At 36.1% G+C, this 56281-nt stretch carries 66 protein-coding genes (1 of these 66 only partly in view); 47 read left to right on the top strand and 19 right to left on the bottom strand.

Features of this window, described 5'->3' with window-relative positions:
- The 5 genes from ACFSQ0_RS02210 to ACFSQ0_RS02190 all read right to left on the bottom strand — a co-directional run.
- On the bottom strand, window positions 1–654 hold the 5' end (the start) of the coding sequence (locus tag ACFSQ0_RS02210) for a S8 family serine peptidase (RefSeq protein WP_379043477.1). Its footprint begins 1287 nt before the window's first position; only the first 654 of its 1941 coding nucleotides appear in the window; its start codon is at window positions 652–654; its stop codon lies off the left edge, out of view.
- Window positions 655–762: 108 nt separating this feature from the next.
- Window positions 763–1557 (bottom strand): hypothetical protein, encoded by a 795-nt coding sequence (locus ACFSQ0_RS02205; protein ID WP_379043474.1) that lies wholly within the window; start codon window positions 1555–1557, stop codon window positions 763–765.
- A 12-nt stretch (window positions 1558–1569) separates the two neighbouring features.
- On the bottom strand, window positions 1570–2973 hold the full coding sequence (locus ACFSQ0_RS02200; protein ID WP_379043471.1) for a RagB/SusD family nutrient uptake outer membrane protein: 1404 nt from the start codon (window positions 2971–2973) through the stop codon (window positions 1570–1572).
- Between the two features lie 6 nt (window positions 2974–2979).
- A complete protein-coding gene (locus ACFSQ0_RS02195) occupies window positions 2980–5934 on the bottom strand; it encodes a SusC/RagA family TonB-linked outer membrane protein (protein ID WP_379043468.1) in 2955 nt (984 codons plus the stop codon).
- A 116-nt stretch (window positions 5935–6050) separates the two neighbouring features.
- Window positions 6051–7727 (bottom strand): hypothetical protein, encoded by a 1677-nt coding sequence (locus ACFSQ0_RS02190; protein WP_379043465.1) that lies wholly within the window; start codon window positions 7725–7727, stop codon window positions 6051–6053.
- A gap of 177 nt (window positions 7728–7904) precedes the next feature.
- Between ACFSQ0_RS02190 and rpsL the strand changes: the two genes are divergently transcribed.
- The 37 genes from rpsL (at window position 7905) to ctlX (ending at window position 31006) form a co-directional block, all read left to right on the top strand.
- Entirely contained in the window at window positions 7905–8279 is a 375-nt protein-coding gene (gene rpsL, locus ACFSQ0_RS02185) for a 30S ribosomal protein S12 (RefSeq protein ID WP_117157697.1), read from the top strand.
- Between the two features lie 85 nt (window positions 8280–8364).
- Window positions 8365–8841: a 30S ribosomal protein S7 gene (gene rpsG / locus ACFSQ0_RS02180; RefSeq protein WP_379043462.1), complete on the top strand. Its 477-nt coding sequence runs from the start codon at window positions 8365–8367 to the stop codon at window positions 8839–8841.
- A gap of 6 nt (window positions 8842–8847) precedes the next feature.
- Entirely contained in the window at window positions 8848–10956 is a 2109-nt protein-coding gene (fusA, locus tag ACFSQ0_RS02175; RefSeq protein ID WP_379043459.1) for an elongation factor G, read from the top strand.
- A gap of 12 nt (window positions 10957–10968) precedes the next feature.
- The gene (gene rpsJ, locus ACFSQ0_RS02170; protein ID WP_147860670.1) at window positions 10969–11274 is read left to right on the top strand and encodes a 30S ribosomal protein S10; all 306 of its coding nucleotides are present in this window, start codon (window positions 10969–10971) and stop codon (window positions 11272–11274) included.
- A gap of 153 nt (window positions 11275–11427) precedes the next feature.
- Entirely contained in the window at window positions 11428–12045 is a 618-nt protein-coding gene (gene rplC, locus ACFSQ0_RS02165; RefSeq protein WP_379043456.1) for a 50S ribosomal protein L3, read from the top strand.
- Window positions 12045–12674, top strand: coding sequence for a 50S ribosomal protein L4 (gene rplD, locus ACFSQ0_RS02160; RefSeq protein ID WP_379043453.1), 630 nt, complete (start codon window positions 12045–12047; stop codon window positions 12672–12674). Before rplC ends, rplD begins: the two co-directional genes overlap by 1 nt.
- A 5-nt stretch (window positions 12675–12679) precedes the next feature.
- Window positions 12680–12970, top strand: a complete 291-nt coding sequence (gene rplW / locus ACFSQ0_RS02155) for a 50S ribosomal protein L23 (RefSeq protein WP_147860667.1) — start codon at window positions 12680–12682, stop codon at window positions 12968–12970.
- Between the two features lie 10 nt (window positions 12971–12980).
- Complete coding sequence (rplB, locus tag ACFSQ0_RS02150) at window positions 12981–13805, top strand: 50S ribosomal protein L2 (protein ID WP_379043450.1); 825 nt, start codon at window positions 12981–12983, stop codon at window positions 13803–13805.
- A gap of 6 nt (window positions 13806–13811) precedes the next feature.
- On the top strand, window positions 13812–14090 hold the full coding sequence (gene rpsS / locus ACFSQ0_RS02145; RefSeq protein ID WP_147860665.1) for a 30S ribosomal protein S19: 279 nt from the start codon (window positions 13812–13814) through the stop codon (window positions 14088–14090).
- Between the two features lie 8 nt (window positions 14091–14098).
- Complete coding sequence (gene rplV / locus ACFSQ0_RS02140; protein ID WP_379043447.1) at window positions 14099–14506, top strand: 50S ribosomal protein L22; 408 nt, start codon at window positions 14099–14101, stop codon at window positions 14504–14506.
- An 8-nt stretch (window positions 14507–14514) separates the two neighbouring features.
- A complete protein-coding gene (rpsC, locus tag ACFSQ0_RS02135; RefSeq protein ID WP_147860663.1) occupies window positions 14515–15234 on the top strand; it encodes a 30S ribosomal protein S3 in 720 nt (239 codons plus the stop codon).
- Between the two features lie 18 nt (window positions 15235–15252).
- Complete coding sequence (gene rplP / locus ACFSQ0_RS02130) at window positions 15253–15672, top strand: 50S ribosomal protein L16 (protein WP_147860662.1); 420 nt, start codon at window positions 15253–15255, stop codon at window positions 15670–15672.
- Between the two features lie 10 nt (window positions 15673–15682).
- Window positions 15683–15874 (top strand): 50S ribosomal protein L29, encoded by a 192-nt coding sequence (gene rpmC / locus ACFSQ0_RS02125; protein WP_147860661.1) that lies wholly within the window; start codon window positions 15683–15685, stop codon window positions 15872–15874.
- Between the two features lie 12 nt (window positions 15875–15886).
- Window positions 15887–16144: a 30S ribosomal protein S17 gene (gene rpsQ / locus ACFSQ0_RS02120; RefSeq protein ID WP_147860660.1), complete on the top strand. Its 258-nt coding sequence runs from the start codon at window positions 15887–15889 to the stop codon at window positions 16142–16144.
- Window positions 16145–16146: 2 nt separating this feature from the next.
- Complete coding sequence (gene rplN, locus ACFSQ0_RS02115; RefSeq protein ID WP_147860659.1) at window positions 16147–16515, top strand: 50S ribosomal protein L14; 369 nt, start codon at window positions 16147–16149, stop codon at window positions 16513–16515.
- Between the two features lie 10 nt (window positions 16516–16525).
- A complete protein-coding gene (gene rplX / locus ACFSQ0_RS02110) occupies window positions 16526–16837 on the top strand; it encodes a 50S ribosomal protein L24 (RefSeq protein ID WP_379043440.1) in 312 nt (103 codons plus the stop codon).
- Window positions 16838–16839: 2 nt separating this feature from the next.
- The gene (gene rplE, locus ACFSQ0_RS02105; RefSeq protein WP_147860657.1) at window positions 16840–17391 is read left to right on the top strand and encodes a 50S ribosomal protein L5; all 552 of its coding nucleotides are present in this window, start codon (window positions 16840–16842) and stop codon (window positions 17389–17391) included.
- A gap of 1 nt (window position 17392) precedes the next feature.
- Window positions 17393–17662 carry a 30S ribosomal protein S14 gene (gene rpsN / locus ACFSQ0_RS02100; protein WP_147860656.1) on the top strand — a complete coding sequence of 90 codons (270 nt, stop codon included), beginning with the start codon at window positions 17393–17395 and terminating at the stop codon, window positions 17660–17662.
- A 63-nt stretch (window positions 17663–17725) separates the two neighbouring features.
- On the top strand, window positions 17726–18124 hold the full coding sequence (rpsH, locus tag ACFSQ0_RS02095) for a 30S ribosomal protein S8 (RefSeq protein ID WP_147860655.1): 399 nt from the start codon (window positions 17726–17728) through the stop codon (window positions 18122–18124).
- A 19-nt stretch (window positions 18125–18143) separates the two neighbouring features.
- Window positions 18144–18686, top strand: coding sequence for a 50S ribosomal protein L6 (gene rplF, locus ACFSQ0_RS02090; RefSeq protein WP_379043436.1), 543 nt, complete (start codon window positions 18144–18146; stop codon window positions 18684–18686).
- 12 nt (window positions 18687–18698) lie between these two features.
- Window positions 18699–19052, top strand: a complete 354-nt coding sequence (gene rplR / locus ACFSQ0_RS02085) for a 50S ribosomal protein L18 (RefSeq protein WP_379043434.1) — start codon at window positions 18699–18701, stop codon at window positions 19050–19052.
- 6 nt (window positions 19053–19058) lie between these two features.
- Window positions 19059–19583: a 30S ribosomal protein S5 gene (gene rpsE / locus ACFSQ0_RS02080; protein ID WP_379043431.1), complete on the top strand. Its 525-nt coding sequence runs from the start codon at window positions 19059–19061 to the stop codon at window positions 19581–19583.
- A gap of 11 nt (window positions 19584–19594) precedes the next feature.
- Window positions 19595–19777 (top strand): 50S ribosomal protein L30, encoded by a 183-nt coding sequence (rpmD, locus tag ACFSQ0_RS02075; protein WP_147860651.1) that lies wholly within the window; start codon window positions 19595–19597, stop codon window positions 19775–19777.
- 9 nt (window positions 19778–19786) lie between these two features.
- A complete protein-coding gene (gene rplO / locus ACFSQ0_RS02070) occupies window positions 19787–20239 on the top strand; it encodes a 50S ribosomal protein L15 (protein WP_379043429.1) in 453 nt (150 codons plus the stop codon).
- A gap of 10 nt (window positions 20240–20249) precedes the next feature.
- On the top strand, window positions 20250–21587 hold the full coding sequence (gene secY, locus ACFSQ0_RS02065; RefSeq protein WP_379043426.1) for a preprotein translocase subunit SecY: 1338 nt from the start codon (window positions 20250–20252) through the stop codon (window positions 21585–21587).
- Window positions 21588–21589: 2 nt separating this feature from the next.
- Window positions 21590–21805, top strand: a complete 216-nt coding sequence (gene infA / locus ACFSQ0_RS02060; protein ID WP_034259287.1) for a translation initiation factor IF-1 — start codon at window positions 21590–21592, stop codon at window positions 21803–21805.
- An 89-nt stretch (window positions 21806–21894) separates the two neighbouring features.
- Window positions 21895–22011 carry a type B 50S ribosomal protein L36 gene (gene ykgO / locus ACFSQ0_RS02055; protein ID WP_013305171.1) on the top strand — a complete coding sequence of 39 codons (117 nt, stop codon included), beginning with the start codon at window positions 21895–21897 and terminating at the stop codon, window positions 22009–22011.
- Between the two features lie 2 nt (window positions 22012–22013).
- Complete coding sequence (gene rpsM / locus ACFSQ0_RS02050) at window positions 22014–22388, top strand: 30S ribosomal protein S13 (protein ID WP_379043423.1); 375 nt, start codon at window positions 22014–22016, stop codon at window positions 22386–22388.
- A gap of 9 nt (window positions 22389–22397) precedes the next feature.
- Window positions 22398–22793, top strand: coding sequence for a 30S ribosomal protein S11 (gene rpsK, locus ACFSQ0_RS02045; protein ID WP_147860647.1), 396 nt, complete (start codon window positions 22398–22400; stop codon window positions 22791–22793).
- A gap of 89 nt (window positions 22794–22882) precedes the next feature.
- On the top strand, window positions 22883–23488 hold the full coding sequence (rpsD, locus tag ACFSQ0_RS02040) for a 30S ribosomal protein S4 (protein WP_147860646.1): 606 nt from the start codon (window positions 22883–22885) through the stop codon (window positions 23486–23488).
- 21 nt (window positions 23489–23509) lie between these two features.
- Complete coding sequence (locus tag ACFSQ0_RS02035; protein ID WP_379043419.1) at window positions 23510–24502, top strand: DNA-directed RNA polymerase subunit alpha; 993 nt, start codon at window positions 23510–23512, stop codon at window positions 24500–24502.
- 43 nt (window positions 24503–24545) lie between these two features.
- Window positions 24546–25031, top strand: a complete 486-nt coding sequence (gene rplQ, locus ACFSQ0_RS02030) for a 50S ribosomal protein L17 (RefSeq protein ID WP_147860644.1) — start codon at window positions 24546–24548, stop codon at window positions 25029–25031.
- A 93-nt stretch (window positions 25032–25124) separates the two neighbouring features.
- Complete coding sequence (carA, locus tag ACFSQ0_RS02025) at window positions 25125–26237, top strand: glutamine-hydrolyzing carbamoyl-phosphate synthase small subunit (protein ID WP_379043416.1); 1113 nt, start codon at window positions 25125–25127, stop codon at window positions 26235–26237.
- A 42-nt stretch (window positions 26238–26279) separates the two neighbouring features.
- Window positions 26280–27572, top strand: coding sequence for a phosphopyruvate hydratase (eno, locus tag ACFSQ0_RS02020; RefSeq protein WP_379043413.1), 1293 nt, complete (start codon window positions 26280–26282; stop codon window positions 27570–27572).
- 190 nt (window positions 27573–27762) lie between these two features.
- The gene (locus ACFSQ0_RS02015; protein WP_379043410.1) at window positions 27763–29049 is read left to right on the top strand and encodes a citrate synthase; all 1287 of its coding nucleotides are present in this window, start codon (window positions 27763–27765) and stop codon (window positions 29047–29049) included.
- 71 nt (window positions 29050–29120) lie between these two features.
- On the top strand, window positions 29121–30035 hold the full coding sequence (locus ACFSQ0_RS02010; RefSeq protein WP_379043407.1) for a dimethylarginine dimethylaminohydrolase family protein: 915 nt from the start codon (window positions 29121–29123) through the stop codon (window positions 30033–30035).
- Between the two features lie 32 nt (window positions 30036–30067).
- The gene (gene ctlX / locus ACFSQ0_RS02005) at window positions 30068–31006 is read left to right on the top strand and encodes a citrulline utilization hydrolase CtlX (RefSeq protein WP_379043403.1); all 939 of its coding nucleotides are present in this window, start codon (window positions 30068–30070) and stop codon (window positions 31004–31006) included.
- Here the strand turns inward: ctlX and ACFSQ0_RS02000 are convergent.
- The gene (locus ACFSQ0_RS02000; protein WP_379043400.1) at window positions 31003–32430 is read right to left on the bottom strand and encodes an SDR family oxidoreductase; all 1428 of its coding nucleotides are present in this window, start codon (window positions 32428–32430) and stop codon (window positions 31003–31005) included. The two genes, ctlX and ACFSQ0_RS02000, sit on opposite strands and share 4 nt — an antisense overlap.
- Window positions 32431–32497: 67 nt before the next feature.
- Here ACFSQ0_RS02000 and ACFSQ0_RS01995 point away from each other — a divergent pair, with 67 nt between their 5' ends.
- A complete protein-coding gene (locus ACFSQ0_RS01995; protein ID WP_379043397.1) occupies window positions 32498–32698 on the top strand; it encodes a hypothetical protein in 201 nt (66 codons plus the stop codon).
- A 2-nt stretch (window positions 32699–32700) separates the two neighbouring features.
- Here ACFSQ0_RS01995 and ACFSQ0_RS01990 read toward each other — a convergent pair whose 3' ends face one another.
- Window positions 32701–33108 (bottom strand): hypothetical protein, encoded by a 408-nt coding sequence (locus ACFSQ0_RS01990; RefSeq protein ID WP_379043394.1) that lies wholly within the window; start codon window positions 33106–33108, stop codon window positions 32701–32703.
- A gap of 62 nt (window positions 33109–33170) precedes the next feature.
- Here ACFSQ0_RS01990 and argS point away from each other — a divergent pair, with 62 nt between their 5' ends.
- Complete coding sequence (gene argS, locus ACFSQ0_RS01985) at window positions 33171–34946, top strand: arginine--tRNA ligase (protein WP_379043392.1); 1776 nt, start codon at window positions 33171–33173, stop codon at window positions 34944–34946.
- Between the two features lie 11 nt (window positions 34947–34957).
- On the opposite strand, the gene ACFSQ0_RS01980 is transcribed toward argS, so the two are convergent.
- Genes ACFSQ0_RS01980 through ACFSQ0_RS01970 form a run of 3 tightly spaced genes read right to left on the bottom strand, consistent with a single transcriptional unit; the run spans window position 34958 to window position 38704 of the window.
- The gene (locus ACFSQ0_RS01980) at window positions 34958–37255 is read right to left on the bottom strand and encodes a TonB-dependent receptor plug domain-containing protein (protein ID WP_379043389.1); all 2298 of its coding nucleotides are present in this window, start codon (window positions 37253–37255) and stop codon (window positions 34958–34960) included.
- Complete coding sequence (locus ACFSQ0_RS01975) at window positions 37239–38141, bottom strand: FecR family protein (protein ID WP_379043387.1); 903 nt, start codon at window positions 38139–38141, stop codon at window positions 37239–37241. The genes ACFSQ0_RS01980 and ACFSQ0_RS01975 overlap by 17 nt, the downstream gene beginning before the upstream one ends.
- 47 nt (window positions 38142–38188) lie before the next feature.
- Window positions 38189–38704 (bottom strand): RNA polymerase sigma factor, encoded by a 516-nt coding sequence (locus ACFSQ0_RS01970; RefSeq protein WP_379043384.1) that lies wholly within the window; start codon window positions 38702–38704, stop codon window positions 38189–38191.
- Window positions 38705–38896: 192 nt separating this feature from the next.
- Here ACFSQ0_RS01970 and ffh point away from each other — a divergent pair, with 192 nt between their 5' ends.
- Together ffh and ACFSQ0_RS01960 are read left to right on the top strand one after the other, a co-directional pair.
- Entirely contained in the window at window positions 38897–40225 is a 1329-nt protein-coding gene (gene ffh / locus ACFSQ0_RS01965; protein ID WP_379043381.1) for a signal recognition particle protein, read from the top strand.
- Between the two features lie 57 nt (window positions 40226–40282).
- A complete protein-coding gene (locus ACFSQ0_RS01960; protein ID WP_379043378.1) occupies window positions 40283–41176 on the top strand; it encodes a bifunctional 5,10-methylenetetrahydrofolate dehydrogenase/5,10-methenyltetrahydrofolate cyclohydrolase in 894 nt (297 codons plus the stop codon).
- A 33-nt stretch (window positions 41177–41209) separates the two neighbouring features.
- Here the strand turns inward: ACFSQ0_RS01960 and ACFSQ0_RS01955 are convergent, their stop codons facing one another.
- The 8 genes from ACFSQ0_RS01955 to ACFSQ0_RS01920 form a co-directional block, all read right to left on the bottom strand.
- Complete coding sequence (locus ACFSQ0_RS01955; protein WP_379043375.1) at window positions 41210–41605, bottom strand: YkvA family protein; 396 nt, start codon at window positions 41603–41605, stop codon at window positions 41210–41212.
- Window positions 41606–41608: 3 nt separating this feature from the next.
- Window positions 41609–42703 carry an AI-2E family transporter gene (locus ACFSQ0_RS01950; RefSeq protein ID WP_379043372.1) on the bottom strand — a complete coding sequence of 365 codons (1095 nt, stop codon included), beginning with the start codon at window positions 42701–42703 and terminating at the stop codon, window positions 41609–41611.
- The gene (locus ACFSQ0_RS01945) at window positions 42703–43125 is read right to left on the bottom strand and encodes a VOC family protein (protein ID WP_379043369.1); all 423 of its coding nucleotides are present in this window, start codon (window positions 43123–43125) and stop codon (window positions 42703–42705) included. The genes ACFSQ0_RS01950 and ACFSQ0_RS01945 overlap by 1 nt, the downstream gene beginning before the upstream one ends.
- A gap of 2 nt (window positions 43126–43127) precedes the next feature.
- Complete coding sequence (locus tag ACFSQ0_RS01940; protein WP_379043366.1) at window positions 43128–43367, bottom strand: DUF7218 family protein; 240 nt, start codon at window positions 43365–43367, stop codon at window positions 43128–43130.
- 80 nt (window positions 43368–43447) lie between these two features.
- Entirely contained in the window at window positions 43448–44188 is a 741-nt protein-coding gene (locus ACFSQ0_RS01935; RefSeq protein ID WP_379043363.1) for a pseudouridine synthase, read from the bottom strand.
- Between the two features lie 2 nt (window positions 44189–44190).
- The gene (locus tag ACFSQ0_RS01930; protein ID WP_379043360.1) at window positions 44191–45030 is read right to left on the bottom strand and encodes an alpha/beta hydrolase; all 840 of its coding nucleotides are present in this window, start codon (window positions 45028–45030) and stop codon (window positions 44191–44193) included.
- A 24-nt stretch (window positions 45031–45054) separates the two neighbouring features.
- Window positions 45055–45669 (bottom strand): inorganic diphosphatase, encoded by a 615-nt coding sequence (locus ACFSQ0_RS01925; protein WP_379043357.1) that lies wholly within the window; start codon window positions 45667–45669, stop codon window positions 45055–45057.
- The gene (locus ACFSQ0_RS01920) at window positions 45660–46211 is read right to left on the bottom strand and encodes a hypothetical protein (RefSeq protein ID WP_379043354.1); all 552 of its coding nucleotides are present in this window, start codon (window positions 46209–46211) and stop codon (window positions 45660–45662) included. The genes ACFSQ0_RS01925 and ACFSQ0_RS01920 overlap by 10 nt, the downstream gene beginning before the upstream one ends.
- A gap of 115 nt (window positions 46212–46326) precedes the next feature.
- Between ACFSQ0_RS01920 and ACFSQ0_RS01915 the strand changes: the two genes are divergently transcribed.
- A complete protein-coding gene (locus ACFSQ0_RS01915; protein ID WP_379043351.1) occupies window positions 46327–46959 on the top strand; it encodes a 7-carboxy-7-deazaguanine synthase QueE in 633 nt (210 codons plus the stop codon).
- On the opposite strand, the gene ACFSQ0_RS01910 is transcribed toward ACFSQ0_RS01915, so the two are convergent.
- Window positions 46956–47492, bottom strand: a complete 537-nt coding sequence (locus ACFSQ0_RS01910; RefSeq protein ID WP_379043348.1) for a DUF2911 domain-containing protein — start codon at window positions 47490–47492, stop codon at window positions 46956–46958. The genes ACFSQ0_RS01915 and ACFSQ0_RS01910 overlap by 4 nt on opposite strands.
- Window positions 47493–47629: 137 nt before the next feature.
- Between ACFSQ0_RS01910 and gyrB the strand changes: the two genes are divergently transcribed.
- From gyrB to secDF, 5 genes are all read left to right on the top strand, one after another.
- Window positions 47630–49567, top strand: coding sequence for a DNA topoisomerase (ATP-hydrolyzing) subunit B (gene gyrB / locus ACFSQ0_RS01905; protein ID WP_379043345.1), 1938 nt, complete (start codon window positions 47630–47632; stop codon window positions 49565–49567).
- Between the two features lie 88 nt (window positions 49568–49655).
- Complete coding sequence (locus ACFSQ0_RS01900; protein ID WP_379043342.1) at window positions 49656–50669, top strand: DUF6588 family protein; 1014 nt, start codon at window positions 49656–49658, stop codon at window positions 50667–50669.
- On the top strand, window positions 50666–51688 hold the full coding sequence (locus ACFSQ0_RS01895; protein ID WP_379043339.1) for a DUF6588 family protein: 1023 nt from the start codon (window positions 50666–50668) through the stop codon (window positions 51686–51688). Before ACFSQ0_RS01900 ends, ACFSQ0_RS01895 begins: the two co-directional genes overlap by 4 nt.
- Window positions 51689–51769: 81 nt before the next feature.
- On the top strand, window positions 51770–52696 hold the full coding sequence (gene mdh / locus ACFSQ0_RS01890; protein ID WP_379043336.1) for a malate dehydrogenase: 927 nt from the start codon (window positions 51770–51772) through the stop codon (window positions 52694–52696).
- A 181-nt stretch (window positions 52697–52877) separates the two neighbouring features.
- Window positions 52878–55886 carry a protein translocase subunit SecDF gene (gene secDF / locus ACFSQ0_RS01885; RefSeq protein WP_379043333.1) on the top strand — a complete coding sequence of 1003 codons (3009 nt, stop codon included), beginning with the start codon at window positions 52878–52880 and terminating at the stop codon, window positions 55884–55886.
- Window positions 55887–56281: the final 395 nt, after the last annotated feature.

Here is a 56281-nt window from a genome sequence, read left to right as displayed (position 1 = left end):
GTTTACTGGAATACCATAAGAATGGTTTGAAATTAAGAGGCCGTTTTGTGCTTCTGTGTCTACTTCGCTTAAATCTGAGGTCCAATTGTAAGATACTAAAGTAGCCTGGGGAGCCATACCTTTAGCGTTAGGATTTGTTCCTGCCGCAGCCATGGTACCTCCTACGTGTGTACCGTGTGAATCAAATTCATCTTGATTAAATGGCGTGGCATCTCCTAAGACAACTCTAGAGCCTGAAGCGGTAGCAAATTCTTGATGATCTTTACGTACTCGACCACCGTCCCATATTCCTATGGTCATGTTTTGCCCCTCTATATTTAATCCTAAAGCGCCTCCTTGCCATAGAAAATTAGCACGGGTTGACGTGGCTGCATCGAGGTTATGTGTAGTTCGGTAAATAGGTTTACCGTTTTCAAAACCTACTAAATTATAGCGTTTGTTGTTTTCTAATTTATCGGTAGAAATACCAAAACTTTCAGCTTTTTTTCTGGCTTCATTTCTTTTAGCTTCAAGATTGTTTGCAAGTTCTTGAGCTAATTCTATTTTAATTGGTTGGTTTTGTTTCTGAATTTCTCTTACCTCGCTTGCTGTTTGAGAAAAAGCTAAACCAGAGCTTAAAACAAAACCCAGTGATAGTAGTTTATTTAATTTCATAAAATTTTTTTGCACAATTTAAGATTTTTTTTAGAAAAACGAAAATGTAAATAAAAAAAAGGGCTAATCACTTTGATTAGCCCTTTTAAAACCGTTAGAGAAATACTCTTAGTTTTTTGGTGTTAACACAACCTCTACTTGGAAAGGATTGGTAAACAATTCTTGATTTAAGATAATAGTAATATTACCTGTCGCCTCATTATAAGTACCGGTACCTCCAGGTAAACCTCCTTCGTCACTTGAGTAGGTTACTTCTGCTAAACAATCGATGCTTAAAACACCTGAATATTGATATTCTCCTGCGTAATCAGGATTTCCTGTCGCCGCAGCTACGAAGTCTCCCCAAATAGTGGCTACGTTGTACTCATTTAAGTTGCCAGTAGGAACCAATTCAACATCGTAAGAATTTACAGGACCTTGACCTACAATAGAGGCAGTGCCGTTATATTCTAATGCGATATCAAATGGGCAAAACTGACTTAATTTCAATTGGTATACATTGTCGAAATCTGCAATATTAGACCCCTCTATGCTTTCTAATTTTAAAGCAAGAATAGAACCTTCTAATGCAATATTGTCATAATTTCCCTGTACTTCAATATATCCAATGTGCTCGTTTGCAGGAATCACAAAAGAAGTACCAACGCTATACTGGTCTGGTGTAGCAGTAGTCAGGTCTGCATCAACACTAACGGTAAAAGTTCTGTCGGTAGCAGCTTTGTCGGTTACACCAACAGGAATTTTATACCCTTCAGTAGCATTTTCTTCAACAAAAAATGTACTTGTTGTTCCATCAGTAAAATAGGTTAAACTATCACCCTGATAAGTTTGTGGATCTTCATTCTCATCACAAGAAACAAATGCGAATGAAGCTACAAATAATAATAAAAATAATTTTTTCATAGTTTTAATTTTTTAGTAACCTGGGTTTTGTGAAATGTTATCATTTGCAAAACGCTCAGATTGTGGAATTGGTAAAGCAAATCTATAATCACCGCTATCTAATGAGCAAGCTCCAGCAGCGTTATCACAATCGTTAGGTAAACGGTCTACACCTAAGTCATATCTTCTCAAGTCAAACATTCTGTGTCCCTCGTAAGCCAATTCAATTCTTCTTTCTTCTAAAATATCTGCTAAAGCATTTTCTTTAGAAGCATAACCCACGGTTACAGTGATGTCTTTCCTTGCATTTTTTAAAGTTTCCATATCAGCAGAGGCTAAACCTAATTGGTTATCTCTAGCATATGCTTCTGCACGAATTAAATACATTTCTGAAGTTCTAATCATTTTGATGTTATTCAAAAATGGATTAGCTTCTGAACCTAAGTATTTTCCAACTTGTAGGTTGGCAGGATCAAAGTTTTGTGTATCTAATACAGCAAATGTTCTATGGTCATCAGTCCAATCATTGTTGTTTAATGTATTTAACATTTCCTCAGAAACATTAAAGAAAACATCTCCGTTGGTATCGGTAAATATAGTACCAATTGTTCCTTGACCAGGTGTTCTGGCTAATTGCCATAAAGTTTCACTAGTGAATTCATCTGCCCAAATACCTAAGTATTCAGTTTGAGAATTAGCTAAAGTAGAGTTATTAATTACTTCTGTAGAAAAATTGATGGCTCCAGGTAAATCTCCTGTATACAAAGCCAAACGAGCTTGGTAAGCGGTAACTGCTAAACTAGACATTCTGTTGATGTCTGTAGAGGCAGGTAAAGTAGCAAAGAGATCTTGTGCTGCTTTGAAATCATCGCTAATAAATTTTGCTACTTCTGCAACAGTGTTTCTAGCCGGCTGCTCGTATAACCAAACACGGTCTACGATTGGCACTGACTCAGCATTAGGCTCGTAGCTTGCAGAATAAAGACGCATTAAATCGAAGTGCGCAAATCCGCGAATAGCGTGCAATTCAGCGATAATTCGGTCTTTTTTCTCTTGCTCTGCTTCTGTAGTAGCTTCAATTCCCTCTGCTGCACGTAAGATACGGTTAGCACGGTTAATTACAACATAGTAATTATTCCAGATTGATTCTGGCTCATTTGTACCTGAGTTGATTGACCATGTGAATACTTGAATTCCCTGTCCACGGTTAGAAGCCGCGATTGTTAAGTCATCAACAAACTTTGAGGTAAAATCGATTAATGCAGATCCAGATATACCGCTATACACTCCGTATAAACCGGTCTCTAACTGATCAACAGTATTGAAAGCGTTCTCTTCAAACACTTCATCTTTTGGCTCAACCTCATAAGCATCTTTACAAGATACCATAGTAAGAATGGCCAATAAAATTAATTTAAATTTAAATATATTTTTCATAGGAGATTAAAATTTTAAGTCTACACCAAAAGTGATGGTTGTTGGAGTAGGGTATTCGTACTGTGCGATATTGTTATCATCTTCAGGATCAAAACCTGTAAACTTGGTCCAAGTGGCTAAGTTTTGTGCCATACCATAAACGCGGATTCCTTTGAAATATTTTAAAGCATCTACTACGTCATCAGAGAAGTTGTAAGATAAAGTTACGTTTCTCCATCTTAAGAAAGATGCATCCTCAATATCTTTAGAGGTAAACTCTCTGTTGTAAAGATAGCTCTGTACTTCGGTTACATCACCAGGTTGTTGCCACATATCTAACATTTTAGTACTTAAGTTGTACTGTGCAAAGTTAGGATTTTCTTGGAAGAAAGTTTGGTTGTTGAATCGGTAGTATTCTGCTTGGAATGTGAACAAGGTAGATAAGGTGAAACCTTTGTAAGAAATATCTCCACCAAAACCACCAGTGTACTCAGGGTTAAAGCTTCCAAAATCTGCTCTAGCGTTATCCTCAGAGTATACGTTGGTTACGTTACCGTCTTTGTCCGTATACAATGGCTGACCGTTTGCTGGGTTTACTCCAGCCCAACCTACAACATAGTGAGTTCCTAATGGCAATCCTTCACGGATAATTGAAGTACCTTGCTCAGACTCTTTGAATTGCCCAAGATCTTCAATTTCGTTTTTGTTATAGTTACCATTAAAACTTAAGTTGATGTTTACCTCATCACGGCCTTCACCTCTTAAAAGATTATAGTTTAATGATAAGTCAACACCTGCATTTCTCATTTCTCCCCCGTTAGTAAGAATAGAGGTAGTACCAGATGTAGCACTTAAGTTTTGAAGGATAAATAAGTCAGTAGTTAAATTGTTGTAATACTCAACACTTCCTGATAATCTGTAGTCGAATAAATCGAAATCAAAACCAGTATTCAATTGGTTGGAAACCTCCCATCTTAAATCTGGGTTACCAATGTTGGTAGGGGCAAATCCTGGTTGACCTGCATAAGATACTTGTCCGTATCCAGTAGCATATTGGAAAGCGGTAATCGCATCTTTATTTCCCGCAGTACCATAACTAGCTTTGAATTTTAAGTTATCAACAAAGCTTACATCTTGCATAAAAGCCTCTTCACTAATGTTCCAACGACCTGCTACAGACCAGAAAGTTGCCCATTTGTTTGAATCAGCAAATAAACTAGAAGCATCGCGTCTGATCGAAGCACCGATACCAAATCTATCATCGTAACCGTAATCAGCAATTGCGAAATAAGAGAATAAACCTTCTTCAAAATCCGTACCACCTACGGTAGGGATAAGTTCGTTCTCTGGAGTACCAGCAGTGATACCAGCTGGGTAACCAACTAATAGTTCATTGATCCCGTAGCCGGTAAAGCTACTAGATCTATAATGATTTTTCCAATATTCTATGTAAGCATCGAAACTGAAATCATGCTTTTCGTTAAAAGTATTCGCATAACCTATGTTGGTAGTAGAAGTAATATTGGCTTCGTAAGAGTTAGCTTCGTTATAACGTCCTGCATTTCCAGGGGTAGTAGTTCGACCGTATTCTGTGTTAGGGTCTGTAAATCGAACAACGTTAGTCTGCTCATAATCTACTCCTAAGTTGATTCCAGCGGTTACATTGTCAAAGATTTCTCTCTTGGCAAAACCAGAAGCTACAATCTTAGTTCTTAGACGATCGTTATCACTTCTTAATAAGTGCTCTAATGCATTGGGACCTACACGTCCTCCACCAGTTGCGAAATCTCCGTTTTCGTCATATACTGGGTGGTAAGGTGATCCTAAATATGCGGCCGCAAAAGGGTTTTGTAGGGTAACAGAACCTTCCGAGTCAATTCTAGATTGTTTGGTAAACGCTAACTGGGTGTTTAAACCAATTTGTGTTTTTTCGTTTGGTCTGTGCTCTAAGTTATTACGTAAAGTAAAACGCTGTAATCCAGAACGCTTGATTAAACCTTCTTGATCTAAGTATTGTACGCTGCTAAAGAATCGGGTGTTTTCATTACCACCATTCATACTTAATTCTTGAGTATTTACGGTACCAGTTCTAAAGAATTGATCACTCCAGTTAGTATTTACCTGAGCCAACTCAGCGATTTGAGCATCGGTTAAACCAGCCCCAACTCCACGATTGATAGTTCTTTGGAAATTTAATAACTGGCTAGAGTTCATCATTTCAAAGCGAGGTTCGCTAATTTCAGAAAAACCAATTGACGATTTGTAGTTGAAAGTAGTAGCCTGTGAGAAAGAACCCTTCTTAGTAGTTACTACAATTACACCGTTTGCTCCACGAGATCCGTAAAGAGCGGTTGCACTTGCATCTTTTAATACATCTACTCGGTCAAAATCGTTTGAGTTTAAGGCAGAAAAATCACCAGCCGAAATTTGAATACCGTCTACGATGTATAATGGGTTGTTGTTTCCATTAATAGATCCGTTACCACGAATTCTAACACGTGCAGATGAACCTGGTTGACCAGAACCTGCAGAAACCTGAAGACCTGCTGCTTGACCTTGTAATACTTGGTCAAAAGAAGGAATTGGCACAGACTCTAATGCCTCAGCCTTAACGGTTGAAATAGAACCCGCATACTTTGTTTTGTCTATGCTTGAGTAACCAGTTACAACGATCTCATCTAATTCGTTACCTGCTTTCATAGATACATTGTAAGTGTTTGCCGCACCAACAGTAACTTGTTGAGTTTGGAAACCAATGTAAGTAAATTCTAAAACATCTCCTTGGGTAGCATTTAAGCTGTAATTACCATCAAAATCTGATTGAGTACCAGAAGACGTTCCTTTAATAATAATGTTAACTCCTGGTAACGGCATACCGGTATCGTCGGTAACCGTTCCGGAAACTGATTTTTGTTGGGCAAACGATAGTTGCACCATAAACGCTAGAAATAGCGTCAAAATTCCACTAAACTTTGTTTTCATTTTGTAATTTATTTGAATTAGCCAACGTCAAAAATCTTAATAAATACTTAATAATGCAACTTATTTTTACTAAAATTAATTTTTAACACTTTGAGTAAGCAAGAAATAGGAGGGTTTTAAAACCTGCTTTGAAGACGGAGGTGTACTAATGTATTTCTAAATTTAAAGCCTGTGCCGGGGTACTTGGCATTAGCAAACATTAACTCTAGTTTACCTGCTTTGGTGTTTAAAGCTAAACCAAAACCTAGGCTGGTTAGATTTTCTAACGAAGAATTAGGTAAGGGTGTGTAAAGGCCATAGTCTAAAATACTATGTAAATAAAAGTTAGAGGCGAATTTGAAACGGTATTCGGTTTGCAGTATGGCGTAAAAATTTGTCGTTAAACTGTTTTCTTCAATACCGCGAAAGCTGTTAATTCCGCCAAAAAAGCTCAATTCGTTAATAAAATAGTCCTTACTCTCAAGATAGTGAGCTGTTAGATGGGTGCGAATTCCGCTACGTTTTGCAATTGGTAAGAAGTGCTGGTGTTGTAGCGTGTAAATTTGCTGAGAACTATTGATGGTTGCTTTTCGTGAGCCAAAAGAAGTGCTTAGGTTTAGATAACTGGGCGGGGTGAAAAAATCTTTTCTTTGGTTTGCGTCGAGGCGAACACCTATTTGAAGGAATTTAGCGTTGTAGTTGCTAAGATTTATTTTTTGTGAAAAAGATGGGATTGACTGGGTCTGATTTGACTTAATAGAGGTGTAGCCTATATAGGGTTTCCAGTTTTTAATACTATAATTTATTTGGGCACCAAAAGTGTTTCGTGTGAAAGTACTGTCTTTTCGAAGTAAGTTAAAACGTAGATTAATACCAATTGGAGAATTAAATAGATAAGGAAGTTCTGTTGCTAATTTAAATTCTAATTGAGATTCGGCATTATTTAAATAGGAGAGATCTATTCGTTCCCCTTGATTAAAATTGTTAAGTAATGATAAATTCAAGTAGCCGTTTAAATTAAATTTCCCTTGATCCTCATTTGAAAATCCTAAGTAGCCATCAAATTCGTTTTGTTTTTGTTTGTTTAAAAATAGATATAGCTTGGTACTGTCTTTTTGGAATAAAATTTCGGGTGGTTTTATGCTTGAGGCAAAATTTAATTGCTGGATTTGTTTGTATTTCTCCAAAATCTCTTCTTTGTTGAAATTCACTCCTGTAATAAGTTGTAAGCGATGTTTTAAAAAAGATTTGGGAAACTTGGAGTAGCCTTTTATGATAATTTCATCGAGTTGTCTGTTTTTAGATGAATTTAATTGAAGTGCGGCAAATAGGTTGTTGTCCTTTTTTTGAATCTTGATTATTTGTATTTGTAAAAAAGGCTGGCCTTTATTGGCTAAACAGTTGTTTATTTTTGTGAGTTGTTCTTCTAAACCAACTATTGGTAGTTTAATTGTTTTGTTGAAAATTTTTAAATCACATTCGGCTAAATCCAACGCTAGACTGTCTGTTATTTTTAAATGTATGTATTCAAATTGCTTGCCTTTTTTTAATCTATATATATAGGTATTGTTTTTTTGTGCTTTTAAAAAGTTGAATTCTGCATCTATATAGCCTTGTTTTTGGAGGTTGGTTATTCTTTGGTTTAAAACTCTTTTTAGTTCCTTTACGGATTTTGTTTGTAGCACTTCTAATGTATCCGATTTTGCTTTAGAGATTACTGTGTTTAAAATATAAGCTTTTACTGTTGTTTGTGAAAAACCAAAAGGACAGCTTATTAACAGTAGAAGTATTATTTGTATAAAGGTGCGATTCACTTATTTTTTTATCGGTGCTTTTTAGGATAACGAAATTAATCGAATAAACTTGTTTATGCAAAGTACAATTGTATTGAAAATTAATCGATTATAATTTGCTTTTTTGAAATTAATTTTTACATTTGCAAACCCGAAAAAACGGGAATTAATATTTTAATAATTAGTGTAAAAGAAATTATGCCAACAATTTCACAATTAGTAAGAAAAGGAAGAACCAAAATAACTAAGAAGTCTAAATCGGCTGCTTTGGATTCTTGTCCTCAAAGACGTGGGGTTTGTACGCGTGTTTACACCACTACGCCAAAAAAACCAAACTCGGCTATGCGTAAAGTAGCTAGGGTAAGGTTGACCAATGGTAAAGAAGTAAATGCTTACATCCCAGGAGAAGGACACAATTTGCAAGAGCACTCGATAGTATTAGTTAGAGGTGGAAGGGTAAAAGATTTACCAGGGGTTAGATATCATATTGTTCGTGGAGCATTAGATACGGCCGGAGTAGAAGGTAGAACGCAACGTAGGTCAAAGTACGGAGCAAAACGCCCTAAAAAGTAAAAGTTATTTGTTAATCGCTAAAAGTTGAGAAATACATTTATCCATTAACAATAACCGTTAACAATTAACTTATTTAAGAGAAGACATGAGAAAAAGACAGGCAAAAAAGAGACCTCTTTTACCAGATCCTAAGTTTAATGACCAGTTAGTAACTAGGTTCGTTAACATGATGATGTGGGACGGTAAAAAGTCAATCGCTTTTAAGATTTTTTATGATGCAATTGATATTGTAGAAGAAAAAAAGCAAGACGAAGAAAAATCGGCTTTAGAGCTATGGAAAGACGCTTTATCTAACGTAATGCCGCACGTAGAAGTGCGCAGTAGAAGAGTTGGTGGAGCTACATTTCAAATACCTATGCAAATTCGTCCAGATAGAAAAGTTTCAACCGCTATGAAGTGGTTGATTATGTTTGCGCGCAAGCGTAATGAAAAAGGGATGGCGGCAAAATTGGCTGCAGAAGTTTTAGCTGCTGCTAAGGAAGAAGGTGCTGCGGTTAAAAAAAGAGTAGATACGCACAGAATGGCCGAAGCAAACAAAGCATTCTCACACTTTAGATTCTAAAAAACAATGGCACAAAGAGATTTAAAATTTACAAGAAATATAGGAATTGCAGCGCATATTGATGCGGGTAAAACAACTACCACAGAGCGTATTTTGTTTTACACTGGTGTAAATCACAAAATAGGTGAAACACACGAAGGTGCTGCAACTATGGACTGGATGGAGCAAGAGCAAGAGCGTGGTATTACCATTACTTCTGCTGCAACGCACTGTACCTGGAACTATAGAGATCAAGAATATGTAGTAAATATTATCGATACGCCAGGTCACGTTGACTTTACTGTTGAAGTAGAGCGCTCATTGCGTGTCTTAGATGGTGTTGTGGCTTTATTTAGTGCAGTTGATGGTGTTGAGCCACAGTCGGAAACCGTATGGAGACAGGCTGATAAATATCGTGTACCGCGTCTAGGTTTTGTGAACAAAATGGATAGACAGGGTGCAGATTTTTTTAACGTTTGTAACCAAGTGCGTGAAATGTTAGGAGGTAATCCTGTTCCTTTGCAAGTGCCAATCGGTGATGAAATTGATTTTAAAGGAGTGGTTGATCTTATTTCTAAAAAAGCAATTATTTGGGATGAGGATAACTTCGGTATGACTTATAAAGAAATCGAGATTCCTGCTGAATTAGTTGATGATGTAGATAAGTATAGAGCTCAACTAGTTGAAGCTGTTGCTGAATATGACGAAGAGTTAATGGAGAAGTTCTTTGAAGACGAAAACTCTATTACCGAAGATGAGATTATTGCAGCTTTAAGAGCAGCTACAATTGACATGTCTATTATACCAATGATGTGTGGTTCGGCTTTTAAAAATAAAGGAGTTCAGGCTATGCTTGACTCGGTAATGCGTTATTTACCATCACCAGTAGATATCGATGCTATCGAAGGGACTAATCCTGAAACTGGAGAGGCAGAAGTGCGTAAGCCTAATGTAGATTCTCCTTTTTCTGCTTTAGCATTTAAAATTGCAACCGATCCTTTCGTAGGTCGTTTGGCATTCTTTAGAACTTATTCAGGAGCATTGGATGCTGGTTCTTATGTATTAAACAATCGTTCTGGTAAAAAAGAGCGGATTTCAAGAATGTATCAGATGCACGCCAATAAGCAAGAGCCTATCGATCGTATCGAAGCTGGTGATATTGGGGCTGCAGTAGGTTTTAAAGATATTAAAACCGGTGATACCCTTACCGATATGGATAATCCAATTGTGCTTGAATCAATGACTTTCCCTGCGCCAGTTATTGGTATTGCAGTAGAGCCAAAGACAAAAGCTGATGTTGATAAAATGGGTATGGCTTTGGCTAAATTAGCTGAAGAAGATCCAACTTTTCAGGTAAAAACTGACGAAGCTTCAGGGCAAACTATTATTTCAGGTATGGGAGAATTGCATATTGAAATATTAGTAGATCGTTTAAAAAGAGAATTTAAAGTAGAGGTTAACGAAGGTGAGCCACAAGTAGAGTATAAAGAAGCTGTTACACAAACCGCAGAACATAGAGAAGTTTATAAGAAACAGTCTGGTGGTCGTGGTAAGTTTGCAGATATCGTATTTGAAATGGGGCCTGTTGATGAAGATTTCGAAGGTACTGGTCTTCAGTTCGTAGACGAAATTAAAGGAGGTAGAATTCCAAAAGAATTTATTCCTTCGGTTCAAAAAGGTTTCGAAGAAGCGATGAAAAACGGACCCTTGGCAGGTTTCCAAATGGATACTTTAAAGGTTACTTTAAAAGACGGATCATTTCACCCTGTAGATTCTGATCAATTATCGTTTGAATTGGCGGCTAAATTAGGATATAAAGCGGCAGCTAAAAAAGCAGGTGCTATTATCCTTGAGCCAATTATGAAAAACGAAGTGGTTACTCCAGAAGAAAATATGGGAGATATCGTAGGTGACTTAAACAGAAGAAGAGGTCAAGTTAACAATATGTCTGATAGATCTGGTGCAAAAGTTATTAAAGCCGAAGTGCCATTAGCAGAAATGTTTGGTTATGTAACTACATTAAGAACCTTATCTTCAGGTAGAGCTACCTCTACAATGGAATTTTCTCACTATGCTGAAACTCCTTCAAATATATCTGAAGAAGTAATCAAAGCAGCAAAAGGAGCTAACGACTAATATCAAGGAAACATGAGTCAGAAAATTAGAATAAAATTAAAATCTTACGATTACAACTTGGTAGATAAATCTGCTGAGAAAATTGTAAAAACAGTTAAAACTACGGGGGCTGTGGTAACGGGACCAATTCCATTACCTACGCATAAAAAAATATTTACAGTGTTGCGTTCGCCGCACGTGAATAAAAAAGCGCGTGAGCAGTTCGAGTTAAGTTCTTATAAAAGATTATTAGATATCTATAGCTCATCTTCTAAAACAATTGATGCTCTTATGAAATTAGAGCTTCCAAGTGGAGTAGAGGTAGAGATTAAAGTTTAATGATTTTACCAAGCTATTACTTGATTACAAGTGATAGTAACATGTCCTGAGCTGCGAGCGAGGGAAAAACGGAAGAATATAGTCTAGGGGTTAGATATATTTTTCTAGCCCCTAAATTTTTTTAATATAAATGTTTAATAATAAATAATAATTATGTCTGGGTTAATAGGAAAGAAAATAGGCATGACCAGCATTTTTGACGAAAACGGAAAAAATATTCCGTGTACCGTTATTCAAGCAGGACCATGTGTAGTTACCCAAGTCAGAACCATCGAGGTTGACGGGTATGAAGCTCTTCAACTTGGTTTCGATGACAAATCAGACAAAGCTACTACAAAAGCGGCTGCAGGTCACTTTAAGAAAGCAGGTACTGGTGCAAAACGTAAAGTTGTCGAGTTCCAAGGATTTGAAGAAGATTACAAATTAGGTGATCAAATTACTGTAGAGCACTTTACAGAAGGAGAATTTGTTGATGTAGTAGGAACTTCTAAAGGTAAAGGTTTTCAGGGGGTTGTAAAGCGTCACGGTTTTGGTGGTGTTGGGCAACAAACGCACGGTCAACATAACCGTTTAAGAGCTCCAGGATCGATTGGTGCGGCTTCTTACCCTGCGCGTGTTTTTAAAGGAATGCGTATGGCAGGTCAAATGGGAGGCGAAAGAGTGAAAGTAGAAAATCTTAAAGTGTTAAAAGTGGTAGCAGAAAAAAATCTGCTAGTAGTTAAAGGATGTGTTCCTGGCCACAAAAACGCTTACGTAACTATTCAGAAATAATGAAAGTAGCAGTTTTAGATAAACAAGGTAAAGAAACAGGTAGAGAGGCAAACCTTTCTGATGCTGTTTTTGGAATTGAGCCTAACGAGCACGCTGTTTACTTAGATGTTAAGCAGTACTTGGCGAATCAAAGACAAGGTACACATAAGGCTAAAGAAAGAGCCGAAATTGTAGGAAGTACTCGTAAGATTAAGAAGCAAAAAGGAACAGGTACGGCCCGTGCGGGTAGTATTAAGTCGCCAATCTTTAGAGGGGGTGGCCGTATATTTGGACCTAGACCAAGAAATTATGGTTTTAAATTGAATAAAAACCTTAAGCGTTTGGCCAGAAGATCTGTACTCTCTCAAAAGGTAAAATCTAACAACTTAATGGTTGTTGAGGATTTTAATTTTGATAAACCAAAAACTAAGGATTTTTTAAGCTTTTTAGCTAATTTAGGCTTAAATGATAAAAAATCATTGATAGTATTGGGTGAAACAAATAAAAATGTATATTTGTCATCACGTAATTTAAAAACTTCAGAAGTTGTAACTGCTTCAGAAATAAGCACTTACAAATTAATGCACGCAAATAAAGTTGTGTTGACTGAGGAGTCGTTAGAAGAAATTGAAAAGAATTTGAGTAAATAAGCGTTATGAGTATCTTAATAAAACCTATTATTACAGAAAAAGCAACTAATGATAGCGAATTGAATAATCGCTTTGCTTTTGTGGTGAATAAAAAGGCGAACAAGATTGAAATAAAAGACGCAGTAGAGTCTGCTTATGGCGTTTCAGTTGAAAAAGTTCGCACAATGATTGTCCGTCCAGATCGAAAAACTCGTTACACTAAAACGGGTGTCGTGACTGGTAAAACAAATGCTTATAAAAAAGCAATTGTACAGGTGGCAGACGGAGAGACAATAGATTTATATACTAATCTTTAAGAATTAAAGGATGTCGGTTAGAAAATTAAAACCAATCACTCCTGGTCAGCGTTTTAGAGTAGTTAATGGGTATGACGCCATTACTACTGATAAGCCGGAGAAGAGTTTACTTGCTCCGAGAAAAAGAACAGGAGGTAGAAACAGTCAAGGAAAAATGACTATGCGCTATAGAGGTGGTGGTCATAAGAAACGTTATCGTATTATCGATTTTAAACGTAACAAAGCGGGTATTCCTGCAACTGTTGCTTCAATCGAGTATGATCCGAACAGAACTGCGTTTATTGCATTATTGAACTATCAAGATGGAGAGAAACGTTATGTAATTGCTCAAAATGGTTTACAGGTAGGTCAGAATTTAGTTTCTGGAAGCGATGTAGCCACAGAAATTGGAAACGCAATGCCTTTAAAGGAAATTCCTTTAGGTACTGTGATTTCTTGTATTGAGTTAAGACCTGGTCAAGGAGCTGTGATGGCTCGTAGTGCAGGTGCGTTTGCTCAATTGATTGCGAGAGAAGGTAAGTATGCAACGGTAAAGTTGCCTTCAGGAGAAATTAGGTTGATCTTAAGTGAGTGTATGGCAACTATTGGTGCTGTATCAAACAGTGATCATCAATTGTTGGTTTCTGGTAAGGCAGGTAGAAAGCGTTGGTTAGGAAGAAGGCCTAGAACTAGACCAGTTGTTATGAACCCAGTTGATCACCCAATGGGTGGTGGTGAAGGTAGAGCTTCAGGAGGTCATCCAAGATCTAGAAAAGGTATACCAGCCAAGGGTTATAGAACTCGTTCTAAAACCAAAGCGAGTAATAAGTTTATTGTAGAACGTAGAAAGAAATAATAAGATATGGCACGTTCATTAAAAAAAGGACCTTACGTTCACTATAAGTTAGAGAAAAAGGTAGCGCAAAATGTAGAGTCTGGAAAAAAGACTGTTATCAAAACGTGGTCAAGAGCTTCGATGATAACTCCAGATTTTGTAGGCCAGACTATAGGGGTGCATAACGGTAGACAGTTTGTACCAGTTTATGTGACAGAGAATATGGTGGGTCATAAATTAGGAGAATTTTCACCAACTCGTTCTTATAGAGGGCACGGAGGTTCTAAAAATAAAGGTAAAAAATAATTGAAGCTATGGGAGTTCGTAAAAAAGAAAGAGCAGAGCAAATTAAAGAAGCTAAGAAACAAGTAGCTTTCGCAAAGCTAAATAACTGCCCTACTTCGCCAAGAAAAATGCGTTTAGTAGCAGATTTAGTACGTGGTGAAGGTGTAGAAAAGGCGCTTCAAATATTAAAGTTTAACACAAAAGAAGCATCTATTCGTTTAGAAAAACTTTTGTTGTCTGCGATAGCAAACTGGCAAGCCAAGAATGAAGAGGCGAGTCTAGAAGATGCAGAACTTTATATTAAAGAAATTAGAGTTGACGGTGGTAGTATGTTGAAAAGATTAAGACCGGCACCTCAAGGAAGAGCACATAGAATAAGAAAAAGATCAAATCATGTAACTATGGTTTTAGGGTCTAAAAATAATACACAAAGCTAAGAAGTAGTATGGGACAAAAAACAAATCCAATCGGGAATAGACTTGGTATCATCAGAGGATGGGAATCTAACTGGTACGGAGGAGACAACTACGGCGATAAATTAGCTGAAGACGATAAGATTAGAAAATATATCCATGCTCGTCTTTCTAAAGCTAGTGTATCTAGAGTGATTATTGAGCGTACGCTTAAACTTGTAACCGTTACTATCACAACGGCCAGACCAGGTATCATTATTGGTAAAGGGGGGCAAGAGGTAGACAAGTTGAAAGAAGAGCTTAAGAAAATTACTGGAAAAGAAGTTCAGGTTAATATTTTTGAAATTAAAAGACCAGAACTAGATGCTCATTTAGTAGCGGCGAGTATTGCAAGACAAATAGAAAATAGAATTTCTTACCGTCGTGCAATTAAAATGGCTATTGCTGCTGCAATGCGTATGAATGCTGAAGGTATTAAGGTGCAGATTTCAGGTCGTTTAAACGGTGCTGAAATGGCACGTAGTGAAGCCTACAAAGAAGGTAGAATACCTTTATCAACCTTTAGAGCCGATATTGATTATGCTTTAGTTGAAGCCCACACTACTTATGGTAGATTAGGTGTAAAAGTATGGATCATGAAAGGCGAAGTATACGGAAAAAGAGAATTATCTCCGCTTGTAGGAATGTCTAAAAAGCAAGGAGGTAAATCTGGATCTGGACGAGGTGGTAACAAATCACGTCGTAGAAAGTAATTTTTTAAATTAAGAGAAATGTTACAGCCTAAAAGAACGAAATATAGAAAGCAACAAAAAGGTCGTATGAAAGGAAATGCCGGAAGAGGGCATAGACTTTCAAACGGTACTTTTGGAATCAAATCATTAGATTCTAGCTTCGTGACAGCACGTCAAATAGAAGCTGCGCGTATTGCAGCAACAAGATACTTGAAAAGAGAAGGGTCTATTTGGATTAAAATTTTCCCAGACAAGCCAATTACTAAAAAGCCATTAGAAGTACGTATGGGTAAAGGTAAGGGTAATGTAGAGTATTGGGCAGCTGTTGTGAAACCTGGAAGAATTTTATTTGAAATAGGAGGGGTTCCTCAGGAGTCAGCCAAAGAAGCCTTGCGTTTAGCGGCTCAAAAACTGCCTGTAAGAACTAAGTTTATTGTTGCAAGGGATTATCAAGAATAATTTTTGAGTTATGAAACAATCAGAAGTAAAAGAATTATCGGTGGCCGAATTGCAAGAGCAATTGGCTATACAAGAACAATCGTACAGAGACTTGAAAATGGCTCATGCGATCACGCCTTTAGATAACCCGGCGCAAATAAGAAACGTGAGAAGAAGTATTGCACGTATAGCAACAGAAATCACAAAAAGAGAATTACAATAATTCTGCTGAGTAATGGAAAAAAGAAATTTAAGAAAAGAACGTATAGGTGTTGTTACTAGTAACAAAATGCAGAAATCTATTGTGGTTTCTGAAGTGAAAAAAATGAAACACCCTATGTATGGAAAATTCGTTTTAAAAACGAAGAAATACGTAGCGCACGATGAAAAAAATGACTGCAACGAAGGAGATACGGTTAGGATTATGGAAACTAAGCCTATGAGTAAGTCTAAATGTTGGAGATTAGTAGAAATCATAGAAAGAGCTAAGTAATTATGGTACAACAAGAATCTAGATTAAAAGTAGCAGACAATACTGGAGCCAAAGAGGTTTTGACTATCCGTGTATTGGGAGGTACCAAGAAGCGTTATGCTTCTGTTGGAGACAAAATTGTGGTAAGTGTGAAAGAATCTACTCCTAACGGAAGCGTTAAAAAAGGAGCTGTTTCTACCGCAGTAGTGGTGCGTACCAAAAAAGAAGTTCGTAGAGCAGATGGTTCGTACATCCGCTTTGATGATAATGCTTGTGTGTTGTTAAATCCAACTGGTGAAATGCGAGGAACTCGTGTTTTTGGCCCAGTTGCGAGGGAACTACGCGATAAGCAATTTATGAAAATTGTATCATTAGCGCCAGAGGTGCTTTAATACAGAAAAAATGACAAAGCTTAAAATAAAATCAGGAGATACCGTACGCGTAATTGCTGGAGATCATAAAGGTCAAGAAGGTAAGGTGCAAAAGGTATTGGTTGACAAACAGAAGGCCATTGTGGAAGGAATCAATTTGGTTTCTAAACACCAGAAGCCTAGTGCTTCTAATCCACAAGGTGGGATTCAAAAGAAAGAAGCTCCTATTCATATTTCAAATTTATCTCTTATCGATAAAAATGGAGAAACTACACGTGTAGGTTTTAAAATGGAGGGAGAAAAGAAAGTGAGATTTTCTAAAAAATCTAATGAACTAATTTAGTTATGAGCTACGTACCAAGACTTAAACAAGAGTATAAAGACAAGGTCATTTCTGCTCTTACGGAAGAATTTAGTTACGAAAATAAAATGGAAGTGCCTAAACTTACTAAAATTGTAGTAAGTAGAGGTGTAGGTGCAGCTGTTGCTGATAAAAAATTAATTGATCACGCTGTTGATGAGTTAACCACTATAACAGGTCAAAAGGCCGTTGCAACCATTTCAAAGAAAGATGTTGCCTCTTTTAAATTACGTAAAGGTATGCCTATTGGCGCCAAAGTTACTTTAAGAGGTGAGCGTATGTATGAATTTTTAGATCGATTAATCACCGCTTCTTTACCAAGAGTGCGTGATTTTAACGGAATTAAGGCCACTGGTTTTGACGGGAGAGGTAATTATAACTTAGGAATTACTGAGCAAATTATTTTTCCTGAAATAAATATCGATACAGTGAACAAAATATCAGGTATGGATATTACATTTGTAACCACGGCAAAAACCGATAAAGAAGCGAAGTCTTTATTGACAGAACTAGGTTTACCATTTAAAAAGAAATAACATGGCTAAAGAATCAATGAAAGCCCGCGAGGTGAAGAGACAAAAATTGGTAGATAAATATGCTGAAAAGAGAAAGGCTTTGAAAGAAGCTGGTGATTATGAAGCATTACAAAAATTACCTAAAAATGCCTCTCCAGTTCGCTTACATAATAGATGTAAATTAACCGGAAGACCTAAAGGTTACATGAGACAATTTGGAATTTCTCGTGTGATGTTTAGAGAAATGGCCAACAAAGGTTTGATACCTGGCGTAAAGAAAGCTAGTTGGTAATATTGTTTAACTGATTGAAGGTTCTAAAAATAAGAAGAAAACCACAATCAAAATATTTGTAAGATGAATACAGATCCTATCGCAGATTATTTGACAAGAATTAGAAACGCAATGGCGGCAAATCACCGTGTAGTTGAAATTCCTGCTTCTAATCTAAAAAAACAAATAACAAAGATTTTATTCGATCAAGGATATATCTTAAGTTATAAGTTTGAAGATACTACCGCTCAAGGAAGTATCAAAATTGCGCTTAAATATGATAAGGATACTAAAGAGAGTGTAATTAAAAAATTACAACGAATTAGTAAACCCGGTCTGCGTAAATATGCAGGGGCTAATGAAATTCCAAGAATCCTTAACGGATTAGGAATTGCTATTGTTTCTACCTCAAAAGGGGTTATGACAGGTAAGCAAGCCCAAAGAGAGAAAGTAGGTGGTGAATTACTTTGCTACGTTTACTAATTTTTAAAAGACAAAAGTTATGTCAAGAATAGGAAACAGTCCAGTTTTGATACCAGAAGGAGTAACTGTAACCCTGGATGAGGGGTTAATTACTGTAAAAGGTAAGTTAGGAGAGTTAACTCAAGAATTCTCGGATATCGAAATTAAAATAGAAGATAACGAAGTTATTTTAGAGCGTTCTTCAGATAAAAAGAACTTTAAAAGTAAGCATGGTTTGTATAGAGCTTTAATCCAAAATATGGTTGAAGGGGTGTCAAACGGTTTTACTAAAGAATTAGAATTAGTGGGGGTAGGTTATCGTGCCTCTAACCAAGGGCAGGTTTTAGACTTAGCCCTGGGATTCTCTCATAATATTGTTTTAGAGTTGGCGCCAGAGGTTAAAGTTGAGGCAATTTCTGAAAAAGGAAAAAATCCAATCGTTAAACTAACTTCTCATGATAAGCAACTTGTAGGTCAAGTGGCTGCAAAAATTCGATCATTCCGTAAGCCAGAGCCTTACAAAGGAAAAGGAATTAAATTTGTAGGAGAACAATTAAGAAGAAAAGCAGGTAAATCAGCTTAAAAGATTGTAATTATGGCATTTTCAAAAGAAAAAAGAAGAGAAAAAATCAGAAGGAGAATACGTAAAAGTTTAGCTGGTAACGCTACTCGTCCTAGATTATCTGTTTATAGGAGTAATAAAGAAATCTATGCGCAGTTAATCAATGATGTAGACGGAGTAACCGTAGCGGCTGCTTCTTCTCGCGATAAAGAAATCACCGCAAAGGGAACCAAAATTGAGGTTGCTCAAGAGGTAGGAAAATTAATTGCAGAACGTGCAAAGAATGCTGGTGTAGAATTAGTAACCTTTGATCGAGGGGGCTATTTGTATCACGGTAGAGTTAAATCATTAGCAGACGGTGCTCGAGAAGGAGGACTAAAATTCTAAAATAATATGTATCAAGATTATAAAAACGTAGAACTTGTAAAACCAAGTGGTTTAGATTTAAAAGATCGCTTAGTAGGTGTACAACGTGTTACAAAAGTTACTAAAGGTGGTAGAGCTTTTGGATTCTCTGCAATCGTAGTTGTTGGAGATGAAAATGGTGTGGTAGGTCACGGTTTAGGTAAATCTAAAGAAGTTGCAGAAGCTATTGCAAAAGCTGTAGAGGATGCAAAGAAGAATTTAGTTAGAATTCCTTTATATAAAGGAACCGTTCCTCACGAGCAAAAAGGTAAATACAGCGGTGCGCGAGTACTAATTTTGCCTGCAGCTCCTGGTACAGGGGTTATCGCTGGTGGTGCCGTAAGAGCGGTGCTCGAGGCGGTAGGAGTGCATGATGTATTGTCTAAGTCGCAAGGTTCTTCAAACCCGCACAATGTTGTTAAAGCTACTTTCGATGCGTTATTGCAATTAAGAAGTGCAGAAACAATTGCCAAGCAAAGAGGAATCTCATTAGATAAAGTTTTTAACGGATAATACAGGAAGTCATGGCAAAAATTAAAGTTACCAAAGTACGTAGTGCTATTAACCGAACCAAGAACCAAAAATTAACATTGGAAGCTTTAGGGTTAAAAAAGATTGGACAAAGCGTTGAGCATAACGATACTCCTAACATTCTTGGAATGATAAATAAAGTAAAACACTTAGTTTCTGTAGAGGAAGCGAAATAATTGAACACGATGGAATTAAATAATTTAAAACCTGCAAAAGGTTCAGTTCGTAAGAATAACAAACGAGTAGGACGAGGTGAAGGTTCTGGTAAAGGAGGAACTGCAACTCGTGGGCACAAAGGGGCCAAATCTCGTTCTGGTTATTCTAAGAAAATCGGATTTGAAGGGGGTCAAATGCCACTTCAGAGAAGAGTACCAAAATTTGGATTTACTAATCGTAATCGTGTGGCTTATCAAGGTGTTAACTTAGATACGTTGCAACGATTGGTTGATGAAGGAAAGATTAAAGAAGAGGTTACGGTTGAAACTTTGGTAGAAAACCGTTTAGCTAATAAAAGAGATTTAATCAAAATATTAGGAAGAGGTGAGTTAAAAGCAAGTTTGAAAATTACTGCTCATAAATTCACTGCGACTGCAAAGGAAGCTATTGAAGCGGCTGGAGGAGAAGCAACAACCTTATAATAGAGAAACAATGAAATTTTTTGAAACTATAAAAAACATCTGGAAAATTGAAGAGCTCAAAAACCGAATATTGGTTACTCTTGGGCTTCTACTTGTTTATCGTTTTGGAGCACAAGTTGTTCTTCCAGGAATAGATGCTTCCCAACTAACAGATCTAGCAAACCAAACTGACGGTGGTTTGCTAGGTTTACTTAATGCCTTTACAGGTGGAGCATTTTCAAATGCATCTATCTTTGCATTAGGTATTATGCCTTATATATCAGCATCGATTGTAGTACAATTGATGGGAATAGCAGTGCCCTATTTGCAGAAACTGCAAAAAGAAGGCGAAAGTGGTCGTAAGAAGATTAATCAAATTACCCGTTGGCTCACTATTGCTATTACTTTAGTACAGGGGCCGGGGTACATATATAACCTTTATGCTACACTGCCAGATAGTGCATTTTTGTTAGGAGATTCTTTCACGTTTATAGTTTCATCGGTTATTATCTTAACAACCGGATGTATTTTCGCAATGTGGTTAGGGGAGCGAATTACCGATAAAGGTATTGGGAATGGTATCTCATTACTAATTATGGTGGGAATTATTGCTACACTACCACAATCTTTTTTACAAGAAATACAATCGCGTGTTGCCGAAAGTAATGGTGGTTTGATTATGATTTTGATCGAATTAGCTATTTGGTTTTCAATTATTTTTGCTTCGGTAATGTTGGTAATGGCCGTTCGTCAAATTCCGGTGCAATACGCAAGAAGAAATGCCACTGGTGGTTACGAGAAAAATATTTTTGGAGGTGCTAGACAGTTTATACCCCTAAAGTTAAACGCTTCTGGAGTAATGCCTATTATTTTTGCACAAGCCATTATGTTTATACCGGCGGCTGTTGCTGGACTTTCAGATTCAGAAACAGCGCAAGGTATAACCTCGGCTTTTCAAAATATCTTTGGCTTCTGGTATAACTTAGTTTTTGCTTTATTGATTATTGTATTCACATATTTTTATACCGCAATTACGGTGCCTACCAACAAAATGGCCGATGATCTAAAAAGAAGTGGCGGTTTTATCCCAGGGATTCGTCCCGGAACAGAAACCGCGGAGTATTTAGATCGTATCATGTCACAAATCACCCTACCGGGTTCTGTATTTTTGGCTTTGATCGCCATATTCCCTGCCATTGTAGTTAGCTTTGGTGTACAGCAAGGTTGGGCATTATTTTTTGGAGGTACCTCTTTATTGATTATGGTAGGGGTAGCTATTGATACTATCCAACAAGTAAACTCATATTTGTTGAATAGACATTATGATGGCTTAATGAAATCAGGTAAAAACAGAAAAGCAATAGCTTAATTATGGCAAAACAACCAGCAATAGAACAAGACGGAACAATTGTAGAGGCATTATCTAATGCGATGTTTCGTGTAGAGCTAGAAAATGGACACATTGTTACAGCACACATCTCAGGTAAAATGCGTATGCATTATATAAAATTATTACCAGGAGATAAGGTAAAATTAGAAATGAGTCCTTACGATTTAACTAAGGCTCGTATAACATATAGATACTAAAAATCTAAAATTATGGTTTTTGAAAAAAAAATAGTACTTTTGCGTGCTGAAAAATCAGAAGCCATATAAAAGGACAAAAACTAAGCAAGATGAAAGTAAGAGCATCCGTAAAGAAAAGAAGCGCCGACTGCAAAATTGTACGCAGAAAAGGTAGACTTTATGTAATTAACAAAAAGAATCCTAGATTTAAACAAAGACAAGGCTAATTATGGCAAGAATAGCAGGTGTTGATATACCAAAACAAAAGCGAGGAGTTATAGCGTTAACCTATATCTTCGGAATAGGCAAAAGTAGGGCTCAAAAGATCCTTAAAGATGCCCAAGTAGATGAGAGTACTAAAGTTACCGACTGGTCAGATGATGAGATAGGTAGAATTCGTCAAGAAGTAGGTAAATATACTATCGAAGGTGAACTTCGTTCTGAGGTTCAATTGAACATTAAGCGATTAATGGACATCGGTTGCTACCGCGGAATTAGACATAGAGTAGGCTTGCCATTAAGAGGACAGCGTACTAAGAATAATTCTAGAACCAGAAAAGGAAAGAGAAAAACAGTTGCTAATAAGAAAAAGGTAACTAAATAATAAGTAAACATGGCAAAAGCAAAATCTAAGTCAACCTCAAAAAAACGTAAAGTTGTAGTTGAGTCTTTTGGAGAGGCACATGTTACGGCTTCATTTAACAATATCATTGTTTCTTTGTGTAACAAAAACGGTGATGTTATTTCTTGGTCGTCTGCCGGAAAAATGGGCTTTAGAGGAAGTAAGAAAAACACTCCTTATGCAGCGCAAATGGCCGCCGAAGATGCTAGTAAAGTGGCTCATGAGGCTGGTTTGCGTAAGGTAAAGGTGTATGTTAAAGGTCCTGGAAATGGGAGAGAATCTGCAATACGTTCTATACATAATTCAGGGGTTGAAGTAACCGAAATAATCGATGTTACGCCTATACCGCACAACGGTTGTCGTCCTCCTAAAAGAAGAAGAGTTTAATAAAAGTATTAATTAAAAAAACAGTAAGGTTATCGAAGGATTAAACTTTAGACCTTAATTCATAACCTGTTTTTTATAAATCAAATTTAATGGCAAGATATACTGGTCCTAAAACGAAAATAGCACGTAAATTTGGAGAGGCTATTTTTGGAGATGATAAATCTTTTGAAAAAAGAAATTATCCTCCAGGTCAACACGGAAATAATAGACGCCGTGGAAAAAAATCTGAGTATGCAATCCAGTTAATGGAAAAGCAAAAAGCGAAGTATACCTATGGTATCCTAGAGCGTCAATTCAGAAATATGTTTAAGAAAGCAACAAGTGCACCGGGAATTACTGGTGAAGTTTTGTTGCAATACTGCGAGTCTAGATTAGATAACGTTGTTTACAGAATGGGAATCTCGCCTTCTAGAAGCGGTGCTAGACAATTAGTTTCACACAGACATATTACCGTAAATGGTAATATCGTAAACATTCCTTCTTACCAATTAAAAGCTGGAGATGTAGTAGGGGTAAGAGAAAAATCAAAATCATTAACGGCTATTGTGCAATCTCTAGATAATGCAAATGCTGTTTATGAGTGGATTTCTTGGAATGCAGAGCAAAAGCAAGGAACTTTTGTATCTGTTCCATCAAGAATCCAAATACCAGAAAACATCAACGAGCAATTAATCGTCGAGTTATATTCTAAATAATTAATAGACAGAACTCATAATATGGCAATACTAAATTTTCAAAAGCCCGATAAAGTTATCATGATAGACTCTACTGAGTTTGAGGGGAAATTCGAATTTCGACCGCTCGAACCAGGTTATGGTCTTACCGTGGGTAACGCTTTAAGAAGAGTGCTGTTATCTTCTCTCGAAGGTTTTGCAATTACTTCTGTGCGTATTGAGGGAGTAGATCACGAATTCTCTACCATTGCAGGAGTAGTTGAAGATGTAACAGAGATTATTTTAAACCTAAAGCAAGTTAGGTTTAAAAGACAAATCGAAGATATCGATAACGAAACAGTCACTATTTCTCTAAGTGGAAAAGAACAACTTAAGGCAGGTGACTTTCAAAAATTCATCTCAGGTTTTCAAGTGCTAAACCCAGATTTAGTCATTTGTAATATGGAGAAGAATGTAAGCCTGAATATTGAGCTTACCATTGATAAAGGAAGAGGTTATGTGCCCGCCGAAGAAAATAAAAAAAGTAATGCAGCTTTAGGTACTATCTTTACGGATTCTATTTATACACCTATAAAAAATGTAAAATATAGTATTGAAAACTATCGTGTTGAACAAAAAACAGATTATGAAAAACTGGTTTTTGAAATCGTAACCGACGGTTCAATACACCCTAAGGATGCGCTTACCGAAGCGGCTAAAATCTTAATTCATCACTTTATGTTGTTCTCTGATGAGAGAATTACGCTCGAGGCGGATGAGATTGCACAAACTGAAACTTATGATGAAGAATCATTGCATATGCGCCAATTGCTTAAAACCAAATTGGTTGATTTAGATCTATCAGTGCGTGCCCTAAACTGTTTAAAAGCGGCAGAGGTTGATACCTTAGGAGATTTGGTAACCTATAATAAAAACGATCTAATGAAGTTCCGTAACTTTGGTAAAAAGTCTTTAACAGAGTTAGAAGAATTGGTAAGTGTGAAAGGACTTACTTTTGGGATGGATCTTTCAAAATATAAATTAGATAAAGACTAAAATAGAAAGTATAGTTCAGCTATATTTCTAATTTCATAGAACTATGAGACACGGAAAGAAAATTAATCATTTAGGAAGAAAGACTGCTCACCGTAAAGCAATGCTTGCCAATATGGCTAGCTCTTTAATCGAGCATAAAAGAATAAATACCACAACAGCAAAGGCCAAAGCCCTTAAACAGTTTATCGAGCCTTTGGTGACTAAATCTAAAGAAGATACAACTCACAACAGAAGAATTGTTTTTTCTAAATTGCGTGATAAATATGCAGTTTCTGAGTTATTTAGAGAGGTAGCACCAAAAGTTGGCGATAGACCAGGAGGTTATACAAGAATCATTAAACTAGGTAACCGTCTTGGTGATAATGCTGATATGGCTATGATAGAGCTTGTAGATTTTAATGAGCTTTACAACGCTAACGGGTCAACTAAAAAGAAATCAACTCGTCGTAGTAGACGTGGAGGTAAAAATACATCAGGGTCTGAAACAGCGAGTAAACAAGAAGAATCTTCAACCAATGAAGAGGAATAAGAACATGATGTATTACAAGCTATAATATTAAAAGGATAAACTGTCTTAAGTTTATCCTTTTTTTTTAACCTTTTTTTACTTAAACACAACACAATGATATATCAGAAAAGAAAAAAAGCACTTCTGCTTTTAGAAGATGGCACTAAATTTTGGGGTAAGGCTATTGGAAATTTAAGTGGCACATCTTTCGGTGAGGTCTGTTTTAATACTGGTATGACCGGTTATCAAGAGATTTTTACCGACCCTAGTTATTTTGGGCAAATCATGGTAACTACCAATGCGCACATCGGTAATTACGGGACTTCTGCCGAAGAGGTTGAGTCAGATAGTATTAAAATAGCTGGTTTGGTATGTAAAAACTTTAGTTACAATTATTCTAGACCCAAGGCAGATTTTCCTCTCGAAGAGTTTATGCAAAAACACGAACTTCTTGGAATATCCGATGTTGATACACGCGCTCTGGTAAGTTACATTCGCGATAATGGGGCAATGAATGCCGTTATCACTACAGAAATCGATAATATTGAGGAGGTTAAAGAAAAGTTGGCTGCCCAACCTAGTATGAAAGGCTTGGAATTGGCGTCAAAAGTTTCAACCAAAAAAGCCTATACCATAGGAAATTCTGATGCAACTTTTAAGGTAGCAGCTTTAGATTTAGGGGTCAAGAAGAATATTTTAAGAAATTTAAGTGCAAGAAACTGTTTTATAAAAGTCTTCCCTTACAATACAAGTTTTGAAGAACTAAACGAGTTTAATCCAGACGGGTTCTTTTTATCTAATGGTCCTGGGGATCCAGAACCTTTGGTATCGGTAATTGAAACGGCAAAAAAAATTATTGCGAGTAATAAGCCAACATTTGGAATTTGCTTAGGTCATCAAATTATCGCATTAGCACATGGAGTGAATACCTTTAAGATGCATAATGGTCATCGCGGAATAAACCATCCTGTTCTTAATTTGAGCACGAAATGTGGTGAAATCACCTCGCAAAATCATGGTTTTGCAGTGAGTCGCGAGGCGCTTGAAAAAAACGAAAGTTTAGAGATCACCCATGTACATTTAAATGATAATACGGTTGCAGGACTAAAAGTAAAAGATAAAAACTGTTTTAGTGTTCAATATCATCCAGAAGCAAGTCCCGGACCAAATGATTCTTTGTATTTATTTGATCAATTTTTAGAAAACATAAAAAAAGTAAAAAGCTAAGCTTTTGTTATCTTTACATCACTATTATTAAAAACTAGAAAAATGAGTATCATAATTGATATAAAAGCGCGCCAAATTTTTGATTCAAGAGGAAACCCTACTGTAGAAGTAGATGTTTTTACAGAAAGTGGTTTTATGGGCCGTGCAGCCGTACCTTCAGGAGCTTCTACAGGAGAACACGAGGCCGTAGAATTGCGTGATAATGAAAGAGCCTATATGGGTAAAGGCGTATTAACCGCCGTAAATAATGTAAACACTATTATTGCAGATGCCTTAATGGGGTTTTCTGTATTTGAACAGGAAGCAATAGATCAATTCTTAATCGACTTAGACGGGACCCCAAACAAAGCCAAACTTGGGGCTAACGCCATACTGGGTGTTTCATTGGCAGTAGCCCACGCCGCAGCCAATGAAATGGGTATGCCTTTATATCGTTATGTAGGAGGTGTGAGTGCTAAAACTTTGCCCGTTCCTATGATGAATATTATTAATGGAGGATCACATTCAGATGCTCCTATTGCCTTTCAAGAATTTATGATTATGCCGGTGAAAGCACAAAATTTTACCGAAGCACTTCAAATGGGGTCAGAAATATTTCACCACCTAAAAAAGGTCTTACATAAAAGAAATTTAAGTACAGCTGTAGGAGACGAAGGAGGTTTTGCTCCTAAGCTAAAAGGTACAGAAGATGCGCTGGAATGCGTGAAACAAGCTGTTGAACTGGCAGGTTATAGTTTTGGAAAAGATATTATGCTTGCTCTAGATTGCGCTGCCGCGGAATTTTATGAAGACGGTGTTTATAACTATAAAAAATTTGAGGGTGAACAGGGGCAAGTAAGAACTTCTCACGAGCAAGCAGCTTATTTGGCAGAATTGTGCCGTAATTATCCGATTATTTCTATAGAAGACGGTATGGATGAGAATGATTGGGAAGGCTGGAAAAAACTAACTCAGTTGGTTGGGGATAAAATTCAACTAGTAGGAGATGATTTATTTGTGACCAACGTTAAACGATTAAGTAGAGGTATATCCGAAGGGATAGCAAACTCTATTTTAATTAAAGTAAATCAAATCGGTACTTTAAGTGAGACCATTGCGGCCGTTAATATGGCTCATCAAGCAGGGTATACAGCAGTCATGTCGCATAGGTCTGGCGAAACCGAAGACGCTACTATTGCAGATTTGGCCGTGGCTCTAAATACGGGGCAAATTAAAACAGGTTCGGCATCTAGAAGCGACAGAATGGCAAAATACAATCAATTGTTACGCATAGAAGAGCAACTAGGCGAGACAGCTGTTTATTTACAAGAAAGAGCCTTTAAAATAAAAATATAAGATACTAGATTAATAAATTTTGAATTTATGAATGCAACCTAGCTTAAATTTTTGTTAGGTTGCTTTTTTTTAAGAATATATTAACCAAACCTTCACGAAAAAGCGCTAATTTTAGAAGGCTATACACAAAAAATTACTAGTATTTTTTGTAAATTAGCGGCAGAAAAATTAAAAATAATATAGTTACAATATGTCAAAAAAAGCTACGATAGAATTTGATGGAAAAAAATATGAATTTCCAATAGTAGTAGGAACCGAGAATGAGGTTGCTATTCAAATCAAATCCTTAAGAGGAGATACTGGTGGGTTAATAACTTTAGATCCGGGATATAAAAATACAGGATCATGTGAAAGTGCAATCACTTTCCTGAATGGAGAAGAAGGGATTTTGCGTTATAGAGGGTATGCCATCGAAGAATTAGCCGATAATGCTAGTTTCCTTGAAGTAGCGTATTTATTAATTTTTGGAGAACTTCCAACTCAACAGCAATTAGATAAATTATACGCAGACATTAAACGCGAGTCTAATGTAGATGAAGAAATGAAGAAAATCTTAGATGGTTTTCCTAAATCAGCGCATCCTATGGGAGTTCTTTCTTCATTAACCAGTGCGTTGATTGCATTTAATCCAAGTGCCGTTAACGTTGACTCCGAAGAAGATATGTACAACGCCATCATCAAACTTTTGGCTAAATTCCCTGTTTTAGTAGCTTGGACTTTACGTAAAAGACAAGGGCAGCCGCTTGATTATGGCGATAGTAGCTTAGGTTATGTAGAGAATATTTTAAAAATGATGTTCAAAAAACCTAGCGAAAATTATGAGGTTGATCCAGTTGTCGCCTCTGCTTTAAATAAGCTTTTGATTTTACATGCAGACCACGAACAGAATTGCTCAACATCAACCGTACGTATTGTAGGTTCTTCTCATGCAGGTTTATTTGCATCTATCTCTGCAGGAATATCTGCTTTGTGGGGTCCTCTTCACGGGGGGGCTAATCAAGCGGTTATCGAAATGCTTGAGGGTATAAAACAAGATGGTGGAGATACTAAGAAATACATGAAAAAAGCTAAGGATAAAAACGATCCTTTCAGATTAATGGGCTTTGGACACCGCGTTTACAAAAATTTTGATCCTCGGGCAAAAATCATAAAAAAATCTGCAGACGAAGTTCTTGGAAAATTAGGGGTGCAAGATCCCGTATTGGATATTGCAAAAGGTTTAGAAAAAGAAGCCTTAGAAGATAGCTATTTTGTAGATAGAAAGCTATATCCAAATGTCGACTTTTATTCAGGTATTATCTATCGTGCATTAGGAATTCCTACAGAAATGTTTACGGTGATGTTTGCTTTGGGTAGACTACCAGGTTGGATTGCACAATGGAGAGAAATGCGCTTAAAGAAAGAGCCTATTGGTAGACCTAGACAGGTATACACCGGTGAAAATTTAAGAAGTTTTAAACCTATGAGTAACCGATAGATTTAAAATATAAATCAATAAAAAAGCTTCATAATTTAATGGAGCTTTTTTTTAATTTAAAGATAAATATAATGTTGAATTTGAATATAAAAAATGAAACTTCGCGTTTGCGATCGGTTATTCTAGGAACGGCCGAAAGCATTGGCCCAACACCAACTATAGAAGAGGCATATGACCCAAAGTCTGCGGAGTATATCAAAGCAGGAACATATCCTCTAGAAGAAGATATGCGCAAGGAAATGGCAGCGGTCGATGCGGTTTTAAAGAAGTATGATGTTCAGGTTTTTAGACCAAAATTGATTTCAGATTACAATCAAATCTTTTCGCGCGATATTGGTTTTGTGATTGATGATACCTTTGTTAAAGCCAATATATTGCCAGATAGGGAACGTGAATTAGACGCTATTCAATACATTATAGATCAAATTGATCCTAGTAAGGTCATCCGTTTACCGGAAGATTGTCATATAGAAGGGGGAGATGTTATGCCTGTAAAAGATTATATTTTTATAGGTACCTACAGAGAAGCAGATTACCCTAATTACATAACGGCTAGAACCAACATGAAGGCTGTGCAAAAAATGCAGGAAATTTTTCCTAATCGAAAAGTTAAATCATTTAATTTGAGAAAGTCGAGTACAGATCCGCGTTTAAATGCATTGCATTTAGATTGCTGTTTTCAACCAGTCGGAAAAGACAAAGCTATAATTCATGAAAATGGTTTTTTAAATAGAGATGAATTTGAATGGTTGGTGAATTTTTACGGTAAAGAAAACTTATTCTTTATTGATAGTGATGAAATGTATTCAATGAACAGTAATATCTTCTCAATCGCGGAAGACGTAGTGATTTCAGAGAAAAACTTTACTCGCTTAAATAAATGGTTACGCGCAAATAACATAACTGTAGAAGAGGTTCCTTATGCAGAAATTTCTAAACAAGAGGGGCTTTTACGTTGCTCTACCTTACCCCTTATTAGAGACTAATATTTAGGCTGAAATTTTTTAAGAAAATTATTATGAAACAAATAACAGATAGTATTTTAATGATAAGGCCAGTTGCTTTTCGGATGAATGAAGAGACGGCAGTTAATAATTATTTTCAAAAAGGAACCGCAGCGGCGAATGATGAAATTACGCAAAAAGCTCAATTTGAATTTGATACTTTTGTAAGTAAGTTAAGAAAAGTAGGTGTTAATGTTATTGTGGTTGATGATATTTTAGAAAACGATACGCCAGATTCTATTTTTCCAAATAACTGGATCTCTTTTCATCAAAACGGTGATGTAGCATTATACCCGATGTTTGCAGAAAACAGAAGAAGGGAGAGGCGTGAAGATATTTTAGATATTCTAGAAGATGAAGGCTTTGTAATCAATAATATTTTTGATTATACAAAAGCAGAACAAGATGAAATTTTCTTAGAAGGTACAGGAAACTTAATTTTAGATCGGGTAAACGCTAAAGCTTATTGCGCTTTGTCGCCTCGAGCAAATGAAGAATTGTTAATTGAATTTTGTGAAGATTTTGAGTTGTTCCCTGTTATCTTTCATGCCTATCAAAGTGTAGAAAACGAAAGAAAGCTAATTTATCACACAAATGTTATGATGTGTTTGGCTGATGATTTTGCGGTTATTTGTTTAGATACAATTGATGATAAAAAAGAAAGGAAACTTGTAATTTCAAGTCTTAAAGAAGATAATAAAGAAATTATAGCTATAAGTGAAACTCAAATGCACGCCTTTGCAGGAAATATGTTGCAAGTTGAAGGTACTTTTGGTAAAAGATACTTGGTTATGAGTACAACGGCTTACAACGCTTTAACTAAAGAACAAGTAGATAAAATAACTGCTCATTGCGAAATATTACATAGTGATATTGCTACCATTGAAACCTTAGGTGGTGGCAGTGCACGTTGTATGATGGCTGAAGTTTTTTTACCGAAAAAAGACAATTAAGCTTGCGCAATTTTTTTTAGCATGCCCGCAAAAATAAAATAATGAAAAGGCAACATACTATACCAGTATAACCTACCGAGTAAACCCCTGGGTCTAAAGGTAGCAGTCTGGTGAACTATGTTGTCTTTATCTATTTTAAACTCTAACCAAGCTTCGCCTGGTATTTTCATTTCAGCAAAGAGTAAAAGACGCTTTTCTTTATAATCAGCAAATAAAACTCTCCAGAAATCTAATGAATCGCCAGTATTTATGGTGTGATAATTTGTTCTTCCTCGGCGAAGACCAACACCTCCTACTAGCTTATCAATAAATCCTCTAATTTTCCACAGATGGTTAGCATAATACCAGCCATTTTTACCACCAATTTCCCAAATTTTATCCAGCGACTTTTCAGGCGAATCAGCTTTTAAACTTTGATAGTCCACTAAACAACCATGTGTGGGCACCTGAATAAATTGATTAAGATCAACTTTTGTAAAACGACTACTTACTTTAGAGTCTTTCCAGCTTGATATAACTTGATTTTGTTCAATTTTATCGAATGCAGCGCGAATGGCCTCCTCATAAGTAAGTGGCCTTATATCTAGTAATTTTGTTAAATGGTTGTCTTTTGAAATCACCTCTACTTTCATACTATCAACAAGATTTACTGCCAAATTATAAGAAGTGGAAGTGACAAAATATAACCAATATGATGATAATCTAGGCGACATAAAAGGAACGTCTAAAATATGGAGTTTTAAGCCTCGAATTTTGCAATAGGTTAGCATCATGTCCCTATAGGTTAAAACGTCTGGTCCGGCTATATCAAAAGCATCATTGTAGGTTTCTTCACGGCCTAACGACTTTTCAAGAAACTGTAAAACATTGCGAATAGCAATGGGTTGCGTTTTTGTTTTTACCCATTTAGGAGTGATCATAACGGGTAATTTTTCACATAAATCTCTTATTATCTCAAATGAGGCACTACCAGAACCCACTATAATTCCTGCTTGAAGACAAGTAAGTGCAAAATTACCTTCTTTTAATATGTCAGCTACTTGTTTTCTTGAGCTAAGATGTTTTGAGGTTTGATTTTCGTTGGTCATACCCGTTAAATAGATTACCTGTTTAACATTTAAGGGCGCTAAAAGTTTATTAAAATTGTTAGCAGCCTTAGCTTCTAACTCATCAAAATCTTTGGTAGAACCACTCATAGAGTGTATTAAATAATAGGCTGCATCAATATCATCTGGTAAAATATTGTTGTCTTGTTCTTCTAAAAAATCTATTTCAACAATTTTTACTTTTCGTTTAACACTAGGGCTTACAGAAAATCGGTCGGCACTGCGTACAGCGCAAATAACCTCATGACCTTTTGCAAGTAAAATAGGAAGAAGGCGCATTCCTATATAGCCGTTTGCGCCTGTTAAGAAGATTTTCATTTTAGTTTTTCTTATGTTATGCAATTATTTCTGTAAATTTATCCGTAAAAAGTAATTGCTTTCCATTATGCAAAATACCTTAAAATATGTACTTCTATTATTTGGCGTAATCATTATCTCGCTAGCAAGCCATAAAATATTATTTGATTTTCAGCCGATTAAAAGTGACCAACCTTTTACAGAGCAGCCTTTACCTCAAAATATAGCAATGCTGTTTACAGGATTACTATTACTATTAGCTGGATTCTCCTTTAGAAAACGCAAATAATTTTAGGAGCAAGCTAAAACCTTTTGTTGCATTACTTTTTTTATAAATTTATGGGTTTTATCACGATCTGCTCTTATCTTTAAAAAATAATGATCCATGTAAATGCTGTATTCTTGTGATTTTCCTTTGTATAATACCAGTTTATAATAAGGTATTACCAATGCATAAGACTCTAACAAAGACCTAAATCCAACTAAAATACCTTTTGGCCTTAACTCGATATTACAGCAGTTTTGGTTATTGTCTAAAATCAATAAGTTATGAATAGCTAAACAAGCTGAGTTTATATTAATTTTACCAGATCCTATGCCATTTAATTTAAAACGTTCGCTTAAAGTAAACGGCTCCCCTACCAACATATTAATTTTGCGCTTTAACTCTGGTTTATCATAAGAAACATTAACCAACATTTTTTATTTTAAAGATAACTAAAACAAACCTTTTAATTTTATCTTTGCACAAAATTTAACCTATGTTCAAAACTGACTTTTTATCGAGTAAAATAAGTGCAGCCCTAAAAGAACTGTACCAAGTAGATGTGCAAGATTTTGAATTTCAAGCAACACGTAAGGAATTCCCTGGAGATCTAACCTTAGTGGTATTTTCTTTGTTGCGCCACATTAAAACCAACCCAGTAAAATTAGGGGAGGACATAGGTGCATTCTTAAAAAAGAATGTAGATGAGGTTGATGATTTCAATGTAGTAAAAGGATTTTTAAACCTTGAATTTTCTGATTCTTATTTTTTAAATCAGGTTAAGGCTATTTATTCAAAAGAAGAATATGGCCTAGTTGCAGCAGATGAATCTTCTCCCAAAATTATGGTAGAGTATTCTTCACCCAATACCAACAAACCTTTGCACTTAGGGCATATAAGAAATAACCTTTTAGGTTTTTCTGTAGCCGAAATTTTAAAAGCAGCAGGTAACCAAGTTTTTAAGACGCAAATTATAAATGATCGTGGTATTCATATTTGTAAGAGCATGTTGGCTTGGCAAAAGTTTGGAGAAGGAGAAACTCCTAGCAATTCTAACTTAAAAGGAGATAAATTAGTTGGAGCATACTACGTAAAATTTGACCAAGAGTATAAAGCTCAAGTAAACGAACTTAAGGCCAAAGGCTTAGGTGAAAAAGAAGCTAAAGAGCAAGCCCCTCTATTAAAAGAAGCAAAAAAAATGCTTCAAGCCTGGGAAGCTGGTGATAAGGAGGTGTTGGCTTTATGGGAAAAAATGAACCAATGGGTATACGATGGTTTTGAACAAACGTATAAGCGATTAGGAGTTAACTTTGATAAAAACTACTATGAAAGCGATACTTATTTATTAGGGAAAGAAGTGGTTAAAGAGGGTCTTGAAAAAGGTGTTTTTTATAAGAAAGAAGATGGTAGCGTATGGATAGATCTTACCGATGAAGGTCTTGATGAAAAAATTGTTCTTCGTTCAGACGGCACCGCCGTTTACATGACGCAAGACATTGGTACGGCTATACAACGTGTAAATGATTTTTCTATAAATGGTATGGTTTACACCGTTGGGAATGAGCAAGATTATCATTTTAAGGTACTTTTTTTAATTCTTAAAAAGTTAGGTTTTGCCTGGGCAGACCATCTATACCACCTAAGCTATGGCATGGTCGACCTGCCAAGTGGAAAAATGAAAAGTAGAGAGGGTACAGTTGTAGATGCAGATGACTTAATGGATGAAATGACGCAAACGGCTAAAAGGATTTCAGATGATTTAGGCAAGTTAGAAGGATTTTCACTCCAAGAAAAAGAAGAGCTTTACGAAACTATTGGCTTAGGAGCATTAAAATATTATATCTTAAAAGTAGATCCGCGAAAGCGTATCCTATTTAACCCAGAAGAATCTGTGGATTTTCAAGGAAATACCGGTCCTTTTGTACAATATACCTACGCCCGTATTCAATCGATTTTAAGAAAAGGAGAAAAATTACTTTCGCAAACTGTTGAGAATTATACTTTTGAAGAAAAAGAAAAAGCAGTAATCAAACATTTGCTTGCATGGCCAGAAACAATTCAACTGGCAGCAAAACAATATAGCCCCGCAATAATAGCCAATTATACTTACGACTTAGTACGTGATTTTAATTCTTTTTATCAAAACGTTTCTATTTTAGCAGCAGAGCAAGAAGATCAGCAAATTTTGCGGGTGCAATTAGCAAAGCTCACTGGAGAGGTGATTAAAAATGCTTTTAAGTTGTTAGGAATAAAAGTTCCTAGTCAAATGTAGTTTGTACCATTTTAATGAATTTTTATTCTAAAAATTAAATTAGGTGTAATTCTTAAAGCCTCCTGTTGAATAAAAAATATTTCGCTGTTTTCTTGTAAATAATAGGCATTAATGATATTGGAAGAGTTGAACAAGTTCCAGACAGATAGGCCAATATAAGCATTTACCTTTTTGTCTAGTTTAAATTCTTGACCTGCAGAGAAGTCTGTTCTAAAATAGCTTGGGAGTTGTGCGCTATTTGATGGAGAATATAAAAACAAGTTATTGGTTAAATTTTCTTGGCTTATTGGGGTGTAAGCTTTCCCAGAACGCCACTTGAGACCTAGAGAAACTTGAAGTCCATTTTGTTCATAACTGGTGTTAAAACTTAATGAATTGGCAATTGCCGTATTACTTGGAAAACTATTTTGGCTAATCTCGTTAAAACGATAGTCATTATTAGTGAGCGAATAGCCAGCCCAAAAATTAAACCTTTTAAACTCTTTACGGATTAAAAAATCTATACCTCTAATATAATAATCGCCAGAAAAGGGTGCATACTGGTATTGATCTTGAAAGCCCTGACTAGAAGCTGTAATGTTGTTTACCTTTTTGGCGTACCCTTCAATACTCGCTAACCAATTGTTTTTAGTATAATGTAAACCTAAAGAAAGTTGCATACTTTGCATTAATGGTATATCTTGATTATTAGCTCCTTGCCATTTGTTGTTTTGAATACCTAAGAAATCTTTTTGGGCACCGTTAATTTGTGTATGGTATTGACTCTTTACTTCTCCCAAGAATTCAAAGGCCAAATTCTCAACTACTTTTTGGTTTAAACTAAAGCGCGGCTCAAATTGAAACTGGTCTAGTTGTGAAAAATAATTGAGACGCGAACCCAAATGCAAACTGGTTTTATTGTCTATACTCTTAAACGAATAGGTACCGTAGATGGCTTGAGTCGAGGTGTATCGTGTGGAGAAAAAACCGTCAAGCGGATTGCTTTGGCGGGTAAAATTCTCAATTTGCGCGTAAATATGTTCAAAGCCTATTTGTAAATCAGATAAATGGTTAATATTTAAAGTGTTTTCAATTTTAAAACCATGTTCCCTTACCTTATTTTTTTGACGGCTGATTCTATTTTTTTTTCGCTCTTCATTGCTAGCTTCTAAATTATACAGTGAATAATAGTATTGTAGCTTAGTTTTTATACCTTCATTCCATTGCCGGGTATAATTCAATCCAATTCCTAAATTATTTTGGGATAAACCGCTGGTTTTTGGATCAATTTGATTGCCCTGTAAGAAATCCTCACGATAGTTTAAGTTGTTAGATAAATAAATGAAGCTTAGCTTAAATTTGTTTCTTTTATTTGGTTGGTATAGGTAACGAAGGGTGGTGTCATAAAAATGAAACTCGTCATTCTGTTTAATGCTTTCTTGTTCAAGCGGGTCTAAGATAGAATTTTGAAAGGCCTGCTCGTAGTATTGATTGTAAGTGGGTGTTCTAAAGTAATTGTTTATAGAGCTCCTAGCCGCCAGTCTTAAACTTGAACGCTTACCTAGTGGAGTGTCAATCAAACCAAAACCGTAAAGATAGTTTATTCCTGCTTCAGCATTGAATTTTCGATTTATTTCATCGCTTGTTTGTAATGATATTACTCCAGATACGCTGTTGCCGTATGAAGCGTCTGTACCATTCTTAACCAATGCTACCTCATCTACAAAATAGGGGTTTATGGCAGATATAAGGCCAAAAAAATGACCGTATTGGTACATACGAATTCCGTCCCAAAGTATCAAATTCTGGTCGGGTGTTCCCCCTCGAATATTTAAATCGCTAACTTTTTCGTTAATGCTTTCTATTCCTGGTAGCACCTGAAGTGCTTGTAAGGCATCGGGTTCAATAAGACCAGGGAACGTAGGAAGCTGGTTTAGGTCAATATCAAATACACCTTGATCTTTTTTGGTAATACTTTTATTAAGGTAATTTTGAATAATAACTTCTTCCAAATCTAAAACTTTATCCGCTTCAAGCGGATTTTTAAGACGTATCGCTATAAAATCCTGACTTAAAAACTCAAACTCGAGGTTGCTGTTGCGTTCAATCTCAGTAATTATTTGCCTTGGCGTTAAATTTGAATTAATTGTAAAGGGAGGTAGTTGCTCTAACTCATTTTCAAGGTAGGAAAACTTAAACGATGTCTGTTGCTCAAATCGTTTAATAATATCTAAAATACTAAGGCTTTCCTTGGTTTTTACCTGTGCTAAAAGTAGGATAGGAAAAAGCAAAAAAGTAAAAAACAGCTGAACTTTAATTTTTTTGTTCACTTAAGTTTACGGATTTTCCATCAATATGATACGTAAGCCCAAACGGAATGCAGACAGATTTTAAGGCCATATCAAGATTGCTATGGGTGAAACTCCCGGTAAAATAACTATTTTTTTCTAAATCTATGTTTTTGCGAACCACTTTAACGTCATATTGGCGTTCAATTTCTTGTATTACCAGTATTAATGGTACTCTTTTAAATTTACTCTGCCCGTTTAGCCAACTGGGTTCTAAATCTTCTATTTGACCAATTTTGTATTTTGCGTTATAAAAATTAACCATTTTGCCCGCAGGTAATTCTATCGTATCTTGTGCTTGAATAACGCGCACCAAACCCTCAAAACAGGAAACACCAAAATAGTTTTGTCGCTGCTTTACGTTAAAAGCGGTTCCTAAAACCTCTATCTTCCCCAACGGAGTATGTACACTAAATTTTTTCCCTTTTTCAACCTCAAAATAAGCTTCTCCTATTAGATCTAGTTGGCGTTCATTTTCCCACTTATTATTATGGTATTGTATTTGACTTCCAGCATTGAGTTGTGCCAAAGAGCCATCTGGCAATTCTATGCTTTTTTGTTGAGAATTTACAGTATTAATTAAAATAATGTTTTGCTGGTTGTACCAAAATGCGGCCAAAGCAATTATAACAATAGCCGCAGCGCTACTAGCCCAAGTGAGTATTCGTTTTTTCCTTTTTTGTTTTTTAGCTCTTTTCAAAAGGTTTGCATTATTATTTTTTACAAGAGCGGGAGCTTTAAAATAACCAGCATAATCGAGCAGTTTTTTATACTCTTGGTAATCGGGGTGTAACTCCAATTCATTTAATTGTGATTGGGTTAGTGCTTTACCCATTAACCATTTATGTAAAATATCTTCTTTTTTCATCTCATTGTACTTACCTCTATAACAATCTAATAAGCTATTTTCCTACCTTAAAGTTCTGTTAATTCTAATTTTAATTTTTTTAATGCACTATAAAGGTGCTTTTCAACGGTTTTTGTCGATATGTCTAGCAAAGCCGACACTTCTTTATGAGGTTTTCCTTCAATTTTACAAAGGCTAAATACCAGTCGTTGTTTCTCGGTTAATGAGCTAAGCGCGCGCTCATATTTCTCTAGGTATTGTTTTTCTTCTAGTAAAAATTCAGGGCTTTGTTTATTAGTATTTTCTTTAATGTTTTTATTGTATTTAAGTTTTACCTTTTTATGTTTAACCTCGTTAAGCATTAAGTTATTAGCAACGGTAAAAAGAAACGACTTGGCTTTACTGTAAGTAACATCTTCGCATTTATGCCATAGCTTTACGAAGGCTTCGTGCATTTTATCTTCGTGATTGTAGCCATTACCAAATTTGTAGTATAAAAAATCATGAAGATCTTTTGCATAATCATTGTATATTCTTTCAAAAACAGAATCTACACAAATATTCTCGAATATTTTTTTAGGCATAAGCTTTAATTCTAGCTAAAAATAATAAAAAATCTGTTATCCAGAAGGAGTCTTGTTTTTCTAGAGTTGTGTGATTACTAGCTTTACGGATTAAAAATCGGTTCTAAACAAAATTAAAGTATATTTATGAGAAGTTTTTAATCTTAACAATCTAATTCATAACTTTGCAACTCTTAAAAACAACCGAAAATTATGTTTGATAATTTAAGTGATAAGTTAGATAAAGCCTTTCATATTCTTAAGGGGCACGGTCAAATTACCGAAGTGAATGTTGCCGAAACCTTGAAAGAAGTGCGCCGGGCATTGGTAGACGCCGATGTGAATTATAAAATTGCTAAAGATTTTACAAAGACTGTAAAAGATAAAGCGATAGGCCAAGATGTACTCAGCAGTTTAAAACCTGGGGAGTTGATGGTGAAGTTGGTGAAAGACGAGCTTACTTCGCTTATGGGGGGCGACGCAAAGGGTATCAATTTATCAGGAAATCCAAGCGTAATATTAATGTCGGGGTTACAAGGAAGTGGTAAAACAACCTTTTCAGGTAAGTTAGCCAACTTTCTAAAGAACAAAAAAACCAAAAAACCTTTATTGGTAGCTTGTGATGTATACCGACCAGCGGCAATCGATCAGCTGCATGTGGTAGGTGAGCAGATAGGAGTTGAAGTTTACTCCAATAGAGAGACCAAAGATCCTGTAAAAATTTCACAAGACGCTATTGCGCACGCAAAAGAGAACGGGTTTAATGTGGTGATTATAGATACTGCCGGTCGATTGGCAGTTGATGAAGCCATGATGACCGAGATATCAAATATTCATAAGGCTATTCAACCACAAGAAACCTTGTTTGTAGTAGATTCTATGACTGGTCAAGATGCGGTAAATACGGCAAAAGCTTTTAATGATATACTAAATTTTGATGGTGTTATTTTAACCAAGCTAGACGGTGATACTCGTGGTGGTGCAGCGATTTCGATTAAATCTGTTGTAGACAAACCCATAAAATTTATAGGTACGGGTGAGAAAATGGAAGCTATTGATGTTTTCTACCCTGAACGTATGGCCGATAGAATATTGGGGATGGGTGATGTGGTATCATTGGTTGAGAGAGCCCAAGAGCAATATGACGAAGAAGAAGCTAGAAAACTTCAAAAGAAAATTGCGAAAAATCAATTTGGTTTTGATGATTTCTTGAATCAAATCCAGCAGGTTAAGAAAATGGGTAACATGAAAGACCTTATCGGGATGATACCTGGCGCTGGAAAAATGATGAAAGATATAGACATTGATGATGATGCTTTTAAACATATTGAGGCCATTATACATTCTATGACTCCAGAAGAAAGAGCAAAACCAAGTATTATTAATGCTAGTCGAAAAAAACGAATAGGAAAAGGTTCTGGTACTTCCGTAACGCAAGTAAATCAGCTACTAAAGCAATTTAATCAGATGAGTAAAATGATGAAGATGATGCAAGGTGGAGGCGGCAAAAAGATGATGCAAATGATGAAAGGATTAAGATAAAACAAGAAAAGCTGAGTTGGAAACAACTTGGCTTTTTTGCATTATATAACACACAACATGACAATTTTAGACGGTAAAAAAGTAAGTAGCGATATAAAAGATGAAATCGCTATTGAAGTAAAAAAAATGAAAGAGCGGGGCGAAAAGGTACCGCATTTAGCAGCCATTATTGTGGGTAATGATGGAGCTAGTATGACCTATGTAAATTCTAAAGTGAAAGCTTGTGAGCGGGTTGGTTTTGAATCTACTATGGTGAGAATGTCTAGTAATTCTTCAGAGATAGAACTGTTAGACAAAATAGAGGAGTTAAATAATAACGAAGCCATAGATGGTTTTATCATTCAGCTACCTTTACCACCCCAGATAAACACCCAACGCGTTTTAATGGCTGTTGATCCAGATAAAGATGTAGACGGTTTTCACCCTACTAATTTTGGTAAAATGTCTTTAGATATGACATCATTTATTCCGGCCACACCTTATGGAATTTTAGAACTATTGGAGCGTTATGATATTCCTACAAAAGGGAAGCATACCGTTGTAATAGGGCGAAGCCATATTGTAGGAAGACCTATGAGTATTTTGATGGGTAGAGTAGGCTTTCCTGGAAACTCAACGGTTACGCTCACACATCGATACACCAAAAATATAACACAAATAACTTCTCAAGCAGATATTATTATCATCGCCGTAGGAACACCTAATTTCCTTAAAGCCGAAATGGTTAAAGATGATGCGGTTATAATAGATGTAGGGATCACTAGAGTACCAGATGATAACGCTTCAAAAGGATACGTGATAACTGGTGATGTTGATTTTGAGAATGTAAAGAAGAAGGCTTCTTATATTACTCCTGTACCAGGGGGGGTGGGACCAATGACCATTGCCATGCTGCTTAAAAACACTTTATTAGCGCGAGAACGACATAGAATGAGAAACCCATTAAATTAATTAAGAAACGGCCCTTTTGTAATAGGGCCTTTTTTATTCTTCTTTGTTAATTTTCCAGTCCAGGTAGTTATGTAAATCGCTCTCTATAAATCGCAAGGCAAAGGTAAACACGCTTAAGTCATCAATGTAGCCTAGTCCTGGAATAAAATCTGGAACTACATCAAGTGGATTTAAAACATAAATGAGTGAAAATACAATAGATCCTATGGTAAACCAAGGCACTTCGGTATATAAGCCTCGCCTATAATCCTTGAGCATCAATAGCATCTGCTTAGCCATCTCTGCGTATTTTTCAAATACCCCAGCGTTTTTAATTTTCTGTTCAATCTCATTTTCTTGCGCCAATGTATTATCGACATCACTCTTGGTAATGCCAGAAACTTTACGTTCAAAATAATTTTCGTCTATCTTTTTACTACTTGTAGCCATATGTTACAATTTTTTGTTTTGGTGTAAGTTTTCTAATTCGTGATTTTCTGTGTCAGCGGTTTCGGTTGAGTTAACTTCTTTTTTTCCGTATTCTTTCTTATAAATTTTCACCATTAATAAAAATAATGAGATAAGTAGTGGGCCAAAAATTAGACCAATAAAACCAAATAATGGTACCCCTACCACAACTCCGATAAGGGTTAAAAGCGGATGAACATCAGATAAGCGTTTTAATACATAAAGCCGAATAATGTTGTCGGTAGATCCGATAACTACCACGCCGTAAATAAGCATAGCAATAGCTTCCCAGTTTTGGCCTTGTGAAAAAAGCAAAATAGTTACCGGTAGAATCCCGATAGCCGTGCCCACAAAAGGAATCATAGAACCAATGGTGGTAATCACAAACCAAAAGAATGGATCTGGAACTCCTAATATTAAAAAGCCTATAAGGGCTATAATGCCTTGACAAATTGCTACTAAAGGAATTCCTATAGCATTTGCCTTAACCATTGATGTGCTTTCTTGCCCAATTAAAGTTAAATTTTCTCTATTAATAGGAATATAATCACCCAGCATTCTTTGCATGTGGTCTCTTTTGGTTAGCATATAATACAAAAGAAAATACATTATACCTATTGCTATAAATGCATCAAATGTTCCCCCTGCTAAATTCTGAAGGTTACTTGATATTAAATTGGTTACTTCATTGGTATTTATTTGCTTGGTAATATCGAAATTTGAGGAATACTGATTGATTAATGTATTTAAATCTTGCAGTTGTGCGTTGATGGCTTGTAAAACTTTTTCTGAGTTATTTACGGCTTTACTTACTTTTGAAGTAAGCAAAAGGACCATTCCGCTTACTGGTATTAAGATTCCAATAAAAGAAAACAACATCAACACCGTTGCAGCAAGATCTTTATTCCAGTTTCTTTTTTCTAATTTTACCATCCACTTTTTGAGTAGTACATAAAAGGTGATAGCCCCCAAAACACCCGAAAAGTAGGGTACCATTTCAGCAAAGATTAAAAATCCCGAAACGCCTATTATAAGAAGGGTGAATAATTGTCTTACCAATTTAGGGTGAAGTTGTTTCATCAAGCAGTAAATATTTCGTTAGTGTTTTTATAGGCTTTAAACTCTAGGGCGTTTCCAGAAGGGTCTTTAAAAAATAAAACTTTTTGCTCTCCAGGTTGATTTTGAAACCGAATACAAGGAGAAATAATATAGTCGATATTTTCGAGATTTAATTGAGCTGAAAATTCATCGAAAAAAAACCAGTCTAAAATCAGTCCAAAATGAGGAACGGGAACCTTTTGAGCATCTACTTCATTGCCAAAAATAGGAGGTTCATATTGAGGTGCCTCGTGTATAACCAATTGGTGACCACCAAAATTATAATCGATCCAATGTTTGCTGCTTCGCCCTTCTTTTAGTTTGAGACGTTGACTATAAAAGAACCTTGATTCCGCAAGATTTTTAACGGGTATCGCCAAGTGAAATAAGGGTACTTCTTTCATAATTAGTTATTGCGTAAGGCTTTGATAATTTCATCCTTATTCATGGTAGACCGACCGTCAATTCCAATATCTTGGGCACGCTCATATAACTCTTGCTTGGTCCAATCTTCGTACGGTGATGCCTTTCCTCCTTTTTGGCTAGCATTTTTGGTGTTGGCAATGCGGGCAGCCTTTTCTTGGCTATATCCTTGATCTCTTAAGGCTTCGTATTGTTCTTCATTTTTTATACTTGGTCTGCTCATATCTTATCTTTTGCTCTAAATTTACCAAGTATTTTTAAATATCCTCCTTAAAAGAATGTTAGATTTTATGAGTAACTATATTATTTATTTCGTGAATATGTTTTTTTTGAGCTCTTGAGAATAGTTTGTAGATCAGTTAATTCTTGTTGGGTCAGTTCCCTATACTTGCCTACAGGAACATCTAGAGGAATATTTATTATTCGCGTTCGTTTAAGTTGAACCACTTGGTAACCTAAATACTCGCACATGCGTCTTATTTGCCTGTTTAAACCTTGAGTAAGGACAATTTCAAAATCGTGGCTTCCTGTTTTCTTTACGTGGCATTTTTTTGTAACCGTTCCTAATATGGGGATTCCGTTTTCCATACGCTTAATAAATTGCTGGGTTACCGGCCGATTCACTTTTACTTGGTATTCTTTACCGTGGTTGTTGTTAGAGCGCAAAATTTTATTCACAATATCTCCGTCGTTGGTTAATAATAATAAACCTTCACTAGGCTTGTCTAACCTACCTATAGGGAAAATCCTAGTAGGGTAATTTATATAGTCTATTACATTATTTTTTTCAACGCGAGTATCGGTTGTACAAACAATTCCTACCGGTTTATGAAAAGCAAGATAAACAGGTTTTTCTTTAGCGACAACGATTTTACCGTTAACGGCTACCTGATCTTCGGGTAACACTTTTGTTCCCATTTCGGGTACCCTGCCGTTTATAGTTACTACTCCAGCCGCAATGAGTTCGTCGGCTTTGCGCCTTGAGCAAAAGCCAGCTTCACTTAAAAATTTATTTATTCTTATGCCTTGTGGGGTGTCACTCATGACTAATTTGCATTTAAAAATTTTATTATTTCCGTGTTCACTTCAGGGCTGTATAATGAATGACCTAGTCCTTCTGTTTCAATCAAAAATGAATTTTGCCAAGCATTATGTATACTTCTCGATGCATAAACAGGTGCAATTTTATCATACTTATCATGAATAATTAAGCCTGGTATTTGAAGACTTTTAGCAAATCTAGCAATAGAAAAATCATTGTATTTATACCCGAGGTTTTTAAAAAAATAATTTTCTAAATCTTGAATTAAAGAAGGTCTAAGTTTTAAAATAGCTTGATAATCGCTAATTATTTTTTGCAATTCTGATGGAGGGCCAAGTAAAACCAATTTTTCAATTGGAGATTTATACGTATATTGCTCGTAAACGCTGGCCATAGCGCCCATACTGTGCCCAATAACATAGGCGGGATTTATTTTTTGTAGCGCCTGATGAATTACTTGAGCATATAAAGGCACGTGTATGATTTTTCCCATTGAATTACCATGCGCGGGAGCATCTAATGCGTAAATATCAAACGACTGTTCTTGAAGTCTTTCAATGAGTTTTTTCCAGCGGTGTGTGTTGCTTTCCCAACCATGAATTAATAAGACCCTTTTGCCTTCTCCGGGCCATCTGTAACATTGAATTGAGTTGCCCTCAACCATTATTTCTTGGGTCTTTGCTGGATTTAAAAACGCGTTATGATGAGGTTTGGCTTTTCCCAATCTTGGCGTGCAAAAGAGCTTATAGGCTTTTTTGGTGGCTTTCGCCGAATGCACTAAGTGAAGCGAATTTAATTGCGCTCCAATTATTTTAGGGATGAATTTTTTAATGGTCTTTTTCATATTTCCGTAAAGTAAAAAAATATATTAATTAACCTGATGCGCTTTAACAAATTTTAAAGCCGCTTGTTCATCTTGCCAAGAAAGCACTTTTTGGTAAGGGCCCAATCGATAATCTTCAAAATACCTGTTTATCGTTTTGATTATGTCTGGGTGGTTGGCGGCCAGTTCTTCAAAATTCTCAAATGGAGACCAGGCCTGCGACTTGCCAGAATCGATACCCACCAGTTTATAGGTAATGGTATCTTGAGTAGCAACTTTAAGTAGCGCTAATAATTTTACACCTACGGTTTGTGCTTGTTTTGCATCAGTGTTTACCAAAAGCACCTCTAGTGGCCTGTTTGATTTACCTAACTCAATTTGGGTAGAGGGTATGAAGCCGATACTAAAGGGTAGCGCAAGGTACTTGATTTTTCCTTGTTTTAAAAAACTAGTGTCTGGCAAAAAACGCTTGTCTTTAATCTGATAGGTGTTTTTAATAAGTGAGCCCGCGGTTGTGCTTATGATCGATTGCAACTGACCATTTTTAAATGAATTTTGCTCATATAAATTGGTTGTGGCTGGTTCTCCTTGTTTGCAGCTTGACAAGCTTATAAACCCCATAAGCAATAACCAAATCTGGTAATTACCGCTTAGTCCCATCCTAAATAAAGGTGTTTGATTGTTGCTTGATCTTGAATTTGACTGGGTGCAATGGGTAAATTGGTATTGTATTTGGCATCTCCGCTTACAAATTCTTTATCGATGCTTAAGTATAGATTCTGCTCGTTTAGAAAAATTACCGCTGTGCGTAGCGTATTTTCAATACGCGAAATTTTATAGTGTTCTTGAATTTTTCTAAAAGTAGATTGTATAGAGATTCCTTTCGCAGTGTGAAATAAAGAGTCTTTTATTTGAATGTTGGCTACAGTACTTGTAGAATCAAAATCATTTTTGGGAATTAAAACCAGACGTTCCCGACCTTCTTTTGAGTATACGATAAATTCATCTTGACTACTAAACCTACTATTAATGCGCCGCTTTACAACCGAATCATTTTTAAATATAGAGTCTAAGGTGTATATGGGCGTGTCTTTTTGTAATAAGCCAATTTGGTTAGGCTGAATCAATAAGGATTGGTCGGTTTTTGAGGGTTGACAGGCATTTAATACAAGGATAATTGATAAGGCGCTAAAAAGTCTCATAAAAGTAAAAAATTAAGCTGCAAAATTAGTAATACTAACTTGGTTCAAGAAATTTAAGCATATAATATTTGGTAAGTCTATTTTTTAAAAAGGGTATTGTTTATCTTTGCAGCCTATGACAAAGAAAGAACAGGAAAAACTGGTAAGTACGGGCGAAATGTTACCCTTGATGGAAGAATTCTACACCATACAAGGAGAGGGTTTTTATAAGGGGATAGCCGCTTATTTTATACGAATTGGAGGTTGTGATGTAGGCTGTCATTGGTGTGATGTTAAAGAAAGCTGGGACGCAGAAAAGCATCCGCCAAGTTTGACCTCAAGTATTGTTAAGAAAGCCTTAGATAATAGCAAAACTGTTGTTGTAACAGGGGGAGAGCCTTTAATGTGGAACATGAATCCTATTACGGAAGCCATTAAACAAGGGGGTGGCAATACCCATATTGAAACTTCTGGCGCCTATGAAGTTACTGGAGTTTGGGATTGGTTTTGCCTATCGCCAAAGAAAAATAAATTACCAACTTTAGAAGCTTATAAACGCGCAAATGAGCTTAAGGTAATTGTTTACAATAAACACGATTTTAAATTCGCAGAAGAACAAGCTGCTCAAGTAGGCGAGGATTGTATTTTATATTTGCAGCCAGAATGGAGCGTTAGAGATAAGATGATTCCGCTTATGGTTGATTATGTAATGCAAAATCCTAAATGGAAAATCTCATTGCAAACCCATAAATATCTTAATATACCTTAATCTAAAGTTTTTTTAAAAGGAATCTTTATAAAAGTATCGTCCCAGCCTATGAATAAATTGATACCGTTTTGGGCCGGCTGAAAGGCTATAGAGAAAACTTCGATTATACTAGCCGCTCTTTGCGCAGGAACCTTTACTCTAAGGGCATCAAGCTTTTCGTTATAATTAAAGGCACCCCAAGCATTTTGAGCTTCATTAAAAATTACCGTCCAAATTTTAGGGCCTGGAATAGTATATAGACTATACGTGCCCGGGTCTAGACAAATACCGTTAATATACAACTCTTCATAAAGAGTAATCTCTGTAGACTCATTGGCGCCCGTGCGCCAAACTTGATTAAACGGAACCAGCGCACCAAAAATTTCTCTATCCTTTTTACGAGGACGACTGTAAATAATTCGAGCCAACGGCGAGTTGTCGGTATTTCGAATTACGCTTACGTCCATAGGGCTTTCATCTAGATCTTTGAAGTCTTGTGCCAAACCCATTTGGTAAGTGCATATGAATAAGAAAAAGATGATAAGGTAACGCATGCTAATTTTTTGCTAAGATAATAAAATTGAAATCCATACAACCAGTAAAAAAATGTTAATAACTTAAATTTGAATGGAGCGTTAGGCTTTTTTTACCCACGTGCTTTTGCTATATTTGTTGATAATAAGTTAGACCTATGAGCGAAGAAAATAAAAAGAATTATTCGGCCGATAGTATTCAGGCCCTAGAAGGGATGGAGCATGTAAGGATGCGTCCGTCTATGTATATTGGAGATGTAGGAAATAGAGGATTGCATCACTTGGTTTATGAGGTGGTAGACAATTCTATAGATGAAGCCATGGCAGGTTATTGCGACTCCATAGACGTAATAATTAATGAAGATGGCTCTATTACCACCAAAGATAATGGGCGGGGTATACCTGTAGATATTCATAAAAAAGAGGGAGTTTCTGCGTTACAGGTGGTTATGACCAAGATTGGAGCGGGAGGAAAGTTTGATAAAGATTCGTATAAAGTTTCTGGAGGTTTACACGGTGTAGGAGTTAGTTGTGTGAACGCATTATCTGTTCATTTGCACGCCGAAGTGCATAAGCAGGGTAAGGTGTGGGAGCAAGAATATGAAAGAGGTAAGCCTTTATATCCCGTTAAAAGTACAGGAGAAACAGATTACAACGGAACAATAGTTACATTTAAGCCAGACGATCAAATTTTTAAAGAGGGTACACGATATAATTATGAAACCTTGGCAAGTCGTTTGCGCGAATTGGCTTTCTTGAATAAAGGAATCAAAATCTCTTTGACAGATAAAAGAGAGCAAGATGAAGATGGTAACTTTAGAAGTGATGCTTTTCACTCTGAGGAAGGATTAAAAGAATTTATCCGCTTTCTAGATGAAACTCGTGAACCTATTATTCAAGATGTAATCTCTATGGAAGGAGAAAAAAATGAGATTCCTGTTGAGGTTGCGATGATTTATAACGATTCTTATAATGAGAATTTGCATTCATACGTAAATAATATTAACACACACGAAGGAGGTACACACCTTAGCGGATTTAGAAGAGGCTTAACATCTACATTAAAAAAATATGCCGATGCTTCGGGAATGTTAGAAAAACTTAAATTTGAAGTTTCTGGTGATGATTTTAGAGAAGGATTAACCGCAATTGTTTCAGTAAAAGTGGCTGAGCCTCAATTTGAGGGGCAAACCAAAACAAAATTGGGTAATCGTGAAGTGACTTCTGCGGTTTCGCAAGCCGTTTCTGAAATGCTTGAAAACTATCTCGAAGAAAACCCTAACGATGCCAAAACCATTGTTCAAAAGGTAATATTAGCCGCTCAGGCTCGCCACGCTGCCAAAAAAGCAAGAGAAATGGTGCAGCGGAAAACCGTTATGAGCGGAGGAGGACTTCCGGGTAAATTATCCGATTGCTCAGAGCAAGATCCAGAGCAATGTGAGGTGTTCCTTGTCGAGGGAGATTCGGCAGGTGGTACGGCTAAACAGGGTCGTGATAGAAATTTTCAAGCAATTCTGCCACTTAGGGGTAAGATTTTGAATGTCGAGAAAGCTATGCAGCATAAGGTTTTCGAGAATGAAGAGATTAGGAATATATATACCGCTCTTGGTGTAACTATCGGTACAGAAGAAGATAGTAAAGCACTTAATTTGGAAAAATTAAGGTATCATAAAATTGTAATTATGTGTGATGCCGATGTAGATGGTAGTCATATTGCAACCTTAATTCTTACCTTTTTCTTTAGGTATATGCGCGAGCTTATTGAAGCTGGACATATATTTATCGCGACACCACCTCTTTACTTAATTAAAAAAGGTAGTAAAAAAAGATATGCTTGGAGTGAGAAGGAACGAGATGAGATTTCTAATGAATATGCAGGGGGTATAACCATACAGCGATACAAAGGTTTGGGAGAGATGAATGCTGAACAGTTGTGGGATACCACCATGAATCCAGAATTTAGAACGCTACGTCAAGTGACTATTGATAACGCCAGTGAGGCCGATCGTATTTTTTCAATGTTAATGGGAGATGAAGTACCTCCAAGAAGAGAGTTTATTGAGAAAAATGCAATTTACGCAAATATAGATGCATAACACATTTTAGCTTCGTGTAAAAAAAACCTGCTTATTACAGCAGGTTTTTTTATAGAAAAAAATGTACATTTAACAAAAATTAACGCTTTTGATTGTTAGAACCTATTCCTTATGCATTCTTTTTTTGATTAGCTGTCGAATTCAGGCGCAAGAAGATTTAAATGCATTTGTCGAGCATTTAGTTAAAGATGTGAGTCAATTTGGTGAAGCTTTCGTAGATCCTGCTGCAATTGGGCTAATGTTTAATGTGAGCAATGCTTGGTATAGTTCGGCCAAGACCAAAAAATGGGGTGAATTAGATTTTAGCTTGGCCTCTAATATAACCTTTGTAGATCGTAGTAAAAATAGTTTTACCCTCAACACAAAAGATTATTATAATTTAAGATTTAAAGATGGTAGTAACATTAAAGATGTAGCCAGCATCTTTGGTACAAACGAGCCAGATGTAAATGTATTGATAGATTATCAAGTAGGAGATGAGCAGGAAGTTATCGAAATAAGATTGCCCCAAGGTGTAGACGAAAATTTTAGATTGGCTCCGCAGGTTTTTATGCAAACTGATATTGGTTTGCCTTGGGCTAGCGAGCTTAAATTGAGGTATTCACCAAATATTGCTTATGGTCCAATCGAGCGTAGTATGTGGGGGCTAGGTTTGCAACACGAACTCACCCATTGGTTTAAAACCGAAAACTGGTCTTTGTCTGCCTTAATCGCTTTCAATAAATTTGAAGGCTTTTTTGACACAAAGGAGTCCGGTGAAATTCAAAATGAGAAGCAAGGAATCAATACGCAGATGAATATTGTACATGCTGCTCTCATAGTGTCAAAAGTTTTAGGAAAGTTTGATTTTTATGGAGGGGGAGGTTTTTTTACTGCGAAAGCCACTACGCATTTTAATGGTGTTTATGAAATTGATAGACAAAATGAATTATTTCAATCCCTTGTGAAAAAGTTTTCTGTTGAAAATAAAGCAACCAATTTCAATTTTACTGCAGGTGTAAAATACAATATTAGCAGTGCCTTAAGTACAAGAGTAGCTGCAAGTTTACAGCAATTCTACGCCATTCATTTAGGGGTTTCCTATAAAATATATTATAGATGATAAACAAGTCAATTATTAAAACGGGAATTGTGATTTCACTTTTATTAAGTGGATTCATCGCTAAGGCACAGACAGAGGTTCAAGATATTCTTCAGGCCGGTTTAAGTGACGCCAAAACCTACCTTGGAAAATATATAGAACCAGCAACTTCAACCCTGAGTTACTTGGTAAATACAGGCTGGTATTATCGAGGTAAAGCAAAAGATGCGGGACGTTTTGAGCTTTCGCTGATTACTAATGCAGCTTTTTTACCAGAAGAAAAGCAAAAATTTTTATTTAGAGAATCAGATTATGAACATTTGAGTTTGCCCTCTGGTCAAAAACAAGATCATGTGCCAACTTTACTGGGCTCTAAAGAAAGTGTAAATGTTTTGGTGCGATTTGAGGATGAAAACGGAGATACGCAAAGTTTTTCATTAATGTTGCCTGGTGGCTTACTAGATGAAAAACTTAACACTGTGCCTTCGGCATTCCTACAAGGATCGGTTGGTTTAGGGTGGGGCCTTGAACTTAAGGCTCGAGTGATACCTAAAATTAATTATGGCGATGTAGAAACCGGACTTTATGGAGCTGGACTGCAATATGAAATCTCAAGGTTGTTTAGCAAAAAAGATGATGCTAATATTGCTGTTTCATTGTTAGCTGGTTACACCAAGCTTGAGGCTAGTTATGCCTTAGAATCTGCACAGGTTTCATCCGCGAAAGCGAACTTAGAATCAAATGTTTCAGCTTGGCAATTTGCTTTAGTAGGTTCTACCAATTTCAAAACCTTGAATTTTTATGGGGGCCTAAACTATAATCTGCAAAATAGAGAGACTGGTTTAATGGGGCGTTATACTATAAGTGAGGGGGAGTTGGCAGGACAAACCATTACCAATCCGTTTACAATAGTTCAAGATGATGCTGTGGTCTCAGGAACCTTGGGTTTGAATCTGCGGCTTGGTTTTTTTGACCTGAACGCAGCCTATAATTTTCAAGAGATAAATACCTTAAATGTGGGATTAAATTTTGGTATTTAAAGTCTGCATTTAGCTATAAAATAAATGCTTTTTGTATTTTAGCATCTCAAAATCATTCAATTAATTAAAATATATAAAACTATGAAAGTTACTGTTGTAGGTGCAGGAGCAGTTGGTGCTAGTTGTGCAGAGTATATCGCTATTAAGAATTTTGCTTCAGAAGTGGTATTGTTAGACATTAAAGAAGATTACGCAGAAGGGAAAGCGATGGATTTGATGCAAACCGCCTCGTTAAACGGATTTGACACCAAGATAACTGGAAGCACAAACGATTATGCTAAGACGGCAGGCAGTGATATTGCTGTAATTACAAGTGGAATCCCACGTAAACCAGGAATGACTAGAGAAGAACTTATTGGTATTAATGCGGGAATTGTAAAAGAGGTTTCTAGCAACATTATTAAGCATTCTCCAGATGTTATAATCATTGTAGTAAGTAATCCAATGGATACAATGACCTATTTAGTGCATAAAACTACCAATTTACCTAAGAATAGAATCATTGGTATGGGAGGGGCTTTAGATAGTGCACGATTTAAATATAGATTAGCAGAGGCTTTAGAGGCTCCAATTTCTGATGTAGACGGTATGGTAATTGGAGGGCACAGCGATAAAGGAATGGTGCCCTTAACACGTTTGGCAACTCGCAATAGTGTGTTGGTTTCAGAATTTATTTCTGACGAGCGTTTAAATCAAGTGGCTGCAGATACTAAAGTAGGCGGAGCGACCTTGACCAAGATGTTAGGGACTAGTGCTTGGTATGCGCCAGGAGCCGCGGTTTCTGGTTTAGTACAGGCAATCGCGTGTGACCAGAAAAAAATGTTTCCTTGTTCTACGCTTTTAGAGGGTGAGTACGGATTAAACGATCTTTGTATTGGTACCCCTGTAATATTAGGTAGAAATGGAATTGAAAAGATTGTTGAAATCGAACTAGATGAAAACGAAAAGAAGCAACTTCACGAAAGTGCTGAGGGTGTTAAAAAAACAAACGGTTTATTAGATTTGTAAACCACAATATATCAAGATAGGCTGTTTAAAAAAAATATTTTCTCTTCTAGCAAGATGATATTAAGTTTTTTAGACAGCCTTATTTGTGAAATTTATCTTAATAAAAATATTGGCAATTCTTTTTCGAAAGCCTATATTTGTCCGTTTTATAAAAATAAACTATTAATTAACTTAAAGAATAATGCAGAATAAGGGAATAATCAAGCTATTCGCAATTCTATTCGGTTTGGTAAGTATTTACCAATTATCGTTTACATTTATCGCAAACAGTGTCGAAGAAGACGCAGAGGCATATGCGAAGCAAAAAATAAGCACTGAGGTTCAAAATTACTCAAGTTTAAGAGAAATTGAAGAAGGTAGATATCTAGATTCTGTAGGGAATCAAGAGATCTTTGCTGGTATAACCTACAATACCTCAAAAGACAAAGAATTAAATAAAGGGTTAGACCTTAAAGGAGGTATAAATGTTATTTTACAGATTTCTGTAAAAGACATTTTAAGAGAATTGGCGAACAATTCTAAAGATCCTGCCTTTAATAAAGCTTTAGCTAGAGCCGATGAGTTGCAAAAAGAATCGCAAGATGATTATGTAAACTTATTTTTTGAAGCATTTGAAGAGACGCCTGATGCCAAATTGGCCTCACCTGATGTTTTTGCCAATAAAAATTTGAGCGACGATATCAATTTTGAGATGAGCAATGCTCAAGTAAAGCCAATCATTAGAAAACGTATAGATGAAAGTATAACTTCGGCATTTGAGGTACTTAGAAAGCGTATTGATAAGTTTGGTGTTACCCAGCCAAATATTCAACGTTTGGGTAATTCTGGAAGAATTTTGGTAGAGCTTCCAGGAGCAAAAGATATAGATCGAGTTAAGAAATTACTTCAAAGTACAGCTCAGTTAGAATTTTGGCATGTATTCAAAGGGCAGGAATTAGCCCCCTTCTTGGCGCAAGCAAACGCTAAGTTGAAGGAAATGCAAGCATCAAAAACAGAAGAAGCAACAAATGATAAGGCACAAGACTCTACCAGTACAGATCAAGATATTGATGATCTTATCGCAGATGCAGAAACTGATGATGCTGCAGATATCGCTAAAAATAATCCGTTATTTAGTAAATTACAGCCAGTTGCTGGTCAAGGACCAGTTTTAGGAACTGCAAATATTAAAGATACGGCTGCGGTTGGCGCTTACCTAAGAATGCCACAAATTCGCAATTTGCTTCCCGCTAATCAGCGCTATGCAAAATTTGTTTGGGGAAAACCAGTAAACGGCAGCGAATTTATTGACTTATATGCTTTAAAAGCGAATAAAACCAATACACCAGACCTTAGTGGTGGAGTAATTACTAACGCTACCCAAACGTATGATCAATTGGGGAGAATAGCGGTTTCTATGGAGATGAACGGTAAAGGAGCAAAAACCTGGGAAGAAATGACTACGGTAGCCTTCAACAACCAATCTCAAATTGCTATTGTTTTAGATGATATTGTATATTCTGCACCAGGAATTTCTAGTGGTCCAATATCAGGGGGTCGTAGTGAAATAACAGGTAGTTTTACCATTACCGAGGGGCAAGATTTGGCCAATGTTTTGCGTGCTGGTAAACTACCAGCTTCTGCAGATATCGTACAAAGTGAGGTGGTTGGGCCTTCTTTAGGTCAAGAAGCCATAGACAGTGGTATTCTTTCTTTTGCTATTGCACTAGCCTTTGTATTACTTTGGATGGTGTTTTATTACGGAAAAGCAGGTCTTTTTGCAGATGTAGCCTTAGCAGTTAATATTTTATTTATTTTTGGTATTTTGGCAGGATTAGGTGCTGTTCTTACACTGCCTGGTATTGCTGGTATCGTTTTAACCATTGGTATGTCTGTAGATGCTAACGTTCTTATATTTGAGCGTATTCGAGAAGAACTTTCAAAAGGTAAAGCACAAGTTGATGCCATTAAAGACGGATTTAGCAATGCATTATCTTCTATTTTAGATGCCAATATTACTACTGGCCTTACGGGTATCATCCTGTTGGTTTTTGGAACCGGACCTATTAAAGGTTTCGCTACCACCTTGTTAATTGGTATTTGTACATCTCTATTTACGGCTATTTTCATTACTCGTTTGTTTATCGACGGTTATGGAAAGAATGGTAAATCTTTAGATTTTGCCACTGCAGCAACTAAAAACCTGTTTAAAAATGTAAACATCAAGTTCATTGTAAAACGTAAGATTTCTTATGTAGTTTCAGGAATTTTAGTTGTAGCTAGTGTAGCAGCTTTACTTACTACTGGCCTTAACCAAGGGGTAGATTTTGTAGGAGGAAGAACCTATACCGTTCGTTTTGATAAATCAGTTACGGCTTCAGAAATTGAAAACAAATTGGTAGATGTTTTTGGTAGTGCAGAAGCTAAAACCTTTGGAGCCGATAACCAATTAAAAATTACGACAAAGTATAAAGTTGAAGAAGAGGGTACAGAGGTAGATAATGAAATAAGCAACATGTTATTTGAGGCGCTTAAAGCGGATTTACCTGAAGGATTAACTTATGAAGAGTTTAACCTTTCAAGTGGAGAAGGTCACCAAGTAGGAGTGATGTCTTCTATGAAAGTTGGGCCTACCATAGCAGATGACATTAAAAAAGCTTCTGTTTGGGCCGTTTTAGGTTCATTAATCGTTGTGTTCTTATATATTTTATTCCGATTTAGAAAGTGGCAATTTAGTTTAGGAGCAGTAGCTGCGGTGTTCCATGATGTTGTTATTATTTTAGGGGTATTCTCAATAGCAAAAGGATTTATGCCTTTTAGCATGGAAATAGATCAAGCTTTTATTGCAGCTATTCTAACGGTTGTTGGTTATTCATTAAATGATACGGTGGTAGTATTCGATCGTATCAGGGAGTATTTTAACGAGCACACTACTTGGCCCTTTAAGAAAACCATTAATGCTGCTTTGAATAGTACCATTAGTAGAACAGTGAATACATCGTTAACAACGCTTATTGTTTTATTAGCAATTTTCATCTTTGGTGGAGAAAGTATTCGAGGATTCATGTTTGCATTAATTATTGGTGTGTTAGTAGGTACTTACTCCTCTTTATTTATTGCAACACCCTTAATGTATGATACTGCCAAGAAGAAAAGCGATGAGTTATTAGCTAAAAAAGAGGAAGAAATTGAAGAAGAAGTTATAGCTTAAATCTTGCTTAAATAAATATTAAAAAAAAGTTGCTTCACTAATTGAAGCAACTTTTTTTTTAAAACTATTTTTCTGAGAAGTAATATATCTTTTCGAATCAATGGGAAACCCGAAACAACAACGGATTAAAAAACGGAATATGGGTTAGAATTTTTCAAGCACCTGTTCAAAAACTTTTAGAGGTTCATCGAAATACAGTGTAGAAATCAACAAAATAAGCTATAATAATAATGATTTAAAAAGACCCAGTAGCACCCTTAATTTTTTTTAATGGATTTAAAAGGGTTGTTGTAATTGACCGTTATTGTCTTCGTACTTTATTTGTTTTGTAGTTCAATAAGTAAACGTACATACTAGTTTTGTTATAAGCGACGACTTATATTTTAAAATACGGT

This window comes from Mesonia sediminis, from assembly GCF_042684705.1.
GTDB classification, from domain to species: Bacteria; Bacteroidota; Bacteroidia; order Flavobacteriales; family Flavobacteriaceae; genus Mesonia; species Mesonia sediminis.
This window is presented reverse-complemented; position numbering and strand designations above follow the sequence as displayed.

Bases quoted from the DNA above. Each gene is read 5' to 3' on its own strand.
- ACFSQ0_RS02200 (WP_379043471.1), bottom strand. From the start codon at position 2,973: ATGAAAAATATATTTAAATTTAAATTAATTTTATTGGCCATTCTTACT.
- rplR (WP_379043434.1), top strand. From the start codon at position 18,699: ATGGCATTTTCAAAAGAAAAAAGAAGAGAAAAAATCAGAAGGAGAATA.
- rpsD (WP_147860646.1), top strand. From the start codon at position 22,883: ATGGCAAGATATACTGGTCCTAAAACGAAAATAGCACGTAAATTTGGA.
- secDF (WP_379043333.1), top strand. From the start codon at position 52,878: ATGCAGAATAAGGGAATAATCAAGCTATTCGCAATTCTATTCGGTTTG.
- ACFSQ0_RS02205 (WP_379043474.1), bottom strand. From the start codon at position 1,557: ATGAAAAAATTATTTTTATTATTATTTGTAGCTTCATTCGCATTTGTT.
- rpsJ (WP_147860670.1), top strand. From the start codon at position 10,969: ATGAGTCAGAAAATTAGAATAAAATTAAAATCTTACGATTACAACTTG.
- rplP (WP_147860662.1), top strand. From the start codon at position 15,253: ATGTTACAGCCTAAAAGAACGAAATATAGAAAGCAACAAAAAGGTCGT.
- ACFSQ0_RS02195 (WP_379043468.1), bottom strand. From the start codon at position 5,934: ATGAAAACAAAGTTTAGTGGAATTTTGACGCTATTTCTAGCGTTTATG.
- ACFSQ0_RS01995 (WP_379043397.1), top strand. From the start codon at position 32,498: ATGCAAAATACCTTAAAATATGTACTTCTATTATTTGGCGTAATCATT.
- rpsM (WP_379043423.1), top strand. From the start codon at position 22,014: ATGGCAAGAATAGCAGGTGTTGATATACCAAAACAAAAGCGAGGAGTT.
- ACFSQ0_RS01930 (WP_379043360.1), bottom strand. From the start codon at position 45,030: ATGAAAAAGACCATTAAAAAATTCATCCCTAAAATAATTGGAGCGCAA.
- rplD (WP_379043453.1), top strand. From the start codon at position 12,045: ATGAAAGTAGCAGTTTTAGATAAACAAGGTAAAGAAACAGGTAGAGAG.
- ACFSQ0_RS01915 (WP_379043351.1), top strand. From the start codon at position 46,327: ATGACAAAGAAAGAACAGGAAAAACTGGTAAGTACGGGCGAAATGTTA.
- gyrB (WP_379043345.1), top strand. From the start codon at position 47,630: ATGAGCGAAGAAAATAAAAAGAATTATTCGGCCGATAGTATTCAGGCC.
- rpsC (WP_147860663.1), top strand. From the start codon at position 14,515: ATGGGACAAAAAACAAATCCAATCGGGAATAGACTTGGTATCATCAGA.
- rpsG (WP_379043462.1), top strand. From the start codon at position 8,365: ATGAGAAAAAGACAGGCAAAAAAGAGACCTCTTTTACCAGATCCTAAG.
- rplN (WP_147860659.1), top strand. From the start codon at position 16,147: ATGGTACAACAAGAATCTAGATTAAAAGTAGCAGACAATACTGGAGCC.
- rplF (WP_379043436.1), top strand. From the start codon at position 18,144: ATGTCAAGAATAGGAAACAGTCCAGTTTTGATACCAGAAGGAGTAACT.
- ACFSQ0_RS01970 (WP_379043384.1), bottom strand. From the start codon at position 38,704: ATGCCTAAAAAAATATTCGAGAATATTTGTGTAGATTCTGTTTTTGAA.
- ctlX (WP_379043403.1), top strand. From the start codon at position 30,068: ATGAAACAAATAACAGATAGTATTTTAATGATAAGGCCAGTTGCTTTT.
- ACFSQ0_RS01960 (WP_379043378.1), top strand. From the start codon at position 40,283: ATGACAATTTTAGACGGTAAAAAAGTAAGTAGCGATATAAAAGATGAA.
- ACFSQ0_RS02010 (WP_379043407.1), top strand. From the start codon at position 29,121: ATGTTGAATTTGAATATAAAAAATGAAACTTCGCGTTTGCGATCGGTT.
- infA (WP_034259287.1), top strand. From the start codon at position 21,590: ATGGCAAAACAACCAGCAATAGAACAAGACGGAACAATTGTAGAGGCA.
- rplE (WP_147860657.1), top strand. From the start codon at position 16,840: ATGAGCTACGTACCAAGACTTAAACAAGAGTATAAAGACAAGGTCATT.
- ACFSQ0_RS02015 (WP_379043410.1), top strand. From the start codon at position 27,763: ATGTCAAAAAAAGCTACGATAGAATTTGATGGAAAAAAATATGAATTT.
- ACFSQ0_RS01950 (WP_379043372.1), bottom strand. From the start codon at position 42,703: ATGAAACAACTTCACCCTAAATTGGTAAGACAATTATTCACCCTTCTT.
- rpsH (WP_147860655.1), top strand. From the start codon at position 17,726: ATGAATACAGATCCTATCGCAGATTATTTGACAAGAATTAGAAACGCA.
- rplQ (WP_147860644.1), top strand. From the start codon at position 24,546: ATGAGACACGGAAAGAAAATTAATCATTTAGGAAGAAAGACTGCTCAC.
- rpmC (WP_147860661.1), top strand. From the start codon at position 15,683: ATGAAACAATCAGAAGTAAAAGAATTATCGGTGGCCGAATTGCAAGAG.
- rpmD (WP_147860651.1), top strand. From the start codon at position 19,595: ATGGCAAAAATTAAAGTTACCAAAGTACGTAGTGCTATTAACCGAACC.
- rplX (WP_379043440.1), top strand. From the start codon at position 16,526: ATGACAAAGCTTAAAATAAAATCAGGAGATACCGTACGCGTAATTGCT.
- rplC (WP_379043456.1), top strand. From the start codon at position 11,428: ATGTCTGGGTTAATAGGAAAGAAAATAGGCATGACCAGCATTTTTGAC.
- fusA (WP_379043459.1), top strand. From the start codon at position 8,848: ATGGCACAAAGAGATTTAAAATTTACAAGAAATATAGGAATTGCAGCG.
- ACFSQ0_RS01920 (WP_379043354.1), bottom strand. From the start codon at position 46,211: ATGAGACTTTTTAGCGCCTTATCAATTATCCTTGTATTAAATGCCTGT.
- rplO (WP_379043429.1), top strand. From the start codon at position 19,787: ATGGAATTAAATAATTTAAAACCTGCAAAAGGTTCAGTTCGTAAGAAT.
- ACFSQ0_RS01955 (WP_379043375.1), bottom strand. From the start codon at position 41,605: ATGGCTACAAGTAGTAAAAAGATAGACGAAAATTATTTTGAACGTAAA.
- ACFSQ0_RS01925 (WP_379043357.1), bottom strand. From the start codon at position 45,669: ATGGGACTAAGCGGTAATTACCAGATTTGGTTATTGCTTATGGGGTTT.
- ACFSQ0_RS01935 (WP_379043363.1), bottom strand. From the start codon at position 44,188: ATGAGTGACACCCCACAAGGCATAAGAATAAATAAATTTTTAAGTGAA.
- ACFSQ0_RS01940 (WP_379043366.1), bottom strand. From the start codon at position 43,367: ATGAGCAGACCAAGTATAAAAAATGAAGAACAATACGAAGCCTTAAGA.
- ACFSQ0_RS01975 (WP_379043387.1), bottom strand. From the start codon at position 38,141: ATGAAAAAAGAAGATATTTTACATAAATGGTTAATGGGTAAAGCACTA.
- rpsK (WP_147860647.1), top strand. From the start codon at position 22,398: ATGGCAAAAGCAAAATCTAAGTCAACCTCAAAAAAACGTAAAGTTGTA.
- argS (WP_379043392.1), top strand. From the start codon at position 33,171: ATGTTCAAAACTGACTTTTTATCGAGTAAAATAAGTGCAGCCCTAAAA.
- eno (WP_379043413.1), top strand. From the start codon at position 26,280: ATGAGTATCATAATTGATATAAAAGCGCGCCAAATTTTTGATTCAAGA.
- ffh (WP_379043381.1), top strand. From the start codon at position 38,897: ATGTTTGATAATTTAAGTGATAAGTTAGATAAAGCCTTTCATATTCTT.
- rpsS (WP_147860665.1), top strand. From the start codon at position 13,812: ATGGCACGTTCATTAAAAAAAGGACCTTACGTTCACTATAAGTTAGAG.
- rpsE (WP_379043431.1), top strand. From the start codon at position 19,059: ATGTATCAAGATTATAAAAACGTAGAACTTGTAAAACCAAGTGGTTTA.
- carA (WP_379043416.1), top strand. From the start codon at position 25,125: ATGATATATCAGAAAAGAAAAAAAGCACTTCTGCTTTTAGAAGATGGC.
- rplB (WP_379043450.1), top strand. From the start codon at position 12,981: ATGTCGGTTAGAAAATTAAAACCAATCACTCCTGGTCAGCGTTTTAGA.
- ACFSQ0_RS01895 (WP_379043339.1), top strand. From the start codon at position 50,666: ATGATAAACAAGTCAATTATTAAAACGGGAATTGTGATTTCACTTTTA.
- rpsL (WP_117157697.1), top strand. From the start codon at position 7,905: ATGCCAACAATTTCACAATTAGTAAGAAAAGGAAGAACCAAAATAACT.
- ACFSQ0_RS01990 (WP_379043394.1), bottom strand. From the start codon at position 33,108: ATGTTGGTTAATGTTTCTTATGATAAACCAGAGTTAAAGCGCAAAATT.
- secY (WP_379043426.1), top strand. From the start codon at position 20,250: ATGAAATTTTTTGAAACTATAAAAAACATCTGGAAAATTGAAGAGCTC.
- rplV (WP_379043447.1), top strand. From the start codon at position 14,099: ATGGGAGTTCGTAAAAAAGAAAGAGCAGAGCAAATTAAAGAAGCTAAG.
- rpsN (WP_147860656.1), top strand. From the start codon at position 17,393: ATGGCTAAAGAATCAATGAAAGCCCGCGAGGTGAAGAGACAAAAATTG.
- ACFSQ0_RS02000 (WP_379043400.1), bottom strand. From the start codon at position 32,430: ATGAAAATCTTCTTAACAGGCGCAAACGGCTATATAGGAATGCGCCTT.
- ACFSQ0_RS01945 (WP_379043369.1), bottom strand. From the start codon at position 43,125: ATGAAAGAAGTACCCTTATTTCACTTGGCGATACCCGTTAAAAATCTT.
- ykgO (WP_013305171.1), top strand. From the start codon at position 21,895: ATGAAAGTAAGAGCATCCGTAAAGAAAAGAAGCGCCGACTGCAAAATT.
- rplW (WP_147860667.1), top strand. From the start codon at position 12,680: ATGAGTATCTTAATAAAACCTATTATTACAGAAAAAGCAACTAATGAT.
- ACFSQ0_RS01910 (WP_379043348.1), bottom strand. From the start codon at position 47,492: ATGCGTTACCTTATCATCTTTTTCTTATTCATATGCACTTACCAAATG.
- rpsQ (WP_147860660.1), top strand. From the start codon at position 15,887: ATGGAAAAAAGAAATTTAAGAAAAGAACGTATAGGTGTTGTTACTAGT.
- mdh (WP_379043336.1), top strand. From the start codon at position 51,770: ATGAAAGTTACTGTTGTAGGTGCAGGAGCAGTTGGTGCTAGTTGTGCA.
- ACFSQ0_RS02035 (WP_379043419.1), top strand. From the start codon at position 23,510: ATGGCAATACTAAATTTTCAAAAGCCCGATAAAGTTATCATGATAGAC.